Below are 56,574 nucleotides of genomic sequence, written 5' to 3' on the forward strand. Positions count from 1 at the left end.
GGCTGCTGTTGCGGCTGCTTAATTAGGCCCGACGCATCCTGCTACCCGCCACAGGTGGCAGGATGTGCGCCATTTCTCAAGTTTCGTAAAGTTGCGCTGGATTTTGTCAGTTTCCGATATAAGGTTAACAGGACCTTTATGCCCGGGAATTAGGGCCTTAGCCAGTGATGGGAACTATGAGCGAGAATAACCAACGCGATCCACACCAGCAGGACGCAGAAAATGCGACGGATAAAAACCGTCAGTCAGAGGAAAATCAGGACAACGACCAGCAGCCTGAGCGTAAACGCCCCGGTAAAAAGCCGCTGATTATTCTGGCGGTAGTGGTGGTGATTATGCTGATTGTCGGCTTCTGGTTCTGGTTCACTACCCGCAATATTGAAACTACCGACGACGCCTTTACCGAAGGCGATGCCGTTACCATTGCGCCTAAAGCCTCCGGCTATGTCGTGAAGCTGCTGGTGAAAGATAACCAGCGGGTGAAGAAGGGCGATCTGCTGGTGGAGATCGATCCCAGCGACAATCGTGCCCAGCGTGAGCAGGCGAATGCGCAGCTCGGTTTAGCTGTCGCACAGCTGCATCAGGCGCAGGCTCAACTGGCGCTGTCAAAGGTACAGTATCCGGCACAGCGCGATCAGGCGCTGGCGGATCAGGCGAAAGCCGAAGCGAATCTGCTTAATGCGCAGGCGGATTATCGTCGCCAGCGCGGCGTCGATCCGCGTGCGACCAGTCAGCGTAATATCGACAGCGCGTCCGCGCAGTTACGTTCGGCGCAGGCGCAGTTACAAAGCGCGAAAGCACAGGTTGAAGTGGCGTCACAGGTTGCTCTGCAGATTCGCCAGCAGGAGACCAATGTTGAAGCGCGTCAGCAACAGGTTGAGCAGGCGAAGGCGCAGTTAAGCACGGCCGATCTTAATCTCTCCTATACCCAGGTTCGCGCGCCCTATGACGGGTTTGTCACCAAGCGTAACGTTCAGCTGGGCACACTGGTGCAGGCGGGATCGTCGCTGTTTTCGCTGGTCTCGCCTGAGATCTGGGTCACCGCTAACTTCAAAGAGTCTCAGCTGCAACACATGAATCCTGGCGACAAAGTTGAAATCAGCGTCGATGCCTGGCCGGATATGAAGCTGGAAGGGCATGTCGATAGTATTCAGATGGGCTCTGGTTCACGCTTCTCGACTTTCCCGTCAGAAAACGCCACCGGTAACTATGTGAAAATCGTTCAGCGCGTGCCGGTGAAAATCGTCATCGACAAGGGCCTTGATCCGAACCATCCTCTGCCGCTGGGTCTCTCTGTTGAACCGAAGGTAACGGTGGAATGAGTACGGCGCAGAGCTGGAAACCCGCCAGTAATCCGTGGTTAGTGGCGATCACGGTCACGCTGGCGGTGTTTATGGAGATCCTCGACACCACCATTGTTAACGTGGCGCTGCCGCATATCGCCGGTTCGCTCTCCTCCAGTTACGATGAGTCAACCTGGGTGCTGACCTCCTATCTGGTGGCGAACGGCATTGTGCTGCCTATCTCTGCGTTCTTCAGCCGACTGTTTGGCCGTAAACAGTTTTTCCTGATCTGCATCGTGATGTTTACCATCTGCTCCTTCCTGTGCGGCATCGCTACCGAACTGTGGCAAATCATTCTGTTCCGCGTGCTGCAGGGCTTTTTTGGTGGCGGATTGCAGCCGGTTCAGCAGTCTGTGCTGCTGGACTACTTCAAGGCGGAAGATCGCGGCAAGGCATTTGGGCTCTCCTCTATCGCCATTATTGTCGCGCCGGTGATTGGCCCGACATTAGGTGGCTGGATTACCGACAACTACAGCTGGCGCTGGGTGTTCTTTATCAACATTCCGGTCGGCGTGCTTACCGTGCTGGCGATCTATCAGCTGCTGGAAGATCCACCGTGGGAGCGTAAGTGGGCCAAAGGTAAACTGAAGATCGACTATATCGGTATCAGCCTGATTACCTTAGGACTGGGTTGTCTGCAGGTGATGCTGGATCGCGGAGAGGATGAGGACTGGTTTGCCTCGCACTTTATCGTGCTGTTCGCCATTCTGGCCTTGATTGGCATCGTCGGCGCCATCTACTGGCTGATGTATGCCCGTAAGCCAGTGGTTGATATTCTGGTGATGAAAGACCGCAACTTCTGGGTCGCCGGGCTGTTGATGGCGGGGATGGCGATGATTCTGTATGGCAGTTCCGTAGTGCTGCCACAGCTGGCGCAGCAGGATCTGGGGTACACCGCCACCTGGTCAGGTCTGGTGTTGTCGCCTGGCGCGGTGCTGATTGTGCTGACCATACCGCTGGTGCTGAAACTGATGCCAATCGTTCAGACGCGCTACATCATTGCCTTTGGCTTTAGCTGTCTGGCCGTGGCGTTTCTCTACTCCGCCACCTTAACGCCCAACGTCGATTTCACCACTTTGGTGTTGATGCGCAGCGCACAGTCAATCGGGCTGGGTTTCCTGTTTGTCCCGCTGACGACTATCGCCTTTGTCACCATTCCGCAGCGGCTTAATGCTGACGCCTCGGCGCTGTTTACCATGTTCCGTAACGTGGCCGGATCGATTGGGATTTCACTCTCGACCGCTGCCATTACCGAGCGCGAACAGGTGCGGTCAGCGCACATGGTGCATAACATGACGCCGCTGAATGAGCCGTTCAACATTACGCTTCAGCACTGGGCGCAGGCGATACGCGACTTTACCTCGGCGGTGGGCGATCCCGTCACGCTGGCAACCGGTCAGCTCTATCAGGAGATGATTGCGCAGTCGCGTATCCTCGCTTACATCGATGTCTTCTCAGGCCTGAGTATTGTCGCCCTGATTTTGATTCCATTTTGTTGGCTGCTGTCGCCGATTAAGAGCGAAGGCAGTGCAGGAGCACACTAACATGAAGGTTTTTTACTCTCATCGCCTGAAACCCCTGAGTTTACTGCTGGCCCTCGGGCTGGCGGGCTGCGCTGTCGGACCTGACTATCAGGCGCCGAAACCTGCCGTGCCGGGTGGCTACAACACCCTGGATTCGCAGGAGGCGTCAAAGCCACAAAACGCCGCGATTAATTCACGCTGGTGGCGCAGCTTCAATGATCCGCAGCTCGACAGTCTGATTGAACGGGCGATTGCGGGCAACCTGAGCCTGCAGCAGACGGTGCTGCGCATTGCCGGAGCACGTGAACAGCTGACGCAGGCGCAGGGCAGCCTGTTCCCCACCCTGGGCGGTTCAGCCAAAGTGACGCGTCAGCAGCTCGGGCTGGAAGGCTTGCTGAAATCCAATGGCGCAACCGATCAGCTCGACAGCAACGTGGCCAGCCAGCTCAATGGATTGACGCAGCCGGTTACCCTCTATCAGGGCAGCTTCGATGCCAGCTGGGAGCTGGATCTGTGGGGCAAAGTGCGCCGTCAGGTTGAGGCAGCCAATGCCCAGCAGCAGGCAGCGATAGAACAGCGCAACGATGCGCTGGTCTCACTGGAGGCCGAAGTGGCGCGTGCCTGGCTGCAGCTGCGCGGCGCGCAGAGCACGATTCAGACGCTGCAACAGCAGATTGAGGTGGCGCAGCAGACGACCGAGCTGACCCAAAGCCAGCAGCGTAATGGCCTGGCCCCGCTGACCGATGTGGAAAATGCGCGTGCCCAGCTCAGCACGCTGCAGGCGCAGCTGCCGCAGTATCAGTCGCAGGCACGGCAGGCGATGAATGGGTTAGCGGTGCTGCTCGGCAAGACACCGGGGGCGCTGGATGCTGAACTCAGTACGCCAAAAGCGTTACCCCCGCTGCCACAGTTTGTCCCGGTAGGCATTCCTTCTACGCTGGCACGTCGTCGTCCTGATATTCGTCAGGCTGAAGCGATGCTGCATGCACAAACCGCTGAGATTGGGGTTTCTGTCGCGCAGCTTTTCCCGAGCCTGTCACTGACCGGCCAGCTGGGCGTGCGCAACACCGATGTCAGCTATCTGGATAACTGGAGCAGCCATTTCTACAGTTATGGCCCGTCGTTATCGATTCCGATTTTCCAGGGCGGACAGCTGGTGTCGAGCGTGAAGTTAGCGCGGGCGCAGCAGGCCAGTGCCGCGCTGGATTATCGCCAGACGGTGCTGACGGCGTTGCAGGATGTGGAGAATGCGCTGGTCAGCTATCGCGCCGATCAGCAGCGGGTCACCGCGCTGGATGAGACAACCGGTGCGCTTCAGCGCGCGTTTGATCTCGCCAGCGACAGTTATCGCCAGGGGCTCTCGACCTTCCTGGAGGTGCTGGATGCGCAGCGTCAGCTGGCTCAGGCAGAGGAGCAGGCGACACAGGCGCGGATGCAGAGTGCACTCGATTTAGTGGCGCTCTATAAAGCACTGGGCGGCGGCTGGGAGACTTACCAGAACGTGGATATGCCGCAATATCCGGTATTTGGCCCGGCCACGCAGGCGAATTAGTCATCCGGCGGTAGCTGCCTCTGTGCAGTTACCGCTTTATCTCTCCTCCGGCAGCGTTAAACCGATGCTGCCTGTCTCTCCATGTTGTTCATCATGGTCTAACCCGTTGATAATGAGAGCTTCCCAGCATCACTGGAACGGGCGCAGCCAGCAGAAAATAAAACAGTGGTAATCGCAGGGTTATTATCAGCGCCTCCGGCGAGCGATTAATTTTATGTTGCAGGCACTTTCCGGATTCAGGTTTTTGAGCTCTGTCACCTTTCTCAGTTTATTTCTTTGACGTTTTTTTAAGGCAACTTACGACTGAACGAGTGGGGGCGCGTGAGGCTATTCAGTCAGCCTGAGCCGGGCGGAACTGTTATTGCGCAGCTAAGCGATCTGCGAATAATCCGACTCTGCTATAAATCGCAGCGGCAAAAATGGTTAACAGGTGGCAAAGGGCATAATTAAAAAAGCCACCAGAGCGTTAATTCTTTTGCGCTATTTAACGGTGCCGGGGGGGGCTTTTTAAGCATAATCTGTAAGCTGGTGTGACTGGGGTCACGGGCAGGCACATTTTTAATCTGTTATCTCCGGCCCGTAAACGTAAATAATGAGGCTGCATGGCCCGCATTTAGTTGATAGCGTTAACTGCCTTATGCCGGGATAATCTGCCTGAAATCGTTTTCAACTCCTGAGTAAAAGTGCCATTTGTTGTTAATTCAGCGTTAATAAAAGGTCAGGCACGCCCGATTTTAATAGCTCTGTTTTGCCCGAATTAATACTTAGGAATTATCTGTAGCGTAAAAATAATTTATTTTTTTATTTGAATTAGGTAGTCTTGGCGCTACAGTTTTATTAACCCCCCTTAATCAAGGACATTGTGATGAGTGACGCATTTAAGGTACTGAACAATATTCGCACATTACGTGCCCAGGCTCGTGAACTGCCACTGACCGATCTTGAAGAGATCCTGGAAAAATTAACTGTTGTTGTTACTGAGCGCCGTGAAGAAGCAGAAGCGGAAGAGACGCAGAATCGCGAAAAAGAAGAAAAGCTTTCTAAATATCGCGAAATGCTGCTGGCTGACGGCATCGATCCTAATGAATTATTAGGTGCACTGGAAAGCGGAAAAAAACGTACCAAGCGTGCGCCGCGTCCGGCTAAATATTCTTACACCGACGAAAATGGTGAGCAGAAATCCTGGACTGGCCAGGGCCGTACCCCGGCAGCGATTAAAAAAGCGCTGGATTCCGGTAAAAGCCTGGACAGTTTCCTGATCGATTGATCGACACAATCCTTGTAAGTGGGAGCCGGGGGGCCATCATGGCCTTCCGGCTTTTTTATTTCTGCCGGGATATCAATCACCCCGCAAGGAATCCACGGCTGACGCTGGCGTGCGCTGCGTCACATCTGGCATAATAGCCGCCGTTTTTTCATCCATTCTCTTCACAAAGGTCAATGCCGTGTTAGTTAGCAGCAATATCACCATGCAGTTTGGCAGCAAGCCACTGTTCGAAAATATCTCCGTTAAATTTGGCGGCGGTAATCGTTACGGTTTAATCGGTGCGAACGGCAGCGGAAAATCCACCTTCATGAAGATTTTGGGTGGCGATCTGGTGCCTTCAGGCGGCAATGTTTCTTACGATCCCAACGAGCGCATCGGTAAGTTGCGTCAGGATCAGTTCGCCTTTGAACAATTTAGCGTACTGGACACCGTTATCATGGGTCACCATGAGTTATGGGAAGTGAAGCAGGAGCGCGACCGTATTTATTCTTTGCCAGAAATGAGCGAAGAAGAGGGGTATAAAGTCGGCGATCTTGAGGCACTTTACGGTGAGATGGACGGCTATAGCGCGGAGTCTCGTGCCGGTGAGTTATTACTCGGCGTCGGCATTCCGGTTGAGCAGCATTATGGCCCGATGAGCGAAATTGCGCCGGGCTTTAAATTACGTGTACTGCTGGCGCAGGCGCTGTTTTCTAATCCTGATATTCTGTTACTCGACGAACCGACGAACAACCTGGACATCGATACTATTCGCTGGCTGGAGCAGGTGCTGAACGAGCGTGACAGCACCATGATTATCATTTCGCATGACCGTCACTTCCTTAATATGGTCTGTACGCACATGGCTGATTTGGATTATGGCGAGCTGCGGGTTTATTCCGGTAATTATGACGAATATATGACCGCGGCGACCCAGGCGCGTGAACGTCTGTTATCCGATAACGCCAAGAAAAAAGCGCAGATTGCTGACTTACAATCGTTCGTCAGTCGTTTTAGCGCCAACGCCTCTAAATCGCGTCAGGCGACATCACGCGCTAAGCAGATGGATAAAATTAAACTGGATGAAGTGAAAGCCTCCAGCCGTCAGAACCCGTTTATCCGCTTTGAGCAGGACAAGAAGTTGTTCCGTAATGCGCTGGAAGTGGAAGGTTTGACCAAAGGATTTGATAACGGTCCGCTGTTTAAGAATTTAAATCTGCTGCTGGAAGTGGGTGAGAAGCTGGCGGTGATCGGTGCCAACGGTATCGGTAAATCAACACTGTTAAAATCGCTGGTGGGTCAGCTGACGCCAGATAACGGCAGCGTTAAATGGTCAGAGAATGCACGTATTGGTTATTACGCTCAGGATCACGCCGATGATTTTGCCAATGACCTGACGGTATTTGACTGGATGAGTCAGTGGAAACAGCCTGGCGATGATGAGCAGACCATTCGCGGTATTCTGGGTCGCCTGCTGTTTTCGCAGGATGATATTAAGAAGCCGGCCAAAGTGCTTTCCGGTGGAGAGAAGGGTCGTATGCTGTTCGGTAAGCTGATGATGGAAAAACCGAACATTCTGATTATGGATGAGCCGACCAACCACCTCGATATGGAGTCGATTGAATCGCTCAATATGGCGCTGGAGATGTATGAAGGCACGCTGGTGTTTGTTTCACACGACCGTGAATTTGTCAGCTCGCTGGCAACCCGCGTGATAGAGCTGAAAGCAGATCGCGTGGTGGACTTCACCGGTAATTACGAAGATTACCTGCGGAGTCAGGGTATCGTCTGATTGAAACGGGGTGGCGCAGGTCACCCCGTTTTTTTTGGTGGTAATGAATGAGTTATATGCTTTTAGCTTGTTAGATGGTGTGGGTTGGGCAGGATGCCAGGCTCAGGGATTATCTGGCAGCAACGCATATACTTAAGGCGCAGGGAACACGGTCAGAGGAGGAAAGCGTCCCGCGCCATGGATGGCGCGGGCCGAGCGCCCATGGATGGTTTAAGCGACTTTCCGATCTGACCGTGTTCCCTAAGCAGGTAAAAACTTCACCACGGTGCGGGCTTCATGAAGCACAGGCGTTCCTGCCGACGCTACGCGCTACCACCACACACTTCACAGTGCGCATCCTGCGCTACCTTCATGCTGCGGAACTCCGCGCTCATCGCATCGTACATCAGCAACCGGCTGGTGGCGGGCGTGCCAAATGCCGTCAGCACTTTAATCGCTTCCATCGCCTGCATCGCACCAATCACGCCAACCAGCGGAGCCATGACGCCCGCTTCCACGCAACTCAGGGTTTGTTCCCCAAACAGGCGGCTGATGCAACGATAGCAGGGTGTGCCGGGCTGCCAGTTGAATACGCTGATCTGACCTTCCATCCGAATCGCGGCGCCGGAGACCAGTGGCACCCGCTGCTGACGACAGAGCCGGTTAAGCTGCTCACGCACTGCAACGTTGTCGGTGCAGTCCAGCACTACCTGCTGCCGGGCGATCAGCGCCAGCAGCGCTGCATCGTCCAGCTGTCCATTAACAGGATGCAGCTGGCAGTGCGGATTGATGGCGGCCAGGCTTTGTGCGGCGGAGTCCACTTTGGCACGACCAATATCAGCATCGTGATGCAGGATCTGCCGTTGCAGGTTAGAGTGCGATACGGTATCGAAGTCGAGCAGCGTCAGGCTGCCGACACCGGCAGCCGCCAGATAGGGCGCAGCGGCGCAGCCGAGTCCGCCCAGCCCGACGATCAGCGCATGACTCGCTTTCAGCCGCTCCTGACCGTCGAAATCAAAGCCGCGCAATACAATCTGCCGGTTGTAGCGCAGCATCTCCTCATCGCTTAATTCAGGCAGCATTTACGCCTCCAGCAGGGCGTTGAACGGTTCCACCTCGACCCATTCGCCCGGTTCAACATTGCCGCGATCCCGTTCCAGCACAATAAAACAGTTTGCCTGGGCGAAGGAGCTGAAGACGTGCGAACCCTGCATCCCGGTGGTTTCCACCTCCAGTTCACCCTGTGCGTTCTGTCGCAGGATACCGCGCTGGAAATCGAGCCGGCCAGGTGACTTTTTCAGCCGCGAGGCGCAGCGCACTTTCTGACGTGGCGGCAATGCTGATTTTTGCTGGCCGGTGAGGGTGGCAAGCAGCGGCTGAACGAGCTGATAAAAGGTCACGGCGGCGGAGACCGGATTACCTGGCAGGCCGCAGAACCAGCTGCTGTTGAGGCGGCCAAAGGCAAATGGCTTGCCAGGCTTGATCGCCAGCTTCCAGAAGCTGATGGCACCAAGCTCTTCCAGCATCGTTTTGGTGAAGTCCGCTTCGCCCACCGAGACGCCGCCGGTAGTAATCACGACATCCGCCTGCCGATCGGCCTCGGTGAAAGCAGCACGCAGTGCGGCCGGGTCATCTTTGATGATGCCAAGGTCGATGACTTCGCAACCCAGCTTATGCAGCATCAGTGATACCGCAAAGCGGTTGGTGTCGTAGATCTGGCCTTCGGCCAGCGGCTCGCCTACCGGCTGGAGTTCATCACCGGTGGAGAAGATAGCGACCCGCAGTTTTCGCAGCACGCTGACCTGCGCGATACCCAGTGAGGCGAGCAGTGGCAGCTCAGCGGCACCCAGACGCGTTCCCGCTTCCAGCACCACGGTGCCTGGCTGAATATCATCACCGATGAGACGAATGTTCTGTCCGGGACGGACCGGCGCGGTGATCATAATCGCATCACCCTGTGTTTCGGTCTGCTCCTGCATTACTACTGCTTCACAGCCTGCGGGCACCGGCGCACCGGTCATGATGCGAATCACGCTGCCCTGCGGCCACTCACCGCTAAACGGTGCGCCGGCAAAGGCTTTACCCGCCACTGGCAGCGGCTGACCGCTGCTGGCGTCTGCCAGCCTGACGGCGTAGCCATCCATTGCAGAGTTATCAAATGGCGGGACGGCAATCGGTGAGGTCACCGCTTTGGCGGTGATACGCCCGACCGCTTCGGCCAGCGGCACGCTAAGAGAGTCGGTGACGGGCGTCAGCTGTGACAGCATTTTTTGTTGTGCCTCCTCAAGGGAGATCAAGCCTGCAGTAAAACTTTCCATGGATATTCCAGCCTGGTTATCTCAGATGCTGCCTATTATGGTGGGAATTAGCCGCTGAGTCACATCGGTGTCGGCCTGACTTGCCTGTTGTTGTGGCCAAAGTGAAATATGGCGGTAAGAAAAGGTTATAACCACAGGAACAGTTTCCGCTTTACAACACTTAGCAGGCTTTCTATAGTCAAAAATCACCAAAAATGGGTGAAAACCATTTTAAATCAGTGTTTTTCGTCCTGATGCAACCACAGGGTAGATCGTTATGGTCAATGCAGTGATCGCCATTCATGGAGGCGCCGGTGCCATTACGCGCTCAGCAATGAGCGCCGAAAAAGAGCAACTCTATCGTCAGGCGCTACACGATATTGTCACTCAGGGCCAGCAGATACTGGCTCAGGGCGGCAGCGCACTCGATGCGGTGACCGAAGCGGTGCGGCTGCTGGAAGAGTGCCCGCTGTTCAACGCCGGTAAAGGCGCGGTCTTCACCCATCAGGGCACCCATGAACTCGATGCCTGCATCATGGATGGCCGCACGCTGGGTGCAGGGGCGGTCGCGGGCGTAACGCGGGTACGGAATCCGGTGCTGGCGGCACGTGCCGTGCTGGAACATAGCGAGCATGTCCTGTTTATCGGCGAGGGCGCAGAGCAGTTTGCTGAGGCGCACGGGCTGGAAACGGTCACGCCTGATTACTTCTCGACTCCGGAACGCTGGGAGCAGTTGCAGCGCGCGCTGAACAGCGATACGGCAGTGCTGGACCATGATGGTGCCGCGCACAGCGATGACCCGCTCGACCCGGACCGTAAGTTTGGTACGGTGGGGGCCGTCGCGCTGGATCTTGAGGGCAACCTCGCGGCCGCCACGTCAACGGGCGGTATGACCAACAAGCAGGCCGGACGGGTCGGCGACTCGCCGCTGCCGGGCGCAGGCTGCTACGCCAGTAACGACAGCGTGGCGGTCTCCTGTACCGGCACCGGGGAAGTCTTTATACGGACGCTGGCGGCCTACGATGTGGCAGCGCAGATGCGCTACGCCGGGCGCTCACTGCAGCAGGCCACGGTTAATGTTATTCATGACAGTGTGCTGGAGCTGGGCGGCAGCGGGGGGCTGATTGCCGTCGACCGCGCAGGCAACGTAGCGCTGCCTTTCAACAGCGAAGGGATGTATCGCGGTGTGGCGCGGGTTGGCGAAGTGGCAGACGTCGCTATCTATCGCGAAAGTTAAGGAGCAGAGATGAGCGACAGGCAAACGTTACCGCCGCTGGCCCCTGAGCAGGTCCTGGCGGTGCGCGATCTCAATGTGCGTTTTCAGCACGAAACCACCGTTACTGACGCGGTGCGTCATTTGTCACTCGATCTGTTTCGCGGCGAAACGCTGGCGCTGGTGGGGGAGTCAGGCTCGGGGAAATCAGTGACCTCGCTGGCGCTGATGCGGCTGATTGAGCAGGCTGGCGGGAGGGTCAGCGGCGAGGTGCTGTTGCGGCGTCGCAACGGCGACGTGCTGGATCTGATGCGCGCCTCAAAAGGTCAGATGCGGCGGGTACGCGGTGCGGATATGGCGATGATCTTTCAGGAGCCGATGACCTCGCTGAATCCGGTCTTCTCCGTGGGCGAGCAGATCGCGGAATCCATCCGTCTGCATCAGGGCCTGAGCCACGCCGGCGCGCTGGCCGAAGCGCGCCGTATGCTGGATCTGGTACGAATCCCGGATGCGCAAAATGTATTATCCCGCTTCCCGCATCAGCTGTCGGGCGGGATGCGTCAGCGCGTGATGATCGCCATGGCGCTCTGCTGCAAACCGGCCCTGCTGATTGCCGATGAGCCGACCACCGCGCTCGACGTCACCATTCAGGCGCAGATTCTGCAGCTTATCCGCGTGCTGCAAAAAGAGATGCAGATGGGGGTGATTTTTATCACTCACGATATGGGCGTGGTCGCCGAAATGGCCGATCGGGTTCAGGTGATGTATCGCGGCGAAGTAGTAGAAAATGCCCCGGTAGCCAGGCTGTTCAGCGCCCCGCAGCAGCCCTATACCCAGGCACTGCTGGCGGCGGTGCCAAAGCTCGGTTCGATGCAGGGCCAGCCCCTGCCGGCCAAATTTCCGTTGCTGCACAGCGATGCCGTTGATGACGTTCCGCAGGATACGGTTCGCCGCCTGCAGCCACCCATTTTGCAGGTGCGCGATCTGGTCACCCGCTTTGATATTCGCGGCGGCCTGCTGAACCGCGTCAAAAGCCGGGTGCATGCCGTCGAAAAAGTCAGTTTTGATCTCTATGCCGGTGAGACACTGGCGCTGGTGGGCGAGTCTGGCTGTGGTAAATCGACCACCGGGCGTTCGCTGCTGAAGCTGGTGGCCAGTCAGGGTGGCACCCTGACGTTTGACGGACAGCGGATAGACCATTTGTCGGGTGCCGCGCTGGCCCATCTGCGACGCGACATTCAGTTTATCTTCCAGGATCCCTACGCCTCGCTCGATCCCCGGCTGACGGTCGGCTTCTCCATTATGGAGCCGCTGCTGGTTCACAAGGCGATGCCGCGTCGCGAGGCGGAGCAGCGCGTTGCCTGGCTGCTGGATAAAGTGGGTCTGCTGCCGGAACATGCTCAGCGCTATCCCCATGAATTTTCCGGCGGCCAGCGTCAGCGCATCTGTATAGCCCGCGCGCTGGCGCTGAATCCCAAAGTGGTGATCGCCGATGAGTCCGTCTCGGCGCTGGATGTGTCAATTCAGGCGCAGATTATTAATCTGATGCTCGACCTGCAGCGCGAGTTTGGCATCGCCTTCCTGTTTATTTCTCATGATATGGCGGTGGTGGAGCGTATTAGCCACCGCGTGGCGGTGATGTATCTCGGTCAGATTGTCGAGATGGGGCCGCGTCAGGCGGTGTTTGAGCAGCCTCAGCACCCTTATACCCGAAAACTCATGGCGGCGGTGCCGGTAGCCGATCCGGCTCACCGGCGTCGCGAACGAGCCTTACTGGTCGATGAGATCCCCAGCCCGATTCATGCGTTAGGGGATGAACCTGAAGTGGCGCCGCTGATGGAGGTGGCTCCGGGCCATTTCGTCGCCCGCCACGTTATCAGTGCGACCTGAACAGTGACGATGTCGCCCCGGCGACCAACCCGACAGGGATTACAGGAGAACAAGATGCAGATTACGATGCGTAAAGGGTTACTGGCGGCTGGCGTGTTAAGCAGCGCAATGGCATTGCCCGCCTGGGCAGCACAGGATGCGGTGATTGCCGTCGCGTCCAACTTCACCACTCTCGATCCCTATGACGCCAACGACACGCTGTCGCAGGCTGTCGCGAAATCCTTCTATCAGGGCCTGTTTGGCTTTGATAAAGAGATGAAGCTCACTAACGTGCTGGCTGAGAGCTATCAGGCCAGCGCCGACGGCCTGACCTATACCATTAAGCTGCGTTCCGGAGTTAAATTCCAGGATGGCACTGACTTCAATGCGGAAGCGGTAAAGGTCAACCTCGATCGCGCCAGCAATCCGGATAACCATCTCAAGCGCTACAACCTGTTTAAACATATCGCCAGCACCGAAGTGGTGGATCCGACTACGGTAAAAGTAACGCTGAAAGAGCCGTTCTCCGCCTTTATCAACATTCTGGCCCATCCGGCGGCGGCGATGATTTCGCCCACCGCGCTGAAAAAATATGGCAAAGAGATCGGTTTCCATCCGGTAGGAACCGGCCCGTTTGTGTTTGAAACCTGGAACCAGACCGATTTTGTGAAGGTGAAGAAGTGGGACGGCTACTGGAAGCCGGGCTATCCGAAGCTGGACAGCATTACCTGGCGACCGGTGGTGGATAACAACACCCGCGCGGCGATGCTGCAGACCGGCGAAGCGAACTTTGCTTTCCCGGTGCCCTATGAGCAGGCAAAACTGCTGGAGAAGAACAGCAAGCTTGCTGTGGTAACCACGCCATCGATTATGCAGCGTTACATCAGCCTTAATGTCACTCAGAAGCCGTTCGATAATCCGAAGGTGCGTGAAGCGCTGGAATATGCCATCAACCGTCAGGCGCTGGCGAAAGTGGCGTTCTCCGGTTACGCCACGCCTGCTACCGGCATCGTGCCGCCCACCATCGACTTCGCTCAGACCTATCCGGCCATCAGCTACGATCCGGCCAAAGCGAAAGCCCTGCTGAAAGAGGCGGGTTACCCGAACGGGTTTGGAACCACGCTCTGGTCGTCACACAACCACAGCACCGCGCAGAAAGTGTTGCAGTTCACCCAGCAGCAGCTGGCGCAGGTTGGCGTGAAAGTTAAAGTTACGGCGATGGATGCGGGTCAGCGTGCCGCAGAAGTAGAAGGCAAGGGCCAGAAAGAGAGCGGCGTGCGCATGTTCTATACCGGCTGGTCCGCCTCAACCGGCGAAGCGGACTGGGCGCTGACGCCACTGTTTGCTACTACGGCCTGGCCACCGGCGATCTTCAATACCGCGTTTTACAGCAATCCTAAGGTCGATAAAGATCTGGCTGATGCGCTGAAAACCACTGACCGTGCCGAGAAAGCGCGTCTCTACAAAGATGCGCAGGATACCATCTGGCAGGATCACCCGTGGATCCCACTGGTGGTTGAGCAGCTGGTTTCTGCCAACAGCAAAAACCTCAGCGGTTTTTATGTGATGCCCGATACCTCATTCAATTTCGATGAGGCAACTCTGAAGTAACGGAGCAGGCCAGCCCGCGAGGCTGGCCGCAGCTGCAGGATGTTGCATGTTTAACTATTTTCTCAAACGACTCTTTGGGCTGATCCCCACGCTGCTGATTGTGGCGGTGCTGGTGTTCCTGTTTGTTCACCTGCTGCCGGGCGACCCGGCGCGTCTGATCGCCGGGCCGGAAGCCGATGCCTCGGTGGTGGCGCTGGTGCGTCAGGAGCTGGGACTCGACCTGCCGCTGCCGCAGCAGTTCTGGCACTTTATGCTGAATGCGCTGCAGGGCGATTTCGGCCAGTCGATGGTCTCGAAGCGGCCGGTCGCGGAGGAGATCGCCTCACGCTTTATGCCGACCCTGTGGCTGACGCTGGTCAGCATGATCTGGGCCGTGATTTTTGGCATGGCAATCGGCATCGTTTCTGCTGTCTGGCGCAATCGCTGGCCCGATCGGCTGGGGATGACGCTGGCGGTGTCGGGCATTTCGTTTCCCGCCTTTGCACTGGGCATGCTGCTGATGCAGGTCTTCTCGGTGGAGCTGGGATGGCTGCCAACCGTCGGGGCAGAGAGCTGGAAACATTACATTCTGCCCTCCATCACCCTGGGTGCGGCGGTGGCGGCGGTGATGGCGCGCTTTACCCGTGCCTCGTTCGTGGAGGTGATGCAGGAAGATTATATGCGGACCGCCCGGGCCAAAGGGGTGCGCGAGTCGCTGGTGGTGGTCAAGCATGGCCTGCGCAACGCCATGATCCCGGTGGTGACGATGATGGGGCTGCAGTTTGGTTTCCTGCTGGGCGGATCGATCGTGGTCGAGGTGGTGTTTAACTGGCCGGGCCTGGGGCGACTGCTGGTCGATTCCGTGGCGATGCGCGACTACCCGGTTATTCAGGCGGAAGTTTTGCTGTTTTCACTGGAGTTTATTCTGATCAATCTGTTTGTCGACATGCTCTATGCGGTGATTAATCCCGCTATTCGCTTTAAGGAGTCGCGATGAAAAACTGGCGACGCGAAGCGGCACTGAAAACGATGCCGCTGATTGCGGAGAATCGGGTGCGAACGCCGTGGCGTGAATTCTGGCGGCGTTTCAGAGGACAGCCGGTGGCGCTGCTGGCCGGGCTGTTTGTGCTGGTACTGATTGTGCTGGCGGTTATCGCCCCATGGATTGCGCCGTTCGACGCAGAGAACTACTTCGATTATGACCGGCTCAATGACGGCCCCTCGCTGATGCATCTGTTTGGCGTCGATTCGCTGGGGCGTGACATTTTCAGTCGGGTGCTGGTCGGCACGCGGATTTCCCTGATTGCGGGCTTCTTTTCGGTAGTGATCGGCGCGCTGATCGGCACATTCTTTGGTCTGTTAGCCGGCTATTACGAAGGCTGGTGGGACCGCATCACCATGCGTATCTGCGATGTGCTGTTTGCCTTTCCCGGCATTCTGCTGGCGATTGCGGTGGTGGCGATTATGGGCAGCGGCATGAGTAATGTGATTGTGGCGGTCGCTATCTTCAGTATCCCGGCTTTTGCCCGGCTGGTTCGCGGCAATACGCTGGTGCTGAAGCATCAGACCTATATTGAGTCGGCACGCAGCATCGGCGCTTCTGACTGGACTATCCTGATGCGGCATATCCTGCCCGGCACGGTATCGCCGATTGTGGTCTATTTCACCATGCGGGTCGGTACCTCAATCATTACCGCGGCCAGCCTGTCGTTTCTGGGGCTGGGCGCACAACCGCCTACGCCGGAGTGGGGTGCAATGCTGAATGAGGCGCGGGCCGACATGGTTATCGCGCCTCACGTGGCAATTTTCCCCAGCCTGGCCATCTTCCTCACCGTTCTGGCATTTAATTTACTCGGAGACGGGCTGCGCGACGCACTTGATCCTAAACTAAAGAGATGAAACCTTTCGATTATGATCAGGACTTCAGCACTATCGACTTCCGCCAGCACCCCGAGCTTTATCAGGTCGGGCGTGGTGAGCAGGGCGTGCTGATGGTCGAGCCTTATAAAGGCGAAATACTGCCACACTGGCGTTTTCGTACCGTTCCCATTGCTGAAGAGTCGGCTGAGAAAATCATGGCGCTGTTTGAGGAGTATCGGCGCAAAGATGATTTTGTCGGCATGGATATGGCGCGCAAATTTATTCAGATGGGGTATACCCGTGCGCGCCGTTACAGCAACCACAAGGGCGGACGCAAATATGATGCGGATGGCAAGGAGCTGCCGCGCGGTGTCAACGAGGAAAAAGCCGCGGCGGCGGCTGTTTTCAAAGGCTACTGGGACAAACTTCGTGCAGATGAAGACTATCTGCGACGTAAAAAAGCGCATCAGCAGCAGTATGGCTAAGCGTTAATCCTGCTCTCCCGGCAGCTGTTACCTCCTGCTGCCGGGGTTGTTTTAATGAACCCGTCCTGCTCAATCCTATCCCTCATTCCTTGCCTGCAACGGTTCTGCTGCAGCGCCCGTGCTGCCAGATGCGCAGCCGTTTCGCCACGCCCCAAAACGCCATAGCCCGCCACGCTTGCCAGATAAACTCACACAGCAGACAAGAAACCTTTTCTGCTGGCGAGCCGGGGGCGTAAAGTAGTGAAAAAACGCGTAAAAGCCGATCCACAGCACAGGCAAAAAAACGGGCGGTTCAAACCGTGCTTTTTCCAATAACTTCCCGTGCTATAAAAAGAAATTGGCTGCGGAGCCTCTGACTGGTGAACAAGCGAAACGCTGACAGTGGCCGTTGTTTAGAGCATCCGGTAAAAGGCGGGTTGATATTCACTTGTTTTCATTAATAATAAACGGGCAAACCCCACTGAGGGGGCTATGCCCCTCAGGTAATGAAATGGATAATGTGAGAGCTAAATAATGAAAGAGATCATCAACGGATTTCTGAATTTCCAGCAGAATGTGTTTCCTGAAAGGAAGGATCTTTTCAAAAGCCTGGCATCAAATCAAAATCCGAAAGCGCTGTTCATCTCCTGTTCAGATAGCCGTCTGGTGCCTGAACTGGTGACGCAGCAGGAGCCAGGAGAGCTGTTCGTTATCCGCAATGCGGGCAACATCGTTCCCTCATTTGGCCCGGAGCCAGGCGGTGTCTCCGCCACTATCGAATATGCGGTGGTCGCGCTGGGCGTCTCCGACATCATCATCTGTGGTCACTCTAACTGTGGTGCCATGAACGCCATCGCCTCCTGCGCCTGCATGGATACCATGCCTGCGGTTGAGCACTGGCTGCGCTATGCCGATGCGGCAAAAGCGGTGGTTGAGCAGCGTGAGTATGACTCGCCAGAGAAGAAGCTGAACGAGATGGTCAAAGAGAACGTCATCGCCCAGCTGAACAACATGAAAACCCATCCTTCCGTCTCCGTCGCGCTGCGTAACGGTAAGCTGCGTCTGCACGGCTGGGTTTACGATATCGAAAGCGGCACCATTATGGCGCTGACCCAGGGGGGCAAACAGTTCATCACCCTGTCTGAGAATCCTGACACCTGCTTTGAGTAATCTTTTTCGCCCGCTGTGCTCTGCAGCGGGTTTTCCTGCTATTTATTCTGCATAACAGCGTAAAACCGCCTCTGTTATTCTGCATTTCCCCTCTGGCTTATCTATGCTTGCTTAAACCTTCCTGATACAAGCGAGTTGATGATGCGTAAAACTTCCGTTGCTGCTCTTCTGGCGGTCTCTGCCGTGCTGCTCAGTGGTTGTACTTCTCATGTTGCTGATAAGCAGCAATATTCAGGTTTTTTAAGCGATTACAGCCAGTTGCAACCGACGTCGTCAGCCAGTGGTGAACCGACTCTGCGCTGGATATCACCTGACTATCAAAGCAGCCATTATAAAGATGTGCTTTATACATCGCTGATCTACTACCCGGCGGCGCACCCCACGCCACGCGTCACTCAGCAAACGCTGGATCAGGTGCTCAGTTACACCGAGATCCAGCTAAAAGGCGCGATAGCCACCCGCCTGCCGCTGGTGAATCAGGCTACGCCGCATACTCTGAAGGTAAGGGCCGCCATTACCGCCGTGTCAGCAGAAAATCAGGGCGTGCAGTTTTATGAAGTGGTACCGGTTGCCGCGGTCGTTGCCAGCACCATGGCGGCGTCAGGGCATCGTACTCAGAACAGCGAACTGTTTCTGGAAATAGAAGCCACCGATGCGGTGACGGGCAAACCGATGATCCGGGTGGTTCGCAAAGCCTTTGGCAAAACGGTCAGTAACAGCAATACGCCGATCACCTTTGACGAGCTGAAGCCTGGTATCGATACGATGGTGCGTGACACGGTAAGTTTTAACGCGCCCTGACTCTGACGGGCGACAGCAGAGCGCTGTCGCCCTGATTAATCTTTTGTAAATCCTCAACATCATTGCAGAGGGGCTGACTACGCTTAAGGGCATTCTATCCCGTCAGGAGATCGTTATGGCCCGTTTCTCAACTGCCTTGTTGCTAAGTGGCTCCCTGTTCTGTACCGCCCCCCTGTTTGCCGCCGACGTAAAGGTCGAGGTATTACAGGATAAGTTACAACATCCATGGTCCGTCGCCTTCCTGCCCGACAACAAAACGCTGCTGATTACCGAACGTAGCGGACAACTGCGCAGCTGGAGCCCGGAGAGCGGCCTGTCGCAGCCGATCCAGGGCGTGCCAAAGGTCTGGGCAGAACGGCAGAGTGGCCTGCTGGACGTGGTGCTGGCACCCGATTTTGCCACCAGTCGTCGCGTCTGGCTTAGCTATACCGAAGCGAACAGCAGTGGCAAAGCGGGCGCGGTGGTAGGCGTGGGCACGCTGAGCAAGGATAACCGGCAACTCAGCGATTTCCGCGAGGTGATTCGGCAGACGCCGATGCTCTCCAGCGGCAACAACATCGGTACCCGGCTGGCGTTTGATACCCAGGGCTATCTCTGGATCGCCTTCGGCGATAACTTTGCCAGCAGCGCTGCGCAGGATCTCGATAAGCTGCAGGGCAAACTGCTGCGGCTCAACGCCGATGGCAGCGTGCCGGACGATAACCCGTTTGCGAAACAGCGCGGCGCACGGCCAGAGATCTGGGCCTATGGTTTGCGTAATCCGCAGGGGCTGGCGCTTAACCCCTGGACCGGCAAAATATGGGAAAATGAACATGGCCCGCGCGGCGGCGATGAAGTGAATATCATGGAGCGGGGCAAGAATTACGGCTGGCCGCTGGCAACCTACGGCATCGACTATAGCGGTGACAAAGTGCCGGAGTCACAAGGCACACAGGTTGCGGGTACCGAACCGCCGCTTTATCACTGGAAGGATTCTCCGGCCATCAGCGGCATGGCGTTCTACAATAGCGCCCGTTTTCCGCAGTGGAAAAACTCGCTGTTTATCGGCGCTCTGAAAGAGAAAAACCTGATTCGTCTGAGTATCAACGGCGAGAAAGTGGTGGAAGAGCAGCGTCTGCTGGACGATCAGAAGGCGCGCATTCGCGATGTGCGTCAGGGGCCGGATGGCTGGCTCTATGTGCTGACCGATGAGGCCAATGGCAAGCTGCTGAAAGTGGGATTAGCGCAGGACGCTGGTGCGTCCCGCGGCTAAGAGCCTGTCCCCGGGCTATTTTATTGGTCAGTCTGGGCCTGGGCAGTGCTCACACAGGCTGCTTTAGCAACCTGAACGCCCGTCAGGGCGGCCCTGAAGGGGCGAGCGCAGCGAGTATTCCTCACGGACTACGTGTACTACGGATTGTTCCGCGCTGTCCGTGTCCAGGCTGCCAGCAACAGTTACGCCTGATGGACCAGGCTCTGAGTCAGCGCGCCCAGTGATAAACCTGCCAGCCGCGGTTTAACGCTTCCTGGTGTAACTGTTCGTCAGGGTTGATGACATGGGCATGATCGGCCTGTTCCAGTAGCGGCAGGTCGTTCATCGAATCGCTGTAGGCCCAGGTGCGGTCAAAGGCCTCGTCCTGCTGCAGCGCTTTCCAGTCACCCAGTCGCGTGACTTTGCCCTCTTTATAGGTCATGGTGCCGTAAGTGTTGCCGCTGTAGCGCTCGTCCACGATTTCAACGCCAATTGCCAGCGCGCCGCAGGCACCCAGCTTTTCTGCAATCGGCACCACCAGATGCTCGCCGCTGGCGGAGATGATCATGACCTTGTCGCCACGCGCCCGGTGCCACTCAATCCGCTCGCGGGCTGCAGGATAAACGCGTGGCATGATGTCGCGGTGAATGAAGCGGCGCACCCAGCCTTCAACGGTAAGCGTGGCCATGCCCGCCAGAGGGGAGAGTGTTTTATTCATATACTCTTCAATCGACAGCGTACCGGCATAGTACTGGCTCATTAATGCCTGTTCCTGATCAATCAGTTCACTGGGGGCGAATCCCTGTGATACCAGCCAGCGCAGCCACAGGCTGGTGCTGTCTTCACAAATGAGTGTTTCATCCAGATCAAAAAGGGCTAAGTCCATGGTCGGTCTCCTCGGCTGACTGGCGTTCAGGTTAACTGATATTTGTGACGGGCTTAACTCTTCTGCGAAAAATCGGAATTTCACGCAGTTTTGATAGCGACAGAATCGGGGAAAAGCGGCACGCGCGCGGCACTTATGCCAGGGTTACTCTACTAAACTCTAAAAAACTTTACGATTCGACGGTTTTTTTCGCTGCCGTCAAGGGTTAGCGTTTGAGTGAGAATTTTCTGCCCCTGGAATTTCGATTTAACAAGGACAATCCGGCCAAGCCCATGACAAACACTCGCTTCACATCTCGCCTGCGGCACCTTGCTGCCACTTCATTACTGATTCTTGCCCCCGTCAGCGTTTTTGCTGAGCAGGCTCCCGCCGCGCCAGGCATTGATGCTAAAGCGTGGATTCTGATCGACTACGCCAGCGGTAAGGTGTTAACCGAATCCAGTGCCGATCAGCGCCTCGACCCCGCCAGTCTGACTAAAATGATGACCAGCTATGTTGTGGGTCAGGCGATTAAAGCGGGGAAAATCAAGCCGGATGACCTGGTTACCGTCGGACAGGATGCCTGGGCCACCGGCAATCCTAAGCTGCGCGGCTCGTCGCTGATGTTCCTCAAGCCGGGCGATCGTATTCCGGTGCATGAGCTGAATAAGGGAATCGTGATCCAGTCCGGCAATGATGCCTGTATTGCGCTGGCGGATTATGTGGCGGGCAGTCAGGATTCGTTTATCGGCCTGATGAACAACTACGTGAAGGCGCTGGGACTGCAGAATACCCACTTTATGACGGTACACGGTCTGGATGCAGAAGGGCAGTACAGTACCGCGCGTGACATGGCGCTGATTGCTCAGGCGCTGATCCGCGATGTGCCCGAAGAGTACGCGCTGAATAAAGAGAAAGAGTTCACCTTCAATAATATTCGCCAGATCAACCGCAACCGCCTGTTGTGGAGCACCAATCTCAAGGTTGATGGCGTCAAAACCGGCCACACCTCAGGCGCGGGGAATAATCTGGTCGCTTCAGCAACCGAAGGGGATATGCGTCTGATCTCGGTGGTGCTGGGCACCGCCAGCGATGCGATTCGTTTCCGCGAAAGTGAAAAGCTGCTGACATGGGGCTTCCGTTTCTTTGAAACGGTTACGCCGATTAAAGCGGATGCGCCGTTTGCGCAGCAGCGGGTCTGGTTTGGTGATCGCAGCCAGGTCAATCTGGGCGTGGCGAAAGATGCTGCGCTGACCATCCCTAAAGGGCAGATGAAGAATCTGAAGGCGAGTTTCAGACTCACTACGCCGCAGCTGGAAGCCCCGCTGAAGAAGAATCAGGTGGTCGGCACCATTGATTTCCAGCTGGACGGGAAAACGATTGAGCAGCGGCCGCTGGTGGTGATGCAGGATGTGCCGGAAGGCGGGTTCTTCAGCCGGATGATTGATTTCGTGATGATGAAATTCAATGGCTGGTTCGGGAAGTGGTTTTCATAAGTAAGCAGGGACGCTGATATGTTCCTCTCAGACGAGCGCTGTTTCTAAAACAGGATCTAACCGCAACGCATTAGCTCAGCGCGCAGGGAGCTGGGTCAGAAGAGGAAAGCATCCCGCGCCAGGGATGGCGCGGGCCGAGCATGCCATGGATGGCGGTTTTTGCGTCTTTCCGATCTGACCCAGTTCCCTGCGCAGGCTCGATCTCACCGCTGTCAGGTGCAGTTTTTTTCCGACAGCTTCAGGGACGCTAACGCGTCCCTTTCTTAATCCTGCGTCCAGCCTTTGCGAATCGGCACGGCAAATAGCGACCGATAGAGTGGATTGATTACCGCCAGCATCCGCTCGCCATAGAACTGCCACGCCAGATGCGAAGCCAGACAGCTCAGCAGCCCCACCAGGAACCCCCCCAGCATATCCATTGGCCAGTGAACGCCAAGGTAGACCCGCGACCAGGCAATAGCGCAACCGGCCACCATCAGAACCACACCTGACCAGAGGCGATGCCAGAAGATAAAGGCCAGTGCAAAGGTGAATATCGTGGTGCCGTGATCGCTGGGATAGGAGTCATCGGCGGCGTGATGCAGGAACTGATAACCAAAACCGATAGCGAAAGGGCGGGGATGCGGTAACAGCTGGCCCACAGACCAGGAGATCGCCAGCGCATAGATCAGCGCCATACCGGTTTTCAGTACCAGTACCCGCTGCGAAGACACCTGATCGCGCGGTCCCCAGAGCCACATCGCCACGATTAACAGCGGCACGATGGCGATCAGATCTTTGGCAAAAAACGTCGCCAGCTGCAGTAACCAGGCGGGTGAAGCCGGTGTGGCATTAATGGCAGTAAACAGTGAATGGTTCAGCTCTTCCATTTCGGGATAAATTCCTCAGCAGACAGTCCGGTTAACGGCAGCTGGCAGCATCCCGCCAGCCCGGTCCGATAACAGCGGCAAAAAAAACGGTCAGCGACAGCACGCTCACCCAATCAGTCAGCACAAATTGCTAACTAAACAGCGGTCTATCCTGCTTTTTACCGTTTTGTTCGTCTATAGAAAGGCTCTTAATCTGCCGTTGAGTTGTGTAACGGTTTAAGTTTTATGACACATGCAGTTGCGAATCAGGGGGGAATGACGGGCAGGGACGAAAAAAAGGCATAAAAAAACCCGCCGGGAAAAAGACCAGCGGGCTCCACAATTTGGGGATTTCAAAGAAAAGCAGTGGCACTTATTATGACTATCCCTTAACAATAAAGTTCTGGACGCAGGCAAAAAAATTTTATAGGGGCAATATCGGCCAGATAATCACAATCAGCGTTCCCGCCAGCGTCAGCAACACGTTGGCGATGGCATAGGTCCCGGCATAGCCCAGCGCCGGAATATTGCTGCGTGCCGTATCACTGATGATCTCCATGGCCGGTGCGCAGGTACGTGCGCCCATGATGGCGCCAAACAGCAGGGCTCGGTTCATCCGCAACACATAAGCACCAAACAGATAGCAGATGATCACCGGAATCAGGCTGACCAGCAGGCCGCACAGCAGCATCAGCGCACCATCGCTGCTCAGGCCATGATTAATGCCGCTACCGGCACTCAATCCCACTCCCGCCATAAACACCATCAGACCGAACTCTTTCACCATAGTGAGCGCGCCCTGCGGAATATAACCAAAGGTTGGATGGTTGGCGCGCAGGAAGCCGAGCATGATACCGGCGAACAGCAGGCCCGCGGCGTTACCAATACCAAAACTGAAATTGCTGAACTGGAAGGTGATCAGACCAATCATCAGACCCACGATAAAGAAGGCGCAGAAGGCTAAAAGATCGGTCATCTGACTGTGAATCGCGATAAAGCCAATGCGATCCGCCACGCTTTTCACTCGTCGTGCCTCGCCGCTGACCTGCAGCACATCACCTTTGTTCAGCATGATACTGTCGTCGATCGGCATCTCAATCTGACTGCGTATCACCCGGTTCAGGAAGCAGCCGTGATCGGTGAGGTTTAACTTGCTGAGGCGTTTGTTTACCGCATTGTGGTTTTTCACCACGATCTCTTCAGTGACGATGCGCATATCCAGCAGGTCGCGGTCAAAAACCTCTTTGCCGTTGCGGAAGCTGGGGTCGAGCCGGGCGTGAGCATCGGGATAGCCCACCAGCGAGATATCATCGCCGAGCTGTAACACCGCATCGCCATCGGGACTGGCGAGAATACCGTTGCGGCGGATGCGCTCAATGTAGCAACCGGTCTGACGATAGATACCCAGTTCGCGCAGGTTTTTGCCGCCGCTCCATGCCACCAGTTCCGGACCGACGCGATAGGCGCGGATCACCGGCAGGAAAACTTTGCGCTGGCTGTCCGCATCCAGACCGCGTTCCCGGGCGATCTGCTGAGCGCAGGTGGGCAGATCCTGATGTTGCAGACGGGGCAGATAACGTGCGCCGAAAATCAGACTGACCAGGCCTATCAGATAGGTCACGGCATAACCGAGGCTCAGCTGATCCTGCATCAGTCCAAGCTGTTTCGGATCGCTGATGCTTTGCCGCAGGGTATCGCCCGCTCCGACCAGCACCGGCGTTGAGGTCATCGACCCGGCCAGCATGCCGGCGGTGAGACCGATATCCCAGCCAAAGAGTTTGCCCAGTCCCAGCGCCAGCAACAGTGCGCTGACCACCATGACGATGGCGAGCATGAAATAGTTTTTGCCGTCGCGAAAGAAAATGGAAAAAAAGTTGGGACCGGCTTCGACGCCGACACAAAAAATAAACAGCATAAAGCCCAGACTCAATGCATCGGTATTGATCGTAAAGTGCTGCTGGCCTAATAAGAGCGAAACCACTAATACGCCAATCGAATTTCCCAGCTGAACCGAGCCCAGACGCAACTTACCCAGACAGAGGCCGAGCGCTAAAACGACAAACAATAACAAAATGTCATTTCCGCTTAACAATCCTGCGACGTTAATATTCACTGTTTAACTTCTTGTTTACATGTAACCTATTGAAGAGTAGCCTGTTTTTCGCTATCGTGAGCAGGCCGTTGAGGTGCTGTTGCATCAGTACTGCAAATGGAACCTTTACCGCGGCGCTATTCTAATCACAAATATCTTTCACAGCCATTGGCTGTTTTCATTCGTTGCCACAGCGAACTGTTTCTTTTTATTTCCATCTGAACGCATCAGGGTTATCAGCAGGTTATTGTCGGGGTTACTTTTAATCAGTGGGGTGGTATGCCGCAGCGTTCTTATCTCTGGACTACCCGCCTGTGCGGCGTGGTGTTGTATAGTCTGGTGTTTGTCTTTACCTGTCATTTCTGGCAGGTCGGTCCCGGCCCGCTTCGTGGTCAGCCCGAATTACTGCTCTTTATGTTGCCTGGTATTGTGATGGCATTGGTGCAGGTGGAAAGCCCGTTAAAAAGCACCCTGCTGATGGGACTGTGGGGAACGCTACTGGCAGCACTGCTGTTAAACAGCAGCCTGTTTATCCACAGCAACGCACTTTTTGTGGTCGCATGGAGCCTCAGCGCGCTGTTCTGGGCAGGCTGCGGGGCCTTGCTGGTGCGGTTGATGCAGATAGTGATGGCGTCACTCAATTAAACTGTGCCGGGCGGTGGGTGTCAGGCAGAGCGCAAAAAGGCGAGACAGGAAAATCCTGGCTCGCCTTTTTCATTCCGGCTATCAGCGCTTACGCGGCAAATCCCAGATTCTCTTTGGTCCAGGCCGCAAACTCGGTGTAGCCACCGATATGTTTTTCGTCAACGAAAATCTGTGGCACGGTGCTGACCGGTTTACCGGCGCTCGCTTCCAGGTCGGCTTTAGTAATGCCTTCTGCGTTAATATCGACATACTGGTAGCTAAAATCATCACGTTCAGCGGTTAGTTTGTCGGCCAGTTCATGGGCACGCACACAGTAGGGACAGCCCGGACGACCAAAAATAACAGCAATCATTGAGAACTCCTTGCAGCGACTATTATGTGATGTGTATCACACAATGAAACAGAGAATGGCAACCATGATGCCCGCTCGTATCGCTTAAGGAAAGCAGGATTTGCCTGTTAGTCTGATGCCCGCACGCTATCGCTGCCCGGTCAGAAAGCCTCTGAATCAGAGGCTTTTTCGCGCCGGCAGCCCGTGTATCTCGCGCAATTTTTGGGTTGTTGACCATAATTGACGCTCAGTCAGCCGCTAAGGCAGGAGGATATCATGCAGAGTGTAGCCAGATTACCCCGGTTTGTGGTGGTGCTGGAGGCGGCTGGCGGCCTGTTAATCGTGGCCGCGCTGCTGCTGATCAACCACTGGCTTCCGCTGCCAGACAAGGCGGATGTAAAAACGCTGGCCACTGTGCTGTTTATTGCTGGCGTGGTTCTGATGCTACCTGCTGCCTGGCTGTTAATGTGGCGCACCGCGAAAGCGATAGCACCACAGCTGTTTAATCAAACTGACAAAAAAAGATAATATTGCTGGAGACTTTATGACACCGACCATTGATTTACTGTGCAGCCATCGTTCAATCCGCGCCTTTACTGACCAGCCGGTCAGCGAAACACAGCGTGAAGCGATTATTACTGCGGCGCAATCGGCGTCCACATCCAGTTTTTTACAGTGTTCTTCCATTATCCGTATCACCGACAAAGCCCTGCGCGACAAGCTGGTGACGCTGACGGGCGGACAGACCTGGGTCGCGGATGCGCCTGAGTTCTGGATCTTCTGCGCTGACTTTAATCGCCACCTGCAGATTTGCCCTGATGCGCAGCTGGGTCGTGCCGAGCAGTTGCTGCTGGGCTGCGTCGATACCGCGCTGATGGGTCAGAATGCCATGGTCGCAGCGGAATCGCTGGATCTGGGCGGCGTCTTTATCGGCGGAATCCGTAACAGTATCGTGGAAGTAACCGAACTGCTGGGCCTGCCGAAATTTGTTCTGCCGTTGTTTGGTTTTTGCCTGGGCCATCCGGAGTCAAAGCCGGACGTCAAACCGCGTATGCCGCACGCGATGCTGGTGCATGAGAACCGCTATCAGCCGCTGGATCCGGCGGTACTGGCCGAATACGATAGCCGCACAGAACTCTATTATCAGCAGCGCGGCAGCAACCAGCGCAGCGAAACCTGGAGTGAGCTGATCCAGCGCCTGATCATTAAAGAGACGCGTCCGTTTATGCTCGATTATCTGCATCAGCAGGGCTGGGCCACGCGTTAAGCCAGTAAGGGAGAGCAGCGATGAAGATAGCTATCCTGTCACGTGATGAGACGCTCTACTCCAGTCGGCGACTGCGTGAGGAGGCCGCCGCACGCGGCCACCAGGTCCGGATCATCGATCCGCTCTCCTGCTATATGAATATTAATCCCGCCTCACCGGCGGTTCACTACTGTGGTGAACCGCTGGGCCATTTTGATGCGGTTATCCCGCGCATCGGCAACCCTATTACCTTTTATGGCACGGCCGTGCTGCGACAGTTTGAGATGTGCGGCAGCTATCCGCTGAATGAGTCCGCCGCCATTACCCGCACCCGTGACAAATTGCGCTCGCTGCAGCTGCTGGCACGGGAAGGCATCGACATGCCGGTCACCGGCTTTGCCTCCTCACCCGATGACACCGCTGATCTGATCGCCCTTGTCGGCGGTGCGCCGCTGGTGGTCAAGCTGGTGGAAGGTACCCAGGGCATTGGCGTGGTGCTGGCGGAAACGCGGCAGGCGGCAGAAAGCGTTATCGATGCCTTTCGCGGCCTGAATGCCCATATTCTGGTGCAGGAGTTTATTAAAGAAGCGCAGGGTCGTGATGTTCGCTGTCTGGTGATTGGCAATCAGGTGGTGGCAGCGATTGAGCGGGTGGCGAAAGAGGGCGACTTTCGCTCTAATCTGCATCGCGGCGGCAAAGCTTACCCGGTCGTCATTACGCAACAGGAGCGCCAGATCGCCGTGAAAGCGGCGGCTACGCTCGGGCTGGAAGTGGCGGGCGTCGATATTCTGCGCGCCCATCGCGGCCCGCTGGTGATGGAAGTTAACGCCTCGCCCGGTCTTGAAGGCATTGAAACCAGCAGTGACCTTAACATCGCCGCCCTGATGATCGAGCGGATTGAGCAGCAGGCCATCCCCGGGCTCCGTCCTAAAACCGCTGGCTGACACGCGCTTTTCAGCGGTTTTCATGGCATCGTCGCGCATTTTTCCGTAAGCTAAGTCGCCTGTTTATCACCCCACTGGGATTTTACGATGGATTCTCTTGTCGTTCCGGATATCGACCTGCTGCGTCGCTGGCTGGATCAGCAAAATATCACCTGGTTCGAATGCGATGCCTGTCAGGCACTTCATCTGCCGCACATGCAAAACTTCGATGGGGTGTTTGACGCCAAAATCGATCTGGTCGACAACGTCATTCTGTTTTCGGCGCTGGCTGAAGTGAAGCCGACGGCGCTGATTCCACTGGTTGGCGATTTGTCGCAGATCAATGCCAGTTCGCTGACGGTGAAAGCATTTATCGACATTCAGGATGATAATCTGCCGAAACTCATTGTCTGTCAGTCAATGATTACCACCGCCGGGTTAACCTTTGGTCAGTTCTCGCACTTTATGAAACAGAGTGAAGAGCAGATCTCCATGGTGATCCTGGAAGCCTTTGCCAACAATCTGCTGATCGTGGGCGAAGAAGAAGAGCACGTTCCGGTGACCAGCGTTCATTCTGTGCTGCACTAAGCCCGACATGGTCACACACTAAGCCGTCCCTGAGACGGCTTTTTTATGCCCGCCATCCGCTGCCGCGATAATTTTTTATTCTGCATTTTGCCCTTTAACGCCAGATATTAGTCGTGGTTTATGCCATCAAAGCCGAACCTCATAGCTCAAACATGCATAAAATATCGCTTTCAGGCGTTTTTTACGCTGGGGTCTGGTGAAGCCTGACCGGGGGGGCTATGCTTGCGGGGCTGTAACAGGCGCGTAACTGCGCCTCAGCTATAGGTTTTTGCTATTAAACTCCCGCTGAATAATGATTCATTGTGTCACTGACGTCTTGTACAGAACGCAATGCAGGGATCTCTGGTTTGCAGCGTTGTAATGACCCGCTCAGGAGGATGGAAAAATATGTTCAACTCACGTCAGAAATGGCTGTCAGCTGTGGTAGCTGCTGCGCTGATGGCCGCATCGGCCAGCAGCATGGCGGAAGATAAAACGCTGCACGTCTACAACTGGTCCGATTATATTTCGCCAGATACCGTGCCGAACTTTGAAAAGCAGTCCGGCATCAAAGTGGTCTACGATGTGTTTGACTCTAACGAAGTCCTGGAAGGCAAACTGATGGCGGGCAGCACCGGCTATGATGTGGTGGTGCCATCCTCCAGCTTCCTGGCGCGTCAGCTGCAGTCCGGGGTATTCCAGCCGCTGGATAAGAGCAAACTTCCTAACTACAAAAACCTCGATCAGGCGCTGATGGAAAAAGTGGCGCAGCACGATCCGGGTAATAAATATGCCATTCCTTATCTGTGGGGCACCACCGGTATCGGCTACAACGTCGACAAGGTCAAGGCCGCACTGGGCGCTGATGCGCCGGTCAACAGCTGGGATCTGGTGCTGAAGCCGGAAAACCTGGAGAAGCTGAAAAGCTGCGGCGTCTCCTTCCTGGATGCCCCAGAAGAGATTTTCGCCACGGTGCTCAACTACCTGGGCAAAGATCCCAATACCTCTGATGCCAAAGAGTATTCCGGCGCGGCCACTGACCTGCTGCTGAAACTGCGTCCGAATATCCGCTACTTCCATTCATCGCAGTACATCAACGATCTGGCCAACGGTAATATCTGCGTCGCCATTGGTTGGTCGGGCGATATTCTGCAGGCGAAAAACCGTGCTGATGCGGCGAAAAATGGCGTGCATCTGGGCTACAGCGTACCGAAAGAGGGCGCACTGGCCTTCTTCGATATGATGGCGATCCCGAAAGATGCGAAAAACCTCGATGGTGCTTACGCCTGGCTGAACTACATCATGGATCCGAAAGTGATCGCCGATGTCTCCAACAAAATGAACTACGCCAACGGCAACAAAGCGTCGCTGCCGCTGATCAATGCCGACGTCCGCAACAACCCGGGTATCTTCCCGACGCCAGAAGCGATGTCGAAATTGTTTGTGCTGAAAGTCCAGGATCCTAAATTGGATCGTGTGCGTACGCGCGCATGGACTAAAGTAAAAAGTGGTAAGTAATTCGTCCTTAACGGATTGACCTGTCATGTATCAGCAACAGAGGCGCGGTGTCGGCCTCTGTTGTGCCATTTTTAGCGGCAAATTTTGTCGCCATGTTCCGCCTGGCTCCGGAGAGAACCTTTGTGAACGATGCCATTCCCCGTCCTCAAAATAAAACCGCAAAGGCGTTAACGCCACTGCTGGAAATTCGCAATCTGACCAAATCCTTTGACGGGCAACACGCCGTGGATGATGTCAGCCTGACAATTTATAAAGGTGAGATCTTTGCCCTGCTGGGCGCATCGGGCTGTGGTAAATCAACGCTGCTGCGCATGCTGGCCGGTTTTGAGCCGCCAACCAGCGGGCAGATTGTGCTGGATGGCCAGGATCTGTCCCACGTTGCTCCCTATCAGCGCCCGATCAACATGATGTTCCAGTCCTACGCGCTGTTTCCCCACATGACGGTGGAGCAGAATATCGCCTTTGGTCTGAAACAGGATCGGCTGCCGAAAGGGGAGATCACCAGCCGGGTAGCAGAGATGCTGGCGCTGGTGCATATGCAGGAGTTTGCTAAACGCAAACCGCACCAGCTCTCCGGTGGTCAGCGTCAGCGTGTGGCGCTGGCCCGCAGCCTGGCGAAACGGCCGAAACTGCTGCTGCTGGATGAGCCGATGGGGGCACTGGACAAGAAGCTGCGCGACAGGATGCAGCTGGAAGTGGTCGATATTCTGGAGCGTGTTGGCGCCACCTGTGTGATGGTGACGCACGATCAGGAAGAGGCGATGACCATGGCGGGCCGTATCGCGATTATGAATCGCGGCAAGTTCGTACAGATTGGTGAACCGGAGGAGATCTACGAGCATCCTACCAGCCGCTACAGCGCGGAATTTATCGGTTCGGTTAACGTCTTCGAAGGCTTACTGCGTGAACGTCAGGCGGATGGCCTGGTGATCGACAGTCCCGGCCTGATGCATCCGCTGAAAGTCGACTCCGATGTCTCGGTGGTGGATAACGTTCCGGTCCATGTCGCACTGCGCCCGGAAAAAGTGATGTTGTGCGATGAGGTGCCTGCCGATGGCTGTAACTTTGCGGTGGGTGAAGTGGTCCACATCGCCTATCTCGGCGACCTCTCTATCTTCCATGTCCGTCTGCACAGCGGACAGATGATCAGCGCACAGTTGCAAAACGCGCATCGCTACCGCAAAGGGTTGCCGACCTGGGGTGATGAAGTCCGCCTCTGCTGGGAATGCGACAGCTGCGTGGTGTTGACGGTTTAAGGAGCGGCTATGAGCCAGATTTTCCAACGCGCCAAAGCGCCTGCCCGACTGGTCGGCACGCCGCTGCAACGCTGGGCCACGCGGATAAAAATGCAGCATGGCCGCAAGCTGGTGATCGCCTTGCCTTATGTCTGGCTGGTGCTGTTGTTTCTGCTGCCGTTTCTGACGGTGCTGAAGATCAGCTTCGCGGACATTGCGCGTGCGATTCCCCCCTACACCGAGCTGGTGAGCTGGGCTGATGACCAGTTCAGCATTGTGCTCAATTTCGGCAACTACCTGACGCTGACCGACGATCCGCTCTACGTCGATGCCTATCTGCAGTCGCTGAAAGTGGCGGCGATCTCCACGGTGATCTGTCTGCTGATTGGCTACCCGCTCGCCTGGGCCGTGGCGCACAGCAAGCCATCCATGCGCACCATTCTGCTGCTGCTGGTGATCCTGCCGTCGTGGACCTCATTTCTGGTGCGCGTCTACGCCTGGATGGGGCTGCTTAACAACAACGGTATCCTGAACCGGTTCCTGCTGTGGCTGGGGGTAATCGATCATCCGCTGGTGATCCTCTACACCAATACAGCGGTCTATATCGGTATCGTCTACTGCTATCTGCCGTTTATGGTGCTGCCAATCTACACCGCGCTGACCCGCATTGATTACTCGCTGGTGGAAGCCTCACTGGATCTGGGTGCGCGTCCGCTGAAGACCTTTTTCAGCGTGATTGTCCCGCTGACAAAAGGGGGCATTATCGCCGGATCGATGCTGGTGTTTATCCCGGCGGTGGGGGAGTACGTGATCCCTGAACTGCTGGGTGGCCCGGACAGCATCATGATTGGCCGTATCCTGTGGCAGGAGTTCTTTAACAACCGCGACTGGCCGGTGGCCTCCGCGCTGGCGGTTATCATTCTGTTGATCCTGATTCTGCCGATCATCTGGTTCCATAAGCATCAAAACCGTGAAATGGGAGAGAAGGCATGAATAATTTGCCAACCATTCGCTCACCCTGGCGTACCGGTATTCTGGTCTGCTGCTTCCTGTTCCTCTATGCGCCGATGCTGTTGCTGGTGGTTTACTCCTTCAACAGCTCACCGCTGGTGACGGTGTGGGAGCGCTTCTCGTTCCACTGGTACAGGGTGCTCTTCCAGGACAGCGCGATGATTGACGCCGTTCTGCTGAGTCTGAGCATTGCCGGTCTCTCCGCCACCATGGCGGTGGTACTGGGCACGCTGGCGGCGGTGATTATCGTGCGCTTTGGTCGCTTCCGCGGCCACAACGGTTTTGCCTTTATGCTGACCGCGCCGCTGGTGATGCCCGACGTCATCACCGGTCTGTCGCTGCTGCTGCTGTTTGTGGCAATGGGTAACGCCTTTGGCTGGCCGAGTGAACGCGGCATGCTGACCATCTGGCTGGCCCACGTCACCTTCTGTACCGCCTATGTGGCCGTGGTGATTAACTCGCGTCTGCGTGAGCTGGACCGCTCCATCGAAGAGGCGGCGATGGATTTAGGCGCAACGCCGCTGAAGGTCTTTTTCGTGATTACCGTGCCCATGATTGCACCGGCTATTGTGACCGGCTGGCTGCTGGCGTTTACCCTGTCACTCGACGATCTGGTGATCGCCAGCTTTGTGACCGGGCCGGGTGCCACCACATTGCCGATGGCGATCTTCGCCACCGTGCGACGCGGCGTTAACCCGGAAATCAATGCGCTGGCTTCATTGATCCTGTTTGTGGTTGGTTTAGTGGGTTTTATCGCCTGGCGGGTGATGGCACACGAAGAAAAACAACGTTTAAGCGATATTCAGAAAGCTAAACGTGGCTGAAATCCGTAACCTTTGCCACTATATGAACGGGCCGGTCTGACCGGCCCGTTTTTCGATCAGGTGGAGTCACGGACTATGTCAGAAATCTTCAAAAGCAGTGCCACGCTTTCAATCGCGCCGGTTCCGGTGACGGTTGCGGGCATTGCTATTATTGCGACCCGCTGCCTGAGCGTCCTGATGCTGGCAAACGAGCTGGGTTACAGTGAACTCGCCAATTTTGTTCACCGCAGCGCCCAGTCCTGGGACGCGACACTCATCTTTGTCGCCAGCCAGCTGATCTTCCTGTTCGAACTGCGCTGCGCCTTTACCCTGATGCGCGGCAGTAACCGTGGACGCTGGGGCTATGTGGCGACTCAGGTGATTGTGCTCAGCTATATGCTGGTCGCCTCGCTGGGCTGGATCTACCCCGAGATTTTCAGCATTGATGGCGACAACAACGTCCAGATTATCCACCATACCCTGTCGCAGAAAATCCCCGATCTGCTGGTGCTCCTGCTGCTGTTTCTGCCTGCCAGCAGCCGCGCTTTTTTCAGGAAGCGATGATACAATCGCGCTCCGCCCGACCCGATCGTTAAGGCTTTACCATGCACTGCGCGCTTTATGACGCTAACCGTTGCCGCTCCTGTCAGTGGCTGGAAAAACCCTATCCCACTCAGCTGAACGACAAACAGTCGATGCTGGAACAGTTACTGGCTGAGCAGCCGGTCGCTGCCTGGTTGCCGCCGGTCACCTCACCGCAGCAGGCATTTCGTAATAAAGCCAAAATGGTGGTGAGTGGCAGCGTAGAGCGTCCGGTGCTGGGATTAATCCATCGTGATGGTGAAGCTGTGGATCTGTGCGATTGTCCGCTCTATCCCGCCAGCTTCCAGCCGGTTTTTGCTGCACTTAAGCCCTTTATCGCCCGTGCCGGACTGACGCCCTATAACGTGGCGCGCAAACGCGGCGAACTCAAATTCCTGCTGATAACCGAAAGCCAGCAGGGTGGCGTGATGCTGCGCTTTGTCCTGCGTTCAACCGCGAAACTGGAACAGCTGCGCGCCGCATTGCCGTGGCTGCAACAGCAACTGCCGCAGCTGGCGGTGATCTCTGCCAATATTCAGCCGGTGCATATGGCGATTCTGGAGGGGGAAGAAGAGATTGCGCTGACGCCCGCGCAGTCGCTGGCAGAGAACTTCAACGGCGTGCCGCTGTGGATCCGCCCGCAAAGCTTCTTCCAGACCAACCCGCAGGTTGCCAGCGCACTCTATGCCACCGCGCGCGACTGGGTCAGGGCGCTGCCGGTCAACAGCATGTGGGATCTCTTCTGCGGCGTGGGCGGTTTTGGTCTGCACTGCGCGACAGCGGAGATGGAACTGACGGGCATTGAGATCAGCGCCGAGGCGATTAAATGCGCCCAGCGTTCCGCTGAGATGCTGGGGCTGGAAAAAGTGCAGTTTGCGGCGCTGGATTCTACGGCGTTTACGACCGGACGCGACGCGGTGCCGCAGCTGGTGCTGGTTAATCCACCGCGTCGTGGAATTGGTGAGGCGCTGTGTGACTATCTCAGCCAGATGGCTCCGGATTATCTGCTCTATTCAAGCTGCAATCCGCAGACCATGGCGCAGGATATTGCCCGACTGAGCGCCTATGAGGTGACGAAGGTGCAACTGTTCGATATGTTTCCCCACACCGCCCATTTTGAAGTGCTGACGCTGTTAACCCGCCGTCAGCACGAGTCCGGGAAAGCATCGGCAGAGGCTGCCTCAGCCGGTAATTACTCCGGGAACCACTTCTGATTAAGCTGCTGCCAGCTGCCGTTGGCTTTCAGTTCGTTCAGCGCCTGATTGAACTGATCGCGAAGCGCCGTATTGCCTTTACGCACGGCAATGCCGAGACCGGTGCCAAAGTAGTCCGCATCCGTAACATGTTCACCGACAGTGGCGAGATCCGCATTGGTCTTCAGCCACTGATTCACCACTGCGCTGTCGCCAAACACGCCATCCAGCCGGCCACTCTTCATATCCAGAATCGCATTCTGATAGCTGTCATAGGCCACCACTTTCACTTCCGGATGCTTATCCTGCAGGTACTTCTGGTGAGTGGTGCCGTTTTCCACGCCGATGCGTTTGCCCTTAAGCTCAGCAAAGTTGCTGAACTGGCCTTTACGGGCGATCACGATGGCGGAGTTAGCGTAATAAGGCTGGGTAAAATCGACCTGCTTGCTGCGCTCAGTGGTGATATCCATGCCGGAAATCACCGCGTCATAGCGGCGGAACTTCAGTGACGGGATCAGGCTGTCGAAAGCATTGTTGGTAAAGGTACACTCCGCTTTCATCTGCTGGCACAGCGCTTTGGCCAGATCGATATCGAATCCCACCAGGTTATTTTCCCGATCCAGGGATTCAAACGGCGGATAAGTCGCTGAAGCGGCGAAGCGAATCTTTTCCGCTGCCTGGGCGGTAAGTGCCAGCGAAGCCAGCGCAGCGGCAACAATCCATTTTTTCATTTTATGATTCCTGTGATGTGGTCAGCCAGAGAAGGCGATACCCTGCCATAAAATGCATTTTTATGCAATTAGTGTGATTTTTCAGGCGAAAAGGGCGAGGAGCCTCGCCCGGATATCAGTTACGTCGTTCAAAGGCCAGGGCGCGCTTTTCGATCAGCCGCATCATCAGCGTCAGCAAACCGTTAACGCAGAGATAAACCAGACCCGCCGCGGCATAGACCGTGATGTCGTAGGTGCGGCCATAGAGCAACTGACCGTGGCCCATGACTTCCATCAGGGTGATGGTGTAGGCCAGCGAGGTGCCTTTGAACACCAGCACCACTTCATTGGAGTAGGAGGAGAGGGCGCGTTTAAATGCATACGGCAGCAGAATGCGCAGCGTATCTTTGCGGCTCATGCCGAGCGCGGCACACGATTGCCACTGTCCGGAAGGAATCGCACGCACCGCACCGTAAAACAGCTGCGTGGTGTAAGCCGCGCTGTTCAGCGACAGCGCCAGCATCGCGCACAGCCAGGGCTGCGACAGTAAATGCCACAGCCAGGGGATCTGCTGGATCGAGGGAAACTGTCCCGGACCGTAATAGATCAGGAAGATCTGCACCAGCAGCGGTGTGCCGGTAAACAGTGTAATAAAGCCTTTGACCAGCGGGTTGAACACCGGCGTTTTCAGCGACAGCACCACGGTGAAGAGCAGCGCCAGCAGCAGGGCCACGACCAGCGAGGCTGCCGTCAGCGTCAGGCTGGTATGCAACCCTTTCAGGAGTTCAGGCAGATAGGCCAGCATTAGCTGTTCCCCCGTTCAAAGCGGGTGGTGCGCAGTTCGATGCGGCGTAACACCGCCTGGCTGAACAGCGTGATCACTAAGTAGATAGCGGCCGCCACCAGGAACCAGGTAAACGGCTCCTGCGTGCGGGTGGCAATACTTTTGGTTTGCAGCATCAGATCGTTGACGCTAATCAGCGAGACCAGCGCGGTATCTTTCAGCAGCACCAGCCACTGATTGCCCAGACCGGGCAGGGCGTGACGCCACATCTGCGGCATAATCAGCCGGAGAAAGATGGCCGATTTTTTCATGCCCAGCGCCTGACCCGACTCCCACTGACCCATCGGCACCGCTTTCAGCGCGCCGCGCAGCGTCTGCGAGGCGTAGGCGGCATAGAGCATCGCCAGCGCTATCACACCGCACAGGAACGGACTGACGTCGAAGTTTTCAATTTCTACCTGTATCGGTAACTGAAACAGGCCGAAATTCAGGGTGAAGCCGTCAGAGAGGGTCAGCAGCAGCTGTGAAGCGCCAAAATAGATAAACAGCACCACCAGAATTTCCGGCAGGCCACGGATCAGCGTTACCAGGCCGGTGCCAATCCACGCCAGCGGTTTCAGGCGCAGTGACTCCCAGCCAGCGAAAATCATCGCCAGCACCAGGCCAGCGATGAGAGCACAAACAGCAAGGCCGACGGTCATGCCGGCGGCGCTTGCGAGGGTCATCATTTCATTCATCAGAGATTACTGCTGGAACCATTTGCTGTAGATGGTTTTGTACGTGCCGTCTGCTTTGATCTTATCCAGCGCGCCATTGAATCTGGTCTGCAGATCGGTGTTACCGGTACGTACCGCAATGCCTAGGCCGGTACCAAAGTAGGCTTTGTCCGTGACTTTCTCACCAACGGCAGCCAGCGCGGCATTCTTCTTCAGCCATTCGTTGACGACTGCGGTGTCACCGAACACAGCATCAATACGGCCATTTTTCAGATCCAGCACCGCATTCTGATAGCTGTCGTAAGGAACGGTGGTGATCTCGCTGTGTTTCTCAGTCAGGTATTTCTGATGCGTGGTGCCGTTCTGGACGCCAACCCGCTTGCCTTTCAGCGCTTCCACGCTGGCAACTTTGCCTTTCTGGGCAACAAACAGCGCGGAGTTGTCGTAGTAAGGCTTGGTGAACAGGACCTGTTTTTCACGATCTGGTGTGATATCCATGCCCGCCATCACCGCATCAAAACGACGGAATTTCAGGCTTGGGATCAGGCTGTCGAACGCCTGATTGGTGAAGGTGCAGGTCGCATCAATCTCTTTACACAGCGCATTGGCCAGATCGACATCAAAGCCCTGAATCTTGTTGTCCGCATCCACAAACTCAAAAGGAGGATAAGAGGCTTCGGTCGCAAAACGAATCGTCTGTGCCGCCGTAGCGCTCAGGCTAAAACCAGCAAGCAGTGCAGCAAGTACCATTTTTTTCATTTTTAGCATCCTGACTTAGTGCGAAAGATAGTGAGCAAACGCCTCGGTTTGCGGCTGTGTAAAGCGGCTGGCATCGCCCTGTTCCACAATGTGACCGTTCTCCATATAGACGACGCGGCTGGCCGTTTTACGTGCCACCTCCACTTCATGGGTCACAATCACCTGGGTAATGCGGGTCTGGGCCAGTTCGCGAATGATACTGACAATCTGTGCGGTAATTTCAGGGTCCAGCGCGGCAGTCGGCTCATCGAACAGCAGCACCTGCGGCTCCATCATCAGCGCGCGGGCAATCGCCACACGCTGCTGCTGACCACCGGAGAGATGCAGCGGAAAGCGATCGCTGTAGGGCGTCAGGCGCAGCCGGTCAAGCAGCTTGTCGGCGCGGGCGCGGGCGTCACTTTTGCTGAGGCCCAGTACCCGGCAGGGCGCTTCAATCAGATTCTGCAGCACGGTAAGATGCGGCCAGAGATTGTACTGCTGAAACACCATACCGACGTTCTGACGCAGTTCGCGAATCGCAGCATCGGAGGGTTTCTGGCTGAAGTCGAACTGATTACCGGCAATCTGCAACTGACCTGAACGCGGTTGCTCCAGCAGGTTAAGCACCCGCAGCAGCGAACTCTTACCCGCACCGCTGGGACCCAGCAGCACCAGGGTCTCGCCTTGCGGACACTCAAGGTTAATGTCGAACAGCGCCTGATGAGCACCGTAGAAGCAGTTTATTGCGTTTAGTTGAATACTCATGCGCCAGATTTGAATAGCTATTAGTGTCGCGGATTTTAACGTCACCAGAATAGTTATGCAAATAAGGTGGGTTAAAATTTCTAAAACAGCAGGCTAACCGCAAAAGCTTAGCACAATATCATGCACTGCCTGGGAGCAGCGCGCTGCAGCGGGACGGGCGGCGGAAATAAAAAAAGCGCAGCGCCCGGGGGCGACTGCGCTTCTCTGAACGGTTAAGCCTGAGGTTATTTTTTCGATTTCTCAAGCATCTGGCTCAGGCTGCCACCCTCTGCATGCGCAGGGTTGGCCATGTAGCGCACATCATCCACCACCCAGCAACTGCCCTGATGGATCATCAGCACTTCATCCTGCCACTGCTTGCCGTCGCGGCTCAGGTCGACCCGCAGCGGGATGTTGCGTGCATCGCGGTTCGGAATGGTGGAAGCATCAGCGACGCTGGCGGCGGTCGGACCCTGTGACAGGCTGGAGAAGAGATCGCCATTGCGCCACTGTGCGCCTGCATTGCTGCCGCTGGCCGCCTGCAATGAGTGGTACAGCGCATCACTCAGGTAAGGGCGATATTTTGCCAGGGTGTTGCTGTCGGGCAGACCCTGCGTAGGCTGTTCGATACGCAGGTCGTAAAACTGCTGGGCCACCTGGTCAGGACCGCCTTCAATGCACGGTGCGGTACGTGGGCCATTATCCTTAATCACTGGCTCAACGGTGGTACAGGCGCTGAGCAGCAGGGCCGCCGGGATCATTAGCGCAAACGCGTTGTTTCTCATCTCGATTTCCTTATGGTTCTCTGGCAAGGTGCCCTTTTTAGCATAGAGTATAGCCGTGCTTTTTAGTCGAAAGAGCCTTAGCCCGGTTTTCAACAAGGAGAATGCGATGAAATTTTCAACAACCCCCACGCTGGAAGGTCACAGCATCAGCGAATATTGTGGCGTCGTCACCGGTGAAGCGATTCTGGGTGCCAACATCTTCCGTGACTTTTTCGCTGGCATCCGTGATGTGGTCGGTGGCCGCTCCGGTGCTTACGAGAAAGAGCTGCGTAAAGCGCGAGAGATCGCGTTTGAAGAGCTGGAGGAGCAGGCAAAAGCGCTGGGCGCCAACGCCGTGGTCGGTATCGATATTGATTACGAAACGGTCGGCAAAGATGGCAGCATGCTGATGGTGAGCGTCAGCGGCACGGCGGTGATCATTCGTTGAAACGGGGGCTATGGCTGATACTGGCGCTGCTGCTGGCGGGCTGCCAGTCCGGGATAGAATCCCGTGACGGCTACTGGGCCGATGTGCGGCATCCGGCGCAGGGCGCGCGACCGCGGGTGAAGGTGATTGTGATCCACTACACCGCCGAAGATTTTTCTTCGTCGCTGGCGACCCTGACCGATCGGGAAGTCAGCGCCCACTATCTGATCCCCCGCCAGCCGCCACAGCGCGCCGGGAAAGGCGTTATCTGGCAACTGGTGCCGGAGCAGCAGCTCGCCTGGCATGCCGGTCCAAGCTTCTGGCGCGGAGCCAGCCGCATCAATGACACATCGATTGGTATCGAACTGGTGAACCAGGGTTATCGCCGGACCCTGACCGGTCTTGAATGGCAGCCGTTTACCGCCGAGCAGATCACCACGCTGGAGGCGCTGCTGCGCGATATTGCACAGCGCTACGGCATCACACCGGAAAATATTGTCGGTCACAGTGATATCGCGCCGCAGCGTAAGCAGGATCCCGGCCCACTCTTTCCGTGGCAACAGCTTGCGCAGCGCGGAATGGGTGCCTGGCCCGATGCCGGACGGGTGCAGTTTTATTTAGCGGGTCAGGATCCGCACGCGGTGGTACCCGTGGAGCCACTACTGGAACGTTTACAGCGCTATGGCTATCCGGTGACGGCAGAGATGAGCGCGCGTGAACAGCAGAGGGTAATCGCCGCGTTTCAGATGCATTTCCGGCCTGCGGATTATCGCGGGCAGCCCGATGCAGAAACCGCCGCGATAGCTGCCGCGCTACTGGATAAATATGGCGCGGCGCAATAGCGGATTATTGGTGTAAAAACGCCTTCCAGTGGGCGACGACCTGCGCCAGTGCCGCACGATCAGCATCCAGATGGGTGACCAGACGAGTGCGGGTTCCTGCGCTGATTAACACCCCGCGCGCCTTCATCCACTCACCTAATGGTTTGACCTGGGCTTCCGGCACCGCCACAAACAGCATGTTGGTCTGCTGATCGATGACCTGAACGCCCAGCTCATGCAACTGCTGTCCCAGCCAGGCGGCATTGTCATGATCCTCCTGCAGCCGCGCCACGTTGTGTTCTAACGCATAGAGACCCGCCGCCGCCAGAATACCGGCCTGGCGCATGCCGCCGCCGGTCATTTTACGCCAGCGACGTGCGCGCTCAATCAGCGCCGTGTCGCCACACAGCAGAGAACCGACAGGCGTGCCCAAGCCTTTAGAGAGACAGATGGTCAGGGTGTCGCAGTAGCGGGCAATCGCCGCCAGCGTGGTCTGCTGCGCGACTACCGCATTGAAAATGCGTGCGCCATCAATGTGCAGCGCCAGCTGGTGCTCGCGGGTAAAAGTCCACGCCTGTTCCAGATACGCCAGCGGCAGGACTTTACCGTGATGCGTGTTCTCCAGACTCAGCAGACGGGTGCGGGCAAAGTGAATATCGTCCGGCTTGATGGCGGCCGCTACTACGTCGAGCGGCAGCGTACCATCGTCGGCGGCCAGAATCGGCTGTGGCTGAATACTGCCCAGTACCGCCGCACCGCCCGCCTCATATTTGTAGTTGTGCGCCTGCTGACCCACGATATATTCATCGCCGCGTTCGCAATGGCTGAGTAGCGCCACCAGATTCGCCTGGGTGCCGGTCGGGAAAAACAGCGCCGCTGCTTTGCCGCTCAGCCGTGCGGCTTCCGCCTCCAGCGCATTTACGGTGGGGTCGTCACGGTAGACGTCATCACCGGTTTCGGCAGACATCATCGCGCTTAACATGGCGGCGCTGGGCCGGGTTACGGTATCACTGCGTAAATCGATCACCCTATGCTCCTGAACGTGGCGGAAGAAAAAAAAGGCGGGCATCGCGCCCGCCTGGATGGAGTCTCTGTTTTACCGCAGCCAGTTGGTTTTCGCCAGTTCTACCACCTCATCACCGCGACCATTCATAATGGCGCGCAGCATGTAGAGACTGAAGCCTTTAGCCTGCTCCATTTTGATCTCGGGCGGCATCGCCAGTTCCTCTTTGGCGGTAATGACATCCACCAGCACCGGGCCATCGTGGGCAAACGCCTGCTCCAGCGCGCCATTGAGATCAGATGCCTTTTCCACCCGGATACCCCGGATACCGCAGGCCTCGGCGATAGCGGCAAAGTCAGGATTCTCCAGCTCGGTGCCATCGGTGAGATAGCCACCCGCTTTCATCTCCATCGCCACAAAGCCCAGCACGCTGTTGTTGAAAATCACCAGTTTGACCGGCATTTTCAGTTGCGCCAGCGAGATAAAATCCCCCATCAGCATGCTGAAGCCGCCGTCGCCACACAGTGCCACCACCTGACGATTACGATCAATCGACTGCGCGCCCAGCGCCTGTGGCATCGCGTTCGCCATTGAGCCGTGGTTAAACGAACCCAGCAGGCGACGTCTGCCGTTCATCTTCAGATAGCGCGCCGCCCAGACGGTCGGTGTCCCGACATCGCAGGTAAAGATGGCGTCATCACTGGCGTAGTGGCTGATCTGCTGTGCCAGATATTGCGGATGGATCGGCTGCTTATCGTTGGGCTGCGCCAGTTCGTCCAGACTTTTGCGCGCCTCGCCATAGTGCTTAACCGCGCTGTCGAGATGGCTGCGATCGCTTTTGTGTGTCAGTTGCGGCAGCAGCGCCTGCAGTGTGCTTTTCACATCGCCGACATAGGCCTGATCGACGTGACAATGTGACCCAAGGCTGCCCGGATTGATATCAATCTGGATGATTTTAGCCTTTTCCGGATAGAAGGCGCGATAGGGGAACTGCGTGCCCAGCAACACCAGCGTTCCGGCATTCATCATGGCGTGGAAACCGGATGAGAAACCGATCAGTCCGGTCATGCCGACATCATAAGGGTTGTCATATTCGATGTGTTCTTTGCCGCGCAGCGCATGGACGATAGGGGCTTTCAGCGCTTCTGCCAGCGCCACCACCTCCTGATGCGCTCCGGCGCAGCCACTGCCGCACAGCAGCGTAATATCGCTGGCTTCGTTCAGCGTTTGCGCCAGCTGCGCCAGTTCGGCGGGCTGTGGCAGGACCTGCGGCAACTGTGGCGGATACCATTCCGCGCTGGCGCTCTCTGGCGCCAGTTTAAGCGCGACATCCCCAGGCAGCACCACCACCGAGACACCACGATTCAGAATCGCTTTACGCATCGCGATGCCCAGCACCTGCGGGAGCTGCTCAGGGTTCGAAACCAGTTCGCAGTAGTGGCTGCATTCGCGGAACAGCTCCTGCGGATGGGTTTCCTGAAAATAGCCGCTGCCGATTTCGCTGGAGGGAATATGTGCCGCAATCGCCAGAACAGGAACGCGGTTACGATGGCAATCGAATAGACCGTTGATCAGATGTAAGTTGCCTGGCCCACAGGAGCCGGCGCAGACCGCCAGTTCACCGCTGATGTGCGCTTCCGCGCCCGCTGCGAATGCGGCGACTTCTTCATGGCGCGTCGGCATCCATTCAATGGTGCCCATGCGATTAAGACTGTCGCTCAGGCCGTTAAGGGAATCCCCGGTGACGCCCCAGATGCGTTTTACGCCCGCGCTTTCCAGCGTTTTGGCGACCAGCGCCGCGACGGTTTGTTTCATGCTCTTCTCCTTTGTCGGCCCGCCCTGAAGAGTGACGTGACCAGAACCGAAAAAAGAAGCGTAGACGACACGGCAGAAAAGCAGGCGTGAAAAAATGCGCTGGCAGAGCTCAGCGCATATCAGACAGGATTCAGGCGGAGAAGAGGGCGATAAGAATCGGGGCCAGCAGGCTCATCACAAAGCCGTGCACAATGGCGGCCGGGACGATCTCATTGCCGCCCGCCCGCTGCAGCACCGGCAGGGTAAAGTCCATTGAAGTTGCGCCACACAGGCCCAGTGCGCTGGAGCGATGACGGCCAATCAACGCTGGAATGAGCATGATTGCCACCAGTTCACGTATCAGGTCGTTGAAGAAGGCGGCGCTGCCGATGACCGGACCAAAAGCTTCGGTCATCAGAATGCCGGAGAGAGAGTACCAGCCAAAACCGCTGGCTAACGCCAGACCGGTTTTCAGCGGCACGCCCAGCAGCAACGCCGCAATCATGCCGCCGATAAGCGCGCTGACCAGCACTACGCTGGCAACCAGCAGGCCACGACGGTTCAGGATAATCTGACGCAGCGTCATGCCGCTGCCGCGCAGCTGAATGCCAACCAGAAACAGCAGGAAGATCAGCGCATATTCGCTGGCCGTCGAGGCGTGTTGCAGCAGTGGCCACTGGGTCAGGCCAAGCAGAAAACCGATGACAACCACGCCGCATAGCTTCAGAGAGTCCAGCGCCATATGCAGCCGCGAGGGCAGTTTCTCCTGCCGATGCGCATGCTGCCATGGGGCATATTTTTCCAGCCCGCGCAGCGCCAGCAGGTTGCACAGCAAAATACAGAAGGCCGCTACCAGCGCGGTGTGAAATACCGCCAGCAGATTGCTGCTCAGGTTGTCGAGAAAGGCCAGACTGATGCCCATAAAGAACAGAATGACGTAAACCATCCAGCCCAGCAGCTGATTGACCCGGCGCAGGGTTGAAGTTTGACGGAACGGTAGCAGCCAGCCGGCGATCAGCGGCAGAAGAATAATCAGGAGTCCGGAGTACATAGCGATAAGGGCCATCCATGGTGGAAGAGGCCACACGCTAGCGAAAAAGCGTAACGGAGTAAACCCTGATAAAGCGGCTTGACCGGCTCGCTGGCGGCAACCATGCTGTTTATAAACTGAGGATGGACGCCTATGATTCTGGAACATATCGACATTCGCGGTTTCCGCGGCATCAATAAGCTCTCACTGCCTTTAACCCAGACCAATCTGCTGATTGGTGAGAACGCCTGGGGCAAATCCAGTCTGCTGGATGCCCTGAGCCTGTTACTTTCGCCCCATGAACCGGCCTATGTTTTTACCGAGGCTGATTTCCATTTCACCCCAGGCGATGTGACCGATGCGATGCGCCGTCTGTCGGTGGTGTTCCACTTTCGCGATGACGGCAACGACCCGGATGCGGTGCTCTCGACCTTCTGGCAGCGTGATGCTCAGGGCCAGCGTCAGCTCTGTTACAGCGTCAGCGCCACCTGGCGTGACAGCGGTATCGAAACCCGCCGCCGTTTTGTTGACCTGAACTATCAGCTGTTGCCTGAGCAGAACTGCGCGGCGGCCATCGATCTTTTGCTGAAACGGTATCCGGTTCTGCGATTGCGCGATGCGCGTTTCAGTAAGCGGACGCGGAGTAGTGCACCGCTCCCCACCGCACATCCTGAGTTACTGGCGGGTATGGAGACGCTGGCGCGCGATCTGGAGCACCATCCGCAACAGCTCAGCGATGAGGTGCTGCGGCAGGGGCTGAAGACGATGCAGCAACTGATGCAGCACTACTTCCTGGTACAGCCGCCCGATGCGGGCAACGAGGTCAGGCTACGGGATCCTCAGACGCGTGAGGGGGAACAGGGATGGCGGGCGCTGGATCACCTGAATCAGCTGATTGCCGGAACCGACTCCCGCAGCCGTCAGCTGATACTGCTGCAGATGTTTACCCTACTGATTGAGGCACGAGGAGACGTCCCGCTGGCCGCCGGTGCCCGCCCGCTGCTGCTGATTGAAGATCCGGAAACCCGGCTGCATCCGATTATGCTGTCGGTAGCATGGAATCTGCTGAGGCTGCTGCCGCTGCAAAAAATCGCCACCACTAATTCGCCGGAGCTGCTGTCGCAGGTGCCGGTGGAAAACGTCTGTCGTCTGGTGCGTGGACCCTCGCGCGTAGCGGCCTGGCGCATCGGTCCGGAGGGACTGAGTGCCGAAGAGAGCCGGCGCATCGGCTTCCATATTCGGGTCAACCGGCCTGCTGCGCTGTTTGCCCGTTACTGGCTGCTGGTGGAGGGAGAAACCGAAGTCTGGATCATGAATGAGCTGGCGCAGCAGTGCGGTTACAACTTCGCTGCTGAAGGCGTGAAGGTGATTGAGTTTGCGCAGTCGGGGTTAAAACCGCTACTGAAGTTTGCCCGGCGCATGGGTATCGCCTGGCATGTCCTGACTGACGGTGATCAGGCGGGGAATAAATATGCCAGTACGGCACGCACTCAGTTACAGCCGGGTGAACCGGAGCCGCGTTTTCTGACGCAATTACCGGCGCTGGATATGGAAAATTTTCTCTATCAGCACGGCTTTCAGGATGTCTATCAGCACGGCTTTCAGGATGTCTATCATCAGATGGCGCACCTGCCGTTAAACGTTCCGATGAGTTCCAGGCGTATTATTACTAAAGCGATTCACCAGAGTTCCAAGCCGGAACTGGCGATCGCAGTGGCTACGTCGGCGGCGGAACGCGGGCCAGAGGCCATCCCGCCATTGATGCGGCAGATGTTTGCCCGGGTGATTGGACTGGCGCAGGGCCAGGCAGATTAGGTGACATCGAACAGGAAAATGCCAGCGGCACTGGCTGGCATTTTTGGGTCTTTGTTCAGAAAGGCGATATGTGTCAGGCCACAGCCTGCACCTCGACCGGCACGATCAGGCTGGCGTGATTGCCTTTCGGGCCTTCGTGGACATCGAACTGTACCTGCTGGCCTGCCTTAAGCGTGCGGTAGCCTTCCATCTGAATGGTGGAGTAGTGCGCAAAAATATCTTCGCCACCGCCAATCGGACAGATAAAGCCAAAGCCTTTGGAATTGTTGAACCATTTAACTGTGCCCGTCTCCATGCTTTTACTTCCCTCGCAAGACATTTTATAAGTAGGTGAGGTCATCGAAGCTGTGAGTCGGATTTGATTAAAACTCAATCAGCCTGTGCAGCTAGAATGTAGAGAAAGCGCGGCTGACGTCAAGCAAACCACCGGGCCAGGTGGGGAAAAAATCATCAAAATTTGAGGCAGTTAACGCTATTGCAAATTTTGTGATGCAGGTCGCGCAGGGGAATTTCTGAATAAATTTTCAGCAGCGGCATGCGGCTTGACAGGCATGTTAAACTCTCAATATGTAGCTACTTAAAGGCTAAAAGCAAAATCTCAACGGAACACTATGGCAAACGCAAACGACTGGCTTAACTTTGAACATCTGGCCGACGATAAAGTACGTGAAGGGTTAAAGCCGCCTTCTATGTATAAAGTCATTCTGAATAATGACGATTATACACCTATGGAATTTGTTATTGACGTTGTACAAAAGTTCTTTTCTTATGATGTTGAACGTGCAACGCAGCTGATGTTGAAAGTTCACTATCACGGCAAGGCGATCTGTGGTGTATTTACTGCAGAAGTCGCCGAAACAAAAGCGGCCCAGGTGAACAACTATGCACGGGAAAATCATCATCCGTTGCTGTGTACGCTGGAAAAGGCCTGAACCCGTCTCCATATAGGAAACAGGTAAGGGCGATAATTGGGGGAGGTGCCTAATGCTCAATCAAGAACTGGAACTCAGTTTAAATATGGCTTTCGCCAGAGCGCGTGAGCACCGTCATGAGTTTATGACCGTCGAGCATCTGTTACTGGCGTTGCTCAGTAACCCGTCGGCCAGAGAGGCACTGGAAGCCTGTACGGTGGACATTGTGGCTCTGCGGCAGGAACTCGAAGCCTTCATCGAACAAACCACGCCCGTGCTGCCTGCCAGCGAAGAGGAGCGTGATACACAACCCACGCTTAGCTTCCAGCGCGTCCTGCAGCGTGCGGTTTTCCATGTCCAGTCATCCGGTCGCAGCGAAGTCTCCGGTGCGAATGTGCTGGTCGCCATTTTCAGCGAGCAGGAGTCGCAAGCGGCTTATCTGCTACGCAAACATGAAGTGAGCCGCCTTGATGTGGTGAACTTCATCTCTCACGGTACGCGTAAAGATGAGTCCGGCCAGGCGCCAGGCGCAGAAAATCCGGTTAACGAAGAGCAAGCAGGCGGGGAGGAGCGTATGGAAAACTTCACCACCAATCTTAATCAGCTTGCTCGCGTCGGTGGTATTGATCCACTGATTGGTCGCGATAAAGAGCTGGAACGTACCGTTCAGGTGCTATGTCGTCGCCGTAAAAATAACCCGCTGCTGGTGGGTGAGTCGGGTGTGGGTAAAACCGCCATTGCTGAAGGTCTCGCCTGGCGCATAGAGCAGGGCGATGTACCGGAAGTGATGAAAGACTGCACGATCTACTCGCTGGATATCGGTTCGTTATTAGCCGGCACCAAGTACCGTGGTGACTTTGAAAAACGTTTCAAAGCGCTGCTGAAGCAGCTGGAGCAGGACGAACACAGCATTCTTTTTATCGATGAGATCCATACCATCATCGGTGCGGGTGCTGCATCCGGCGGCCAGGTCGATGCTGCGAACCTGATCAAACCTCTTCTTTCCTCTGGCAAGATTCGGGTGATGGGTTCTACCACCTATCAGGAATTCAGCAACATCTTTGAAAAAGATCGTGCCCTGGCACGTCGCTTCCAGAAGATCGATATCACGGAGCCTTCACCAGAAGAGACCGTGCAGATCCTGAATGGCCTGAAGACCAAGTACGAAGCGCATCACGATGTGCGCTATACCGCGAAAGCGGTGCGCGCAGCCGTGGAACTGGCGGTGAAATATATCAACGACCGTCATCTGCCTGACAAGGCGATTGATGTGATTGATGAAGCGGGTGCGCGAGCGCGCCTGATGCCAGCCAGTAAGCGCAAGAAAACCATCAACGTCTCTGACATTGAAACGGTGGTGGCCCGTATTGCCCGTATTCCTGAGCAAAGCGTGTCAGCAAGCGACCGCGATACGCTGAAAAATCTGGGCGATCGTCTGAAGATGCTGGTGTTTGGTCAGGACAACGCTATTGAGGCGCTGACGGAAGCGATCAAAATGAGCCGTGCAGGTCTGGGTCAGGATCGTAAGCCCGTCGGTTCCTTCCTGTTTGCCGGGCCTACCGGTGTCGGTAAAACGGAAGTCACCGTGCAGCTGGCGAAAGCGCTGGGCATTGAGTTGCTGCGCTTTGATATGTCCGAGTATATGGAGCGTCACACCGTCAGCCGTTTGATTGGTGCGCCTCCGGGTTACGTCGGTTTTGATCAGGGCGGCCTGCTGACGGATGCGGTGATTAAGCATCCTCATGCGGTGGTGTTGCTGGATGAGATTGAGAAAGCACACCCGGATGTCTTCAACCTGCTGTTGCAGGTGATGGATAACGGTATGCTGACCGACAACAACGGTCGCAAAGCGGACTTCCGCAACGTGGTGCTGGTCATGACCACTAACGCCGGTGTCCGCGAGACTGAACGTAAGTCGATTGGCCTGATTCATCAGGACAACAGCACCGATGCCATGGAAGAGATCAAAAAGATGTTTTCTCCAGAGTTTCGTAACCGTCTCGACAACATTATCTGGTTCAGTCACCTGTCACCAGAGGTGATCCATCAGGTGGTCGACAAGTTCATTGTCGAGTTGCAGGCGCAGCTGGATGCCAAAGGCGTGTCGCTGGAAGTCAGCGATGAAGCACGCGACTGGCTTGCTGAGAAAGGCTACGACAAAGCGATGGGCGCTCGTCCGATGGCGCGCACCGTGCAGGACAGCCTGAAGAAACCGTTAGCCAATGAACTGCTGTTTGGTTCGCTGGTGGATGGCGGCTCGGTGTCAGTGGCGCTGGATCGTGAGAAAGGTGAACTGACCTATCACTTCCTGAGTGCTGAAAAACGCAAAACCGAAGGCACTGTGCATTAATCACCTGCTGCAGATATGAAAAAGGCCGGATTAAAATCCGGCCTTTTTTTTTCGCTGCAAATTGCAGAGCGATGAGATTACTGCAAATTAGCGACTACGGAAGACAATGCGGCCTTTGCTCAGGTCGTACGGGGTCAGCTCAACGGTCACTTTGTCACCCGTCAGGATGCGGATGTAGTTTTTGCGCATTTTACCGGAGATATGAGCAGTAACCACGTGTCCGTTCTCAAGTTCTACGCGGAACATGGTGTTAGGTAACGTATCCAGTACGGTACCTTGCATTTCAATATTGTCTTCTTTGGCCATCGAATCCTCTGGGTGTACTACCTTTCAGTTGAACCGGCAAGATAATGCCCAATTCAACGATTTATGTAAAGAACCGTCGGCGATTTTGCCAACGCTTTGCCGGGGTGCACGTCAGTCGCGCGCATCCGGTAAAATTAGGGTGTTTATGTGACGTCTGCGGGGGATTAGCGGGCTAAGAATCTGTATCAACCGGTTACACGCGCACGATTGAAAACAGTTCCGAGAGTGCGTTGAGATTCCCAGCCTGGCAATTCCGGCTCGTTATTGCGAAGCGCGGACGACATACCAAACTCGACCATTATACCACTTAATACGCCTTTATGTGTGCAAAACATCTCTGTGCGACTAAAAAAGGGTTTGTGTCTGCCAGCAGCCATCGCTGACAGGCTGGCACGCAAGGCTTTGTACATATTGCAGATAGTCTGCGCGCGGGATCTCCTGCGCGCCCAAAGAGGCCGTATGAGGGTTAAGTACCTGACAATCCACCAGACGGCCCTGATGTCTGAGGAAATGCTGACAAAATACCCAAAGTGCGGTTTTGGACGCATTCTGCTGACGGCTGAACATTGATTCGCCGCAGAAGATTTGCCCCATCGCCAGCCCATACATGCCACCTGCCAGCTGATGTTCGTCCCATACTTCAATGGAGTGGGCGTGGCCCAGTTCATACAATCGCAACCAGGCGCGCTTCATTTCAAAGGTGATCCAGGTGCCTTCCTCACGACCGGTGGCACAGCCCTCGATCACCTCGGCAAATGACTCATTCATCGTCACCCGATAGGGCGAACGGCTGTGGAAACGCTTCATGCTCCGGCTGAGATGAAACTGCTCAGGCAATAGCACTGCACGGGGATCGGGCGACCACCACAGAATCGGGTCGCCGGAAGAAAACCACGGAAAGATGCCGCGCTGATAAGCGTTAAGTAACCGGGCAGGGGAGAGATCACCCCCCATGGCCAGCAGGCCGTTTGGCTCACGCAGCGCCATCTCCGGTGGAGGAAATTGCAAAGATTCCCGTGACAGTTGTACCAGTCTCATCGCGTTTTGTTACCTATCAGCATTTCGCTAAGACTATAGCGCAATCCGCTGTCGGAAACGCCAGTACCGGCCCGCTTTTGAGATTAATTCGGCATGACTTCCCTGTTCCACAATCACGCCATTATCCATCACGCAGATGCGATCCATCTGCTCCAGGCCGCTGAGCCGGTGGGTGACCATTATTACGGTCTTGCCAGCGGTCAGCCGCTGCAGCAGGGTGAGGATATGCTGCTCGGTTGTGGCATCCAGTCCTTCGGTGGGTTCATCCAGCAGCCAGAGATCGCCGTTATGCAGTAACGCACGCGCCAGCGCCAGCCGACGCAGTTCGCCGCCTGACAGCGGGCGACCGCCTTCTCCCATCCAGGCGTTTAATCCTTCCGGGCTCTCAAGCAGGCGCTGCAGGCCGACGTCATTCAGCACGCGGCGTAACTGCTCATCAGTAGCATCGGGACAGGCCAGCAGTAGGTTATCACGCAGGCTCTGACTGAAGAGATGAACCCGCTGAGTCACCACGCTGATGCGCTGACGCAGCGCTGGCTCTGACCATGCGGTGATCGGCAGGTCATTCAGGCTGATAACACCGTGCTGGCTATCCCAGCCACGGGTTAACAGCGCCAGCAGAGTGGATTTGCCGCAGCCGGTCGGCCCCAGCAGTGCAATGTGTTCACCGGCTGCCACCTTAAGGGTAAAGCGGTTCAGCACCTTATCCGGGCGGTCGGGATAGCTGAAGTCGAGCTGATCGATAGCAACCGCGAGTCGTCCTGGCCGGGCGTCTGAATCTGCCGGAAAGGTGATAGCGGGTGACTGATCGATAATGTCATTGACTCGCTGAGCGGCATTTATCACCTGCGACATGGGCAGAAAGGCCCCTGCAACCGGTGCCAGCGCCTCGAAAGCAGCCAGCGCGCAAAACACCACCAGGGCAATCAGCGAGCCGGGCAACTGCTGCTGGCTGATTGTCGCCGCACTGAGCCAGAGCAACAGTGTGACGGTTACGCCGCTGATCAGCAGCAGCAGGCTCTGTGCCGCAGCCTGCAAGCGCTGTTGCTGGCTCTGAGCCTGCTGCCAGCGCTGTTCATCTTCATCAAGTTGCTGACGCCAGTCCCGCGAGGCACCGTACAGGGTGAGTTCAGCCTGAGCCGCCAGCCACTGCATCAGCTGTAAGCGCCAGCGGGCGCGCCCACGGGCAATCGCGCCGCCTGCGGGCGATCCCAGACGGTAAAACAGCGCTGGCATCACCACCAGCGTACTCAGCATGATGCCGCCCAGCGTCAGTGCCAGCTGAAGATCGATGAAGCTCATTCCGAGGGTAACCACGACAATCACCACCAGTGCGCCGATCAGCGGCGAGATGACGCGCAGATAGAGATGATCCAGCGTATCGACATCGGCCACGAAGCGGTTGAGCAGATCCGCCTGCCGGAACCGCGAAAGCTGGCCTGGCGAAAGGGCCATCAGGCGGCTGAAGGTGTGGACACGCAGATGCTGAAGAACCCTGAATGTTGCATCGTGGCTGACCAGCCGTTCAGCATAGCGTGCGGCAGTGCGAATGATGGCGGCGCCACGTACGCCTGCCGCAGGCAGCATATAGTTGAAGGTATAGAGCCCGGCTACGCCTGCCACTGACGAGGCGGCCAGAAACCAGCCTGAAAGCGTCAGCAGGCCGATGCTGGCCAGCAGGGTAACAATCGCCAGCACGATGCCCAGCACCAGGCGATAAGGGTGGCGCAGCCAGAGACGAAGAAAAGGACGCAAGGCGGACATCAGCGAATCTCCTGTTGACGATGCTTCAGCATCTCACTGAACGCACCCGGCTGTTGCGACAGCTGCTGCCAGTTACCCTGTTGCACCAGCTTACCGGCTTCCATTACCCAGAGGGTCTGCCAGTGACTTAGCGTATCAATCTGATGAGTTATCATCAGCGTGGTCTGGCGGGCTGCCGCCTGGTTAAGTGCCAGCATCACATGACGTTCACTGAGCGCATCCAGGCTGGCTGCGGGTTCATCGAGCAGCAAAAAATGCGAGGATTTATAGAGTGCGCGCGCGACCGCGACCCGCTGCGCCTGACCCACCGACAGCTGATTACCGCCATCGCCGGGCTGGGTGTCAATGCCCTGGGGCAGCCGAGGCAGGAACTCATTAATGCCGCACGACTCCAGCAGCGCCGCAAAACGCTCGTCATCCCAGGCCGCATTCATCACGATATTGTCGCGCAAGGTGGCGGCCGGTAACTGAGGATTCTGTCCTACCCAACTGAGCTGCTGATGCCAGTCACTCCGTCGTATATCGCGAAGTTCAACGCCATTCGCTTTCAGCGAACCCTGATAAGGCAGAAAACCGAGCAGGGCGTTCATCAGGGCCGTTTTACCGGCCCCGCTTTGACCGACCAGCGCAATCTGTTCGCCAGGGGCGACAGTAAAAGAGAGCGGGCCGCACAACACCTGACCATCAGGCGCACAGACACGCAGATCTTCGGCGGTAAGTGCGATTGAGCGATCGGCAGTGAAGGGCAACTGGCCTTCCTGCGGCGCGGTGGCAGGCGTCGCCTGCATAAAGGCTTCAAGGGCATCGGCACCGCCTACAGCCTGGGCTTTGGCGTGATAGAAAGCGCCGAGATCGCGCAGTGGCTGGAAAAACTCCGGGGCGAGGATCAGCACCAGAAAGCCGGCAAACAGCGTCACGCCCTGGCCGTAATCACCGAAATGCAATTCGCCCAGATAGGAGAAACCAAAGTAGACGGCCACCACGGCAATCGCCAGCGAGGCAAAAAACTCCAGCACGGCAGAGGAGAGAAAGGCTAAGCGCAGCACTTCCATGGTGCGCTGGCGAAAATCGGTGGTGGCGGCCGCAACCGCCTGCTGCTCCGCTGCGCCACGATGAAACAGCCGCAGCGTCTCTCTGCCGCGCAGGCGGTCGAGAAAGTTACCGCTCAGGCGGGCCAGCACCAGGAAGTTCCGGCGGTTGGCCTCGGCCGCACCCATCCCGACCAGCGCCATAAACAGCGGAATCAGTGGCGCGGTGGCAAACAGGATCAGACCCGCCGTCCAGTTGAGCGGAAAAATAGTCAGCAGAATGCAGCAGGGGATCAGCACCGCCAGAGTCATCTGCGGCAGATAGCGCGCGTAATACTCCTGCATCTCTTCGATCTGCTCCAGTAGCAGCGTCGCCCAACTGCCGGCTGGCTTTCCCTGAATCCACGCCGGCCCCAGATCAGACAATCGGTCTAATACCTGCTGACGTAAAGCCTGACGGATAACCTGTCCGGCACGATAACCGGTCAGTTCACGGGCATAGTTAATCAGGGCGCGGAGCACAAAGCAGAGCAGTAACAGCAGGATGCTGACAGTCAGGGATTCACGCGGCTGCTGGTCAACAATCAGAGCCTGCAGCAGCGAGGCCAGTAAACCCGCCTGAGCAATGATCAGAAGTGCACTTGCCATGCCCAGCAGGGTGTTGAGTCGCAACCAGCGACCGGCGAAATGACGTTGCTGACGAAGCCAGCGGGTAAGATGCTGCTGCCGCGATTTGTCCATGCGAGACCATGATGAATGTCGATGACGGGTGAAAATGGAAAGACATTTCCATCTCTTCAGGCGCAAGAATCTAGCATGAGAGCAATAAAAAAGGCGACGGAAAAACCGTCGCCTGGAACATTTGAGATCAGAGGGTTAACAACTTACTGATCGTTTTTAACCAGTCCGTCAAGAAAGCGCTCAGCGTCTAACGCGGCCATACAGCCGGTGCCCGCAGAGGTGATCGCCTGACGATAGATATGGTCCATCACATCGCCTGCCGCAAAGACGCCAGGGATGCTGGTCTGAGTGGCGTTGCCGTGCAGACCTGACTGAACTTTGATGTAACCGTTCTCCAGCGCCAGCTGACCCTCAAAAATGGCCGTATTCGGGCTGTGTCCGATAGCAACAAAAAGACCCGCCACCTCCAGCGCTTCTGTCTCATCACTGTTCTGGGTAGAACGCAGCGTCAGACCGGTGACACCCATCTGATCGCCCACCACTTCTTCCAGCGTGCGATGGGTGTGCAGCACGATATTGCCATTGCGCACTTTTTCCATCAGGCGGTCGATCAGGATCTTCTCTGCGCGGAAGCTGTCACGACGGTGAATAAGGTGCACTTCAGCCGCAATATTTGCCAGGTAGAGCGCCTCTTCCACAGCCGTGTTGCCACCGCCAATCACCGCGACTTTCTGGTTGCGATAGAAGAAGCCGTCACAGGTTGCACAGGCAGATACGCCTTTGCCTTTGAAGGCCTCTTCGGAAGGCAGACCGAGGTAGCGCGCTGACGCACCGGTGGCGATGATCAGGGCATCTGCCGTGTATTCGCCACTGTCACCCGTGAGGCGGAACGGACGGTTCTGCAAATCGACGGTGTGAATGTGATCGAAAATGATTTCAGTATTAAATTTTTCGGCATGCTCATGCATCCGCTCCATCAGCGATGGACCTGTCAGATCGTGCGGGTCGCCCGGCCAGTTCTCCACTTCGGTGGTGGTGGTCAGCTGTCCGCCTTTTTCCAGACCCGTGATCAGTACCGGGTTCAGGTTGGCGCGTGCAGCATAAACGGCTGCGGTATAACCCGCTGGGCCGGAGCCCAGAATGAGTAACTTACTGTGTTTGGCCGTACTCATGCGTTCCTCAGTTTCATTCGGCTGACATAGCCTGCGATTGTAGGGAATATCCGGCGACAATGACAAGGCTTCGGCAATTTTGTTAACGATAGCTGCAAACGGCGTAGACGATGAGCGACGGTTTTGCCTGGCCAATGCGCCAAAAGGGGGCAAAACTCGGGTCAGAGGGGTGCAATAGTGGAAAAATAGTCATTTAAAAACAGATACCCAGCGAACTGTCTGGCATCTTGTCCTGAATTTGGTGATTTTACTTTGACAATCGCCTGCGCTTTTGCGAAAACATTATCAGAAGCGAATAACATTTATCGGAACAAAACAGGTTTTCATCGCCCGTTTTGCACGTAACGCCGAATAAAAGCAGCCTGATATGGATAATGACGCATGATGTGGACAGACAACATGCGTCATATCGATAGGTGTCAGAACACAGGCTCTGTTAGCTCACTTCAGAAATGCCCCGAACAATGAGCGTTTTCAGGGCGTGGCAGGTAAAGGGAAGGAATTAAGAGAGACAATAATAATGGTAGACAATAAGAAACGCCCCGGGAAAGACCTCGACAGAATTGACAGGAACATTCTGAATGAACTTCAGAAAGATGGTCGCATTTCAAACGTAGAGCTTTCCAAACGCGTAGGCTTATCGCCTACGCCATGTCTTGAACGCGTGCGTCGTCTCGAACGTCAGGGATTTAT

At 56.2% G+C, this 56,574-nt stretch carries 54 protein-coding genes (2 of these 54 only partly in view); 33 read left to right on the forward strand and 21 right to left on the reverse strand.

The window, feature by feature from the left end; genetic code table 11:
• The 6 genes from ACK13D_RS09710 to ACK13D_RS09735 form a co-directional block, all read left to right on the forward strand.
• A protein-coding gene (locus tag ACK13D_RS09710) for an SLC13 family permease (protein ID WP_022625975.1) crosses the window boundary here: on the forward strand, positions 1-26 show its 3' portion. Its footprint begins 1,084 nt before the window's first position; the window shows 26 of its 1,110 coding nt (coding positions 1,085-1,110); its start codon lies beyond the left edge, outside the window; the stop codon is at positions 24-26.
• Positions 27-176: 150 nt separating this feature from the next.
• Entirely contained in the window at positions 177-1,322 is a 1,146-nt protein-coding gene (locus ACK13D_RS09715) for an HlyD family secretion protein (RefSeq protein ID WP_010254357.1), read from the forward strand.
• Entirely contained in the window at positions 1,319-2,887 is a 1,569-nt protein-coding gene (locus ACK13D_RS09720; RefSeq protein WP_010254360.1) for a DHA2 family efflux MFS transporter permease subunit, read from the forward strand. Before ACK13D_RS09715 ends, ACK13D_RS09720 begins: the two co-directional genes overlap by 4 nt.
• A 1-nt stretch (position 2,888) precedes the next feature.
• On the forward strand, positions 2,889-4,418 hold the full coding sequence (locus ACK13D_RS09725) for an efflux transporter outer membrane subunit (protein WP_159226260.1): 1,530 nt from the start codon (positions 2,889-2,891) through the stop codon (positions 4,416-4,418).
• Positions 4,419-5,283: 865 nt separating this feature from the next.
• Positions 5,284-5,685 (forward strand): H-NS family histone-like protein, encoded by a 402-nt coding sequence (locus ACK13D_RS09730; RefSeq protein WP_003850507.1) that lies wholly within the window; start codon positions 5,284-5,286, stop codon positions 5,683-5,685.
• Between the two features lie 178 nt (positions 5,686-5,863).
• Entirely contained in the window at positions 5,864-7,456 is a 1,593-nt protein-coding gene (locus ACK13D_RS09735; protein ID WP_010254366.1) for an ABC-F family ATPase, read from the forward strand.
• A 302-nt stretch (positions 7,457-7,758) separates the two neighbouring features.
• Here the strand turns inward: ACK13D_RS09735 and moeB are convergent, their stop codons facing one another.
• The gene (moeB, locus tag ACK13D_RS09740; RefSeq protein ID WP_083068598.1) at positions 7,759-8,517 is read right to left on the reverse strand and encodes a molybdopterin-synthase adenylyltransferase MoeB; all 759 of its coding nucleotides are present in this window, start codon (positions 8,515-8,517) and stop codon (positions 7,759-7,761) included.
• Positions 8,518-9,753 (reverse strand): molybdopterin molybdotransferase MoeA, encoded by a 1,236-nt coding sequence (gene moeA / locus ACK13D_RS09745; protein ID WP_010254369.1) that lies wholly within the window; start codon positions 9,751-9,753, stop codon positions 8,518-8,520.
• Between the two features lie 256 nt (positions 9,754-10,009).
• On the opposite strand from moeA, the gene ACK13D_RS09750 reads away from it, so the two are divergent.
• The 9 genes from ACK13D_RS09750 to ACK13D_RS09790 all read left to right on the forward strand — a co-directional run bounded on the left by ACK13D_RS09750 (position 10,010) and on the right by ACK13D_RS09790 (position 19,951).
• Positions 10,010-10,969 (forward strand): isoaspartyl peptidase/L-asparaginase family protein, encoded by a 960-nt coding sequence (locus ACK13D_RS09750; protein ID WP_033785515.1) that lies wholly within the window; start codon positions 10,010-10,012, stop codon positions 10,967-10,969.
• A 9-nt stretch (positions 10,970-10,978) separates the two neighbouring features.
• Positions 10,979-12,835, forward strand: coding sequence for a dipeptide ABC transporter ATP-binding protein (locus tag ACK13D_RS09755; protein ID WP_010254373.1), 1,857 nt, complete (start codon positions 10,979-10,981; stop codon positions 12,833-12,835).
• A 54-nt stretch (positions 12,836-12,889) separates the two neighbouring features.
• Complete coding sequence (gene gsiB / locus ACK13D_RS09760; protein ID WP_418796253.1) at positions 12,890-14,425, forward strand: glutathione ABC transporter substrate-binding protein GsiB; 1,536 nt, start codon at positions 12,890-12,892, stop codon at positions 14,423-14,425.
• Between the two features lie 46 nt (positions 14,426-14,471).
• Positions 14,472-15,401: a glutathione ABC transporter permease GsiC gene (gsiC, locus tag ACK13D_RS09765; protein ID WP_010254376.1), complete on the forward strand. Its 930-nt coding sequence runs from the start codon at positions 14,472-14,474 to the stop codon at positions 15,399-15,401.
• Positions 15,398-16,303 (forward strand): glutathione ABC transporter permease GsiD, encoded by a 906-nt coding sequence (gsiD, locus tag ACK13D_RS09770; protein WP_010254377.1) that lies wholly within the window; start codon positions 15,398-15,400, stop codon positions 16,301-16,303. The genes gsiC and gsiD overlap by 4 nt, the downstream gene beginning before the upstream one ends.
• Entirely contained in the window at positions 16,300-16,749 is a 450-nt protein-coding gene (locus tag ACK13D_RS09775) for a DUF4385 domain-containing protein (protein WP_010254385.1), read from the forward strand. Before gsiD ends, ACK13D_RS09775 begins: the two co-directional genes overlap by 4 nt.
• Positions 16,750-17,262: 513 nt before the next feature.
• A complete protein-coding gene (locus ACK13D_RS09780; protein ID WP_010254395.1) occupies positions 17,263-17,898 on the forward strand; it encodes a carbonic anhydrase in 636 nt (211 codons plus the stop codon).
• 141 nt (positions 17,899-18,039) lie between these two features.
• Complete coding sequence (locus ACK13D_RS09785) at positions 18,040-18,699, forward strand: DUF3313 domain-containing protein (protein ID WP_187484320.1); 660 nt, start codon at positions 18,040-18,042, stop codon at positions 18,697-18,699.
• Positions 18,700-18,814: 115 nt separating this feature from the next.
• A complete protein-coding gene (locus ACK13D_RS09790) occupies positions 18,815-19,951 on the forward strand; it encodes a PQQ-dependent sugar dehydrogenase (RefSeq protein WP_010254401.1) in 1,137 nt (378 codons plus the stop codon).
• Between the two features lie 208 nt (positions 19,952-20,159).
• Here the strand turns inward: ACK13D_RS09790 and ACK13D_RS09795 are convergent, their stop codons facing one another.
• Positions 20,160-20,816, reverse strand: coding sequence for an HAD family hydrolase (locus ACK13D_RS09795; RefSeq protein WP_033785519.1), 657 nt, complete (start codon positions 20,814-20,816; stop codon positions 20,160-20,162).
• 272 nt (positions 20,817-21,088) lie between these two features.
• Between ACK13D_RS09795 and ACK13D_RS09800 the strand changes: the two genes are divergently transcribed.
• Positions 21,089-22,291 carry a serine hydrolase gene (locus ACK13D_RS09800; RefSeq protein WP_010254406.1) on the forward strand — a complete coding sequence of 401 codons (1,203 nt, stop codon included), beginning with the start codon at positions 21,089-21,091 and terminating at the stop codon, positions 22,289-22,291.
• A gap of 263 nt (positions 22,292-22,554) precedes the next feature.
• Here the strand turns inward: ACK13D_RS09800 and ybjG are convergent, their stop codons facing one another.
• Positions 22,555-23,160, reverse strand: a complete 606-nt coding sequence (gene ybjG / locus ACK13D_RS09805; RefSeq protein WP_010254408.1) for an undecaprenyl-diphosphate phosphatase — start codon at positions 23,158-23,160, stop codon at positions 22,555-22,557.
• 403 nt (positions 23,161-23,563) lie between these two features.
• Entirely contained in the window at positions 23,564-25,252 is a 1,689-nt protein-coding gene (locus tag ACK13D_RS09810) for an aspartate:alanine antiporter (RefSeq protein ID WP_010254410.1), read from the reverse strand.
• Positions 25,253-25,510: 258 nt separating this feature from the next.
• On the opposite strand from ACK13D_RS09810, the gene ybjM reads away from it, so the two are divergent.
• Positions 25,511-25,876, forward strand: coding sequence for an inner membrane protein YbjM (gene ybjM / locus ACK13D_RS09815; protein WP_010254412.1), 366 nt, complete (start codon positions 25,511-25,513; stop codon positions 25,874-25,876).
• Positions 25,877-25,964: 88 nt separating this feature from the next.
• Here ybjM and ACK13D_RS09820 read toward each other — a convergent pair whose 3' ends face one another.
• Complete coding sequence (locus tag ACK13D_RS09820; protein ID WP_010254413.1) at positions 25,965-26,228, reverse strand: GrxA family glutaredoxin; 264 nt, start codon at positions 26,226-26,228, stop codon at positions 25,965-25,967.
• Between the two features lie 255 nt (positions 26,229-26,483).
• Between ACK13D_RS09820 and ACK13D_RS09825 the strand changes: the two genes are divergently transcribed.
• The 10 genes from ACK13D_RS09825 to rlmC all read left to right on the forward strand — a co-directional run bounded on the left by ACK13D_RS09825 (position 26,484) and on the right by rlmC (position 35,306).
• A complete protein-coding gene (locus ACK13D_RS09825) occupies positions 26,484-26,735 on the forward strand; it encodes a DUF1418 family protein (RefSeq protein WP_010254414.1) in 252 nt (83 codons plus the stop codon).
• Positions 26,736-26,751: 16 nt separating this feature from the next.
• Positions 26,752-27,474 carry an oxygen-insensitive NADPH nitroreductase gene (gene nfsA, locus ACK13D_RS09830; RefSeq protein ID WP_033757105.1) on the forward strand — a complete coding sequence of 241 codons (723 nt, stop codon included), beginning with the start codon at positions 26,752-26,754 and terminating at the stop codon, positions 27,472-27,474.
• Between the two features lie 20 nt (positions 27,475-27,494).
• A complete protein-coding gene (gene rimK, locus ACK13D_RS09835) occupies positions 27,495-28,397 on the forward strand; it encodes a 30S ribosomal protein S6--L-glutamate ligase (protein ID WP_111533566.1) in 903 nt (300 codons plus the stop codon).
• Positions 28,398-28,484: 87 nt separating this feature from the next.
• The gene (locus ACK13D_RS09840; protein WP_022625960.1) at positions 28,485-28,964 is read left to right on the forward strand and encodes a YbjN domain-containing protein; all 480 of its coding nucleotides are present in this window, start codon (positions 28,485-28,487) and stop codon (positions 28,962-28,964) included.
• 387 nt (positions 28,965-29,351) lie between these two features.
• Positions 29,352-30,461 carry a spermidine/putrescine ABC transporter substrate-binding protein PotF gene (gene potF, locus ACK13D_RS09845; RefSeq protein WP_064690070.1) on the forward strand — a complete coding sequence of 370 codons (1,110 nt, stop codon included), beginning with the start codon at positions 29,352-29,354 and terminating at the stop codon, positions 30,459-30,461.
• Between the two features lie 122 nt (positions 30,462-30,583).
• A complete protein-coding gene (gene potG, locus ACK13D_RS09850; protein WP_010254420.1) occupies positions 30,584-31,717 on the forward strand; it encodes a putrescine ABC transporter ATP-binding subunit PotG in 1,134 nt (377 codons plus the stop codon).
• A 9-nt stretch (positions 31,718-31,726) separates the two neighbouring features.
• Positions 31,727-32,689 (forward strand): putrescine ABC transporter permease PotH, encoded by a 963-nt coding sequence (potH, locus tag ACK13D_RS09855; RefSeq protein ID WP_010254421.1) that lies wholly within the window; start codon positions 31,727-31,729, stop codon positions 32,687-32,689.
• A complete protein-coding gene (gene potI / locus ACK13D_RS09860) occupies positions 32,686-33,531 on the forward strand; it encodes a putrescine ABC transporter permease PotI (protein ID WP_033771251.1) in 846 nt (281 codons plus the stop codon). The genes potH and potI overlap by 4 nt, the downstream gene beginning before the upstream one ends.
• 75 nt (positions 33,532-33,606) lie before the next feature.
• Positions 33,607-34,074, forward strand: a complete 468-nt coding sequence (locus tag ACK13D_RS09865; RefSeq protein WP_010254423.1) for a YbjO family protein — start codon at positions 33,607-33,609, stop codon at positions 34,072-34,074.
• A gap of 41 nt (positions 34,075-34,115) precedes the next feature.
• The gene (rlmC, locus tag ACK13D_RS09870; RefSeq protein WP_418796258.1) at positions 34,116-35,306 is read left to right on the forward strand and encodes a 23S rRNA (uracil(747)-C(5))-methyltransferase RlmC; all 1,191 of its coding nucleotides are present in this window, start codon (positions 34,116-34,118) and stop codon (positions 35,304-35,306) included.
• Here the strand turns inward: rlmC and ACK13D_RS09875 are convergent.
• The 6 genes from ACK13D_RS09875 to ACK13D_RS09900 all read right to left on the reverse strand — a co-directional run bounded on the left by ACK13D_RS09875 (position 35,285) and on the right by ACK13D_RS09900 (position 39,762).
• The gene (locus ACK13D_RS09875) at positions 35,285-36,016 is read right to left on the reverse strand and encodes an arginine ABC transporter substrate-binding protein (protein ID WP_115758268.1); all 732 of its coding nucleotides are present in this window, start codon (positions 36,014-36,016) and stop codon (positions 35,285-35,287) included. The two genes, rlmC and ACK13D_RS09875, sit on opposite strands and share 22 nt — an antisense overlap.
• 115 nt (positions 36,017-36,131) lie before the next feature.
• On the reverse strand, positions 36,132-36,800 hold the full coding sequence (gene artM / locus ACK13D_RS09880) for an arginine ABC transporter permease ArtM (protein WP_031593159.1): 669 nt from the start codon (positions 36,798-36,800) through the stop codon (positions 36,132-36,134).
• On the reverse strand, positions 36,800-37,516 hold the full coding sequence (gene artQ, locus ACK13D_RS09885) for an arginine ABC transporter permease ArtQ (protein ID WP_010254430.1): 717 nt from the start codon (positions 37,514-37,516) through the stop codon (positions 36,800-36,802). Before artQ ends, artM begins: the two co-directional genes overlap by 1 nt.
• A 6-nt stretch (positions 37,517-37,522) precedes the next feature.
• Complete coding sequence (gene artJ, locus ACK13D_RS09890; RefSeq protein ID WP_418796260.1) at positions 37,523-38,254, reverse strand: arginine ABC transporter substrate-binding protein; 732 nt, start codon at positions 38,252-38,254, stop codon at positions 37,523-37,525.
• A 15-nt stretch (positions 38,255-38,269) separates the two neighbouring features.
• A complete protein-coding gene (artP, locus tag ACK13D_RS09895; protein WP_010254433.1) occupies positions 38,270-38,998 on the reverse strand; it encodes an arginine ABC transporter ATP-binding protein ArtP in 729 nt (242 codons plus the stop codon).
• Positions 38,999-39,222: 224 nt separating this feature from the next.
• Positions 39,223-39,762 carry a lipoprotein gene (locus ACK13D_RS09900; RefSeq protein ID WP_010254434.1) on the reverse strand — a complete coding sequence of 180 codons (540 nt, stop codon included), beginning with the start codon at positions 39,760-39,762 and terminating at the stop codon, positions 39,223-39,225.
• A gap of 106 nt (positions 39,763-39,868) precedes the next feature.
• Here ACK13D_RS09900 and ACK13D_RS09905 point away from each other — a divergent pair, with 106 nt between their 5' ends.
• Together ACK13D_RS09905 and ACK13D_RS09910 are read left to right on the forward strand one after the other, a co-directional pair.
• Positions 39,869-40,189: a heavy metal-binding domain-containing protein gene (locus ACK13D_RS09905; RefSeq protein WP_003849304.1), complete on the forward strand. Its 321-nt coding sequence runs from the start codon at positions 39,869-39,871 to the stop codon at positions 40,187-40,189.
• Positions 40,186-41,010, forward strand: coding sequence for an N-acetylmuramoyl-L-alanine amidase (locus ACK13D_RS09910; RefSeq protein WP_132498834.1), 825 nt, complete (start codon positions 40,186-40,188; stop codon positions 41,008-41,010). The genes ACK13D_RS09905 and ACK13D_RS09910 overlap by 4 nt, the downstream gene beginning before the upstream one ends.
• 4 nt (positions 41,011-41,014) lie before the next feature.
• Here the strand turns inward: ACK13D_RS09910 and ltaE are convergent, their stop codons facing one another.
• From ltaE to ACK13D_RS09925, 3 genes are all read right to left on the reverse strand, one after another.
• Positions 41,015-42,016: a low-specificity L-threonine aldolase gene (ltaE, locus tag ACK13D_RS09915; RefSeq protein WP_010254443.1), complete on the reverse strand. Its 1,002-nt coding sequence runs from the start codon at positions 42,014-42,016 to the stop codon at positions 41,015-41,017.
• A 69-nt stretch (positions 42,017-42,085) separates the two neighbouring features.
• A complete protein-coding gene (gene poxB / locus ACK13D_RS09920; RefSeq protein WP_022625954.1) occupies positions 42,086-43,807 on the reverse strand; it encodes a ubiquinone-dependent pyruvate dehydrogenase in 1,722 nt (573 codons plus the stop codon).
• Positions 43,808-43,937: 130 nt separating this feature from the next.
• Positions 43,938-44,837 (reverse strand): lysine exporter LysO family protein, encoded by a 900-nt coding sequence (locus ACK13D_RS09925; protein WP_010254448.1) that lies wholly within the window; start codon positions 44,835-44,837, stop codon positions 43,938-43,940.
• 132 nt (positions 44,838-44,969) lie between these two features.
• Between ACK13D_RS09925 and ACK13D_RS09930 the strand changes: the two genes are divergently transcribed.
• The gene (locus ACK13D_RS09930) at positions 44,970-46,631 is read left to right on the forward strand and encodes a DUF2813 domain-containing protein (RefSeq protein ID WP_418796262.1); all 1,662 of its coding nucleotides are present in this window, start codon (positions 44,970-44,972) and stop codon (positions 46,629-46,631) included.
• Positions 46,632-46,704: 73 nt separating this feature from the next.
• On the opposite strand, the gene cspD is transcribed toward ACK13D_RS09930, so the two are convergent.
• Complete coding sequence (gene cspD / locus ACK13D_RS09935) at positions 46,705-46,926, reverse strand: cold shock-like protein CspD (protein WP_010254451.1); 222 nt, start codon at positions 46,924-46,926, stop codon at positions 46,705-46,707.
• A gap of 316 nt (positions 46,927-47,242) precedes the next feature.
• Between cspD and clpS the strand changes: the two genes are divergently transcribed.
• Both clpS and clpA read left to right on the forward strand, forming a co-directional pair.
• Positions 47,243-47,563: an ATP-dependent Clp protease adapter ClpS gene (gene clpS / locus ACK13D_RS09940; RefSeq protein ID WP_010254453.1), complete on the forward strand. Its 321-nt coding sequence runs from the start codon at positions 47,243-47,245 to the stop codon at positions 47,561-47,563.
• 52 nt (positions 47,564-47,615) lie between these two features.
• Entirely contained in the window at positions 47,616-49,892 is a 2,277-nt protein-coding gene (gene clpA, locus ACK13D_RS09945) for an ATP-dependent Clp protease ATP-binding subunit ClpA (protein ID WP_010254457.1), read from the forward strand.
• An 87-nt stretch (positions 49,893-49,979) separates the two neighbouring features.
• Here clpA and infA read toward each other — a convergent pair whose 3' ends face one another.
• The 5 genes from infA to trxB all read right to left on the reverse strand — a co-directional run bounded on the left by infA (position 49,980) and on the right by trxB (position 55,881).
• Complete coding sequence (gene infA / locus ACK13D_RS09950; protein ID WP_002211347.1) at positions 49,980-50,198, reverse strand: translation initiation factor IF-1; 219 nt, start codon at positions 50,196-50,198, stop codon at positions 49,980-49,982.
• 345 nt (positions 50,199-50,543) lie between these two features.
• On the reverse strand, positions 50,544-51,236 hold the full coding sequence (aat, locus tag ACK13D_RS09955; RefSeq protein ID WP_010254921.1) for a leucyl/phenylalanyl-tRNA--protein transferase: 693 nt from the start codon (positions 51,234-51,236) through the stop codon (positions 50,544-50,546).
• A 33-nt stretch (positions 51,237-51,269) separates the two neighbouring features.
• Positions 51,270-53,000, reverse strand: coding sequence for a heme ABC transporter ATP-binding protein/permease CydC (gene cydC / locus ACK13D_RS09960; RefSeq protein ID WP_111533574.1), 1,731 nt, complete (start codon positions 52,998-53,000; stop codon positions 51,270-51,272).
• A complete protein-coding gene (gene cydD / locus ACK13D_RS09965) occupies positions 53,000-54,769 on the reverse strand; it encodes a heme ABC transporter permease/ATP-binding protein CydD (protein ID WP_418796267.1) in 1,770 nt (589 codons plus the stop codon). The genes cydC and cydD overlap by 1 nt, the downstream gene beginning before the upstream one ends.
• 143 nt (positions 54,770-54,912) lie before the next feature.
• Positions 54,913-55,881 carry a thioredoxin-disulfide reductase gene (gene trxB, locus ACK13D_RS09970; RefSeq protein WP_003849329.1) on the reverse strand — a complete coding sequence of 323 codons (969 nt, stop codon included), beginning with the start codon at positions 55,879-55,881 and terminating at the stop codon, positions 54,913-54,915.
• Between the two features lie 520 nt (positions 55,882-56,401).
• Between trxB and lrp the strand changes: the two genes are divergently transcribed.
• A protein-coding gene (gene lrp, locus ACK13D_RS09975) for a leucine-responsive transcriptional regulator Lrp (protein WP_006118610.1) crosses the window boundary here: on the forward strand, positions 56,402-56,574 show its 5' portion. 322 nt of this gene lie beyond the right edge of the window; 173 of the gene's 495 nt are visible here — the first part of the coding sequence; its start codon is at positions 56,402-56,404; its stop codon lies beyond the right edge, outside the window.

This window comes from Pantoea sp. K16, assembly GCF_048452805.1.
GTDB lineage: Bacteria > Pseudomonadota > Gammaproteobacteria > Enterobacterales > Enterobacteriaceae > Pantoea > Pantoea agglomerans.

What these genes read in the sequence shown, in the direction of transcription:
- ACK13D_RS09715 (WP_010254357.1), top strand. Translation starts at nt 177, where the DNA reads ATGAGCGAGAATAACCAACGCGATCCACACCAGCAGGACGCAGAAAAT.
- ACK13D_RS09720 (WP_010254360.1), top strand. Translation starts at nt 1,319, where the DNA reads ATGAGTACGGCGCAGAGCTGGAAACCCGCCAGTAATCCGTGGTTAGTG.
- ACK13D_RS09725 (WP_159226260.1), top strand. Translation starts at nt 2,889, where the DNA reads ATGAAGGTTTTTTACTCTCATCGCCTGAAACCCCTGAGTTTACTGCTG.
- ACK13D_RS09730 (WP_003850507.1), top strand. Translation starts at nt 5,284, where the DNA reads ATGAGTGACGCATTTAAGGTACTGAACAATATTCGCACATTACGTGCC.
- moeB (WP_083068598.1), bottom strand. Translation starts at nt 8,517, where the DNA reads ATGCTGCCTGAATTAAGCGATGAGGAGATGCTGCGCTACAACCGGCAG.
- moeA (WP_010254369.1), bottom strand. Translation starts at nt 9,753, where the DNA reads ATGGAAAGTTTTACTGCAGGCTTGATCTCCCTTGAGGAGGCACAACAA.
- ACK13D_RS09750 (WP_033785515.1), top strand. Translation starts at nt 10,010, where the DNA reads ATGGTCAATGCAGTGATCGCCATTCATGGAGGCGCCGGTGCCATTACG.
- ACK13D_RS09755 (WP_010254373.1), top strand. Translation starts at nt 10,979, where the DNA reads ATGAGCGACAGGCAAACGTTACCGCCGCTGGCCCCTGAGCAGGTCCTG.
- gsiB (WP_418796253.1), top strand. Translation starts at nt 12,890, where the DNA reads ATGCAGATTACGATGCGTAAAGGGTTACTGGCGGCTGGCGTGTTAAGC.
- gsiC (WP_010254376.1), top strand. Translation starts at nt 14,472, where the DNA reads ATGTTTAACTATTTTCTCAAACGACTCTTTGGGCTGATCCCCACGCTG.
- gsiD (WP_010254377.1), top strand. Translation starts at nt 15,398, where the DNA reads ATGAAAAACTGGCGACGCGAAGCGGCACTGAAAACGATGCCGCTGATT.
- ACK13D_RS09775 (WP_010254385.1), top strand. Translation starts at nt 16,300, where the DNA reads ATGAAACCTTTCGATTATGATCAGGACTTCAGCACTATCGACTTCCGC.
- ACK13D_RS09780 (WP_010254395.1), top strand. Translation starts at nt 17,263, where the DNA reads ATGAAAGAGATCATCAACGGATTTCTGAATTTCCAGCAGAATGTGTTT.
- ACK13D_RS09785 (WP_187484320.1), top strand. Translation starts at nt 18,040, where the DNA reads ATGCGTAAAACTTCCGTTGCTGCTCTTCTGGCGGTCTCTGCCGTGCTG.
- ACK13D_RS09790 (WP_010254401.1), top strand. Translation starts at nt 18,815, where the DNA reads ATGGCCCGTTTCTCAACTGCCTTGTTGCTAAGTGGCTCCCTGTTCTGT.
- ACK13D_RS09795 (WP_033785519.1), bottom strand. Translation starts at nt 20,816, where the DNA reads ATGGACTTAGCCCTTTTTGATCTGGATGAAACACTCATTTGTGAAGAC.
- ACK13D_RS09800 (WP_010254406.1), top strand. Translation starts at nt 21,089, where the DNA reads ATGACAAACACTCGCTTCACATCTCGCCTGCGGCACCTTGCTGCCACT.
- ybjG (WP_010254408.1), bottom strand. Translation starts at nt 23,160, where the DNA reads ATGGAAGAGCTGAACCATTCACTGTTTACTGCCATTAATGCCACACCG.
- ybjM (WP_010254412.1), top strand. Translation starts at nt 25,511, where the DNA reads ATGCCGCAGCGTTCTTATCTCTGGACTACCCGCCTGTGCGGCGTGGTG.
- ACK13D_RS09820 (WP_010254413.1), bottom strand. Translation starts at nt 26,228, where the DNA reads ATGATTGCTGTTATTTTTGGTCGTCCGGGCTGTCCCTACTGTGTGCGT.
- ACK13D_RS09825 (WP_010254414.1), top strand. Translation starts at nt 26,484, where the DNA reads ATGCAGAGTGTAGCCAGATTACCCCGGTTTGTGGTGGTGCTGGAGGCG.
- nfsA (WP_033757105.1), top strand. Translation starts at nt 26,752, where the DNA reads ATGACACCGACCATTGATTTACTGTGCAGCCATCGTTCAATCCGCGCC.
- rimK (WP_111533566.1), top strand. Translation starts at nt 27,495, where the DNA reads ATGAAGATAGCTATCCTGTCACGTGATGAGACGCTCTACTCCAGTCGG.
- ACK13D_RS09840 (WP_022625960.1), top strand. Translation starts at nt 28,485, where the DNA reads ATGGATTCTCTTGTCGTTCCGGATATCGACCTGCTGCGTCGCTGGCTG.
- potF (WP_064690070.1), top strand. Translation starts at nt 29,352, where the DNA reads ATGTTCAACTCACGTCAGAAATGGCTGTCAGCTGTGGTAGCTGCTGCG.
- potH (WP_010254421.1), top strand. Translation starts at nt 31,727, where the DNA reads ATGAGCCAGATTTTCCAACGCGCCAAAGCGCCTGCCCGACTGGTCGGC.
- potI (WP_033771251.1), top strand. Translation starts at nt 32,686, where the DNA reads ATGAATAATTTGCCAACCATTCGCTCACCCTGGCGTACCGGTATTCTG.
- ACK13D_RS09865 (WP_010254423.1), top strand. Translation starts at nt 33,607, where the DNA reads ATGTCAGAAATCTTCAAAAGCAGTGCCACGCTTTCAATCGCGCCGGTT.
- rlmC (WP_418796258.1), top strand. Translation starts at nt 34,116, where the DNA reads ATGCACTGCGCGCTTTATGACGCTAACCGTTGCCGCTCCTGTCAGTGG.
- ACK13D_RS09875 (WP_115758268.1), bottom strand. Translation starts at nt 36,016, where the DNA reads ATGAAAAAATGGATTGTTGCCGCTGCGCTGGCTTCGCTGGCACTTACC.
- artM (WP_031593159.1), bottom strand. Translation starts at nt 36,800, where the DNA reads ATGCTGGCCTATCTGCCTGAACTCCTGAAAGGGTTGCATACCAGCCTG.
- artQ (WP_010254430.1), bottom strand. Translation starts at nt 37,516, where the DNA reads ATGAATGAAATGATGACCCTCGCAAGCGCCGCCGGCATGACCGTCGGC.
- artJ (WP_418796260.1), bottom strand. Translation starts at nt 38,254, where the DNA reads ATGAAAAAAATGGTACTTGCTGCACTGCTTGCTGGTTTTAGCCTGAGC.
- artP (WP_010254433.1), bottom strand. Translation starts at nt 38,998, where the DNA reads ATGAGTATTCAACTAAACGCAATAAACTGCTTCTACGGTGCTCATCAG.
- ACK13D_RS09900 (WP_010254434.1), bottom strand. Translation starts at nt 39,762, where the DNA reads ATGAGAAACAACGCGTTTGCGCTAATGATCCCGGCGGCCCTGCTGCTC.
- ACK13D_RS09905 (WP_003849304.1), top strand. Translation starts at nt 39,869, where the DNA reads ATGAAATTTTCAACAACCCCCACGCTGGAAGGTCACAGCATCAGCGAA.
- poxB (WP_022625954.1), bottom strand. Translation starts at nt 43,807, where the DNA reads ATGAAACAAACCGTCGCGGCGCTGGTCGCCAAAACGCTGGAAAGCGCG.
- ACK13D_RS09925 (WP_010254448.1), bottom strand. Translation starts at nt 44,837, where the DNA reads ATGTACTCCGGACTCCTGATTATTCTTCTGCCGCTGATCGCCGGCTGG.
- ACK13D_RS09930 (WP_418796262.1), top strand. Translation starts at nt 44,970, where the DNA reads ATGATTCTGGAACATATCGACATTCGCGGTTTCCGCGGCATCAATAAG.
- cspD (WP_010254451.1), bottom strand. Translation starts at nt 46,926, where the DNA reads ATGGAGACGGGCACAGTTAAATGGTTCAACAATTCCAAAGGCTTTGGC.
- clpS (WP_010254453.1), top strand. Translation starts at nt 47,243, where the DNA reads ATGGCAAACGCAAACGACTGGCTTAACTTTGAACATCTGGCCGACGAT.
- clpA (WP_010254457.1), top strand. Translation starts at nt 47,616, where the DNA reads ATGCTCAATCAAGAACTGGAACTCAGTTTAAATATGGCTTTCGCCAGA.
- infA (WP_002211347.1), bottom strand. Translation starts at nt 50,198, where the DNA reads ATGGCCAAAGAAGACAATATTGAAATGCAAGGTACCGTACTGGATACG.
- aat (WP_010254921.1), bottom strand. Translation starts at nt 51,236, where the DNA reads ATGAGACTGGTACAACTGTCACGGGAATCTTTGCAATTTCCTCCACCG.
- cydC (WP_111533574.1), bottom strand. Translation starts at nt 53,000, where the DNA reads ATGTCCGCCTTGCGTCCTTTTCTTCGTCTCTGGCTGCGCCACCCTTAT.
- cydD (WP_418796267.1), bottom strand. Translation starts at nt 54,769, where the DNA reads ATGGACAAATCGCGGCAGCAGCATCTTACCCGCTGGCTTCGTCAGCAA.
- trxB (WP_003849329.1), bottom strand. Translation starts at nt 55,881, where the DNA reads ATGAGTACGGCCAAACACAGTAAGTTACTCATTCTGGGCTCCGGCCCA.